General features: G+C 74.8%; 54 protein-coding genes (2 of these 54 only partly in view). 36 read left to right on the top strand and 18 right to left on the bottom strand.

Features of this window, described 5'->3' with window-relative positions; translation table 11 throughout:
* From HOP40_RS29340 to HOP40_RS29320, 5 genes are all read left to right on the top strand, one after another.
* Positions 1-770 carry the 3' portion of a 5-oxoprolinase subunit B family protein gene (locus tag HOP40_RS29340; protein ID WP_172164895.1) on the top strand. The gene continues 124 nt to the left of window position 1, outside the view, so the window shows 770 of its 894 coding nt (coding positions 125-894); its start codon lies beyond the left edge, outside the window; the stop codon is at positions 768-770.
* Entirely contained in the window at positions 760-1725 is a 966-nt protein-coding gene (locus HOP40_RS29335) for a 5-oxoprolinase subunit C family protein (protein ID WP_172164892.1), read from the top strand. The genes HOP40_RS29340 and HOP40_RS29335 overlap by 11 nt, the downstream gene beginning before the upstream one ends.
* Before the next feature lie 13 nt (positions 1726-1738).
* The gene (locus HOP40_RS29330) at positions 1739-1924 is read left to right on the top strand and encodes a tautomerase family protein (RefSeq protein WP_172164889.1); all 186 of its coding nucleotides are present in this window, start codon (positions 1739-1741) and stop codon (positions 1922-1924) included.
* Between the two features lie 16 nt (positions 1925-1940).
* Complete coding sequence (gene bioB, locus HOP40_RS29325; protein WP_172164886.1) at positions 1941-2948, top strand: biotin synthase BioB; 1008 nt, start codon at positions 1941-1943, stop codon at positions 2946-2948.
* 113 nt (positions 2949-3061) lie between these two features.
* Positions 3062-3670, top strand: a complete 609-nt coding sequence (locus HOP40_RS29320; RefSeq protein ID WP_205346964.1) for a LacI family DNA-binding transcriptional regulator — start codon at positions 3062-3064, stop codon at positions 3668-3670.
* A 40-nt stretch (positions 3671-3710) separates the two neighbouring features.
* On the opposite strand, the gene HOP40_RS29315 is transcribed toward HOP40_RS29320, so the two are convergent.
* Together HOP40_RS29315 and HOP40_RS29310 are read right to left on the bottom strand one after the other, a co-directional pair.
* On the bottom strand, positions 3711-4892 hold the full coding sequence (locus tag HOP40_RS29315) for a PrsW family intramembrane metalloprotease (protein ID WP_172164884.1): 1182 nt from the start codon (positions 4890-4892) through the stop codon (positions 3711-3713).
* Positions 4889-5521: a hypothetical protein gene (locus HOP40_RS29310; RefSeq protein WP_172164881.1), complete on the bottom strand. Its 633-nt coding sequence runs from the start codon at positions 5519-5521 to the stop codon at positions 4889-4891. The genes HOP40_RS29315 and HOP40_RS29310 overlap by 4 nt, the downstream gene beginning before the upstream one ends.
* Before the next feature lie 138 nt (positions 5522-5659).
* On the opposite strand from HOP40_RS29310, the gene HOP40_RS29305 reads away from it, so the two are divergent.
* Positions 5660-6493 carry a DNA/RNA non-specific endonuclease gene (locus HOP40_RS29305; RefSeq protein ID WP_172164878.1) on the top strand — a complete coding sequence of 278 codons (834 nt, stop codon included), beginning with the start codon at positions 5660-5662 and terminating at the stop codon, positions 6491-6493.
* Between the two features lie 12 nt (positions 6494-6505).
* On the opposite strand, the gene HOP40_RS29300 is transcribed toward HOP40_RS29305, so the two are convergent.
* Positions 6506-6973 (bottom strand): winged helix-turn-helix transcriptional regulator, encoded by a 468-nt coding sequence (locus tag HOP40_RS29300; RefSeq protein ID WP_172164875.1) that lies wholly within the window; start codon positions 6971-6973, stop codon positions 6506-6508.
* A 97-nt stretch (positions 6974-7070) separates the two neighbouring features.
* Between HOP40_RS29300 and HOP40_RS29295 the strand changes: the two genes are divergently transcribed.
* The 4 genes from HOP40_RS29295 to HOP40_RS29280 all read left to right on the top strand — a co-directional run bounded on the left by HOP40_RS29295 (position 7071) and on the right by HOP40_RS29280 (position 10465).
* The gene (locus HOP40_RS29295; protein WP_172164873.1) at positions 7071-7982 is read left to right on the top strand and encodes an alpha/beta hydrolase; all 912 of its coding nucleotides are present in this window, start codon (positions 7071-7073) and stop codon (positions 7980-7982) included.
* Positions 7983-8085: 103 nt separating this feature from the next.
* Positions 8086-8712: a TetR/AcrR family transcriptional regulator gene (locus tag HOP40_RS29290; protein ID WP_172164870.1), complete on the top strand. Its 627-nt coding sequence runs from the start codon at positions 8086-8088 to the stop codon at positions 8710-8712.
* Positions 8709-9758 (top strand): NADP-dependent oxidoreductase, encoded by a 1050-nt coding sequence (locus HOP40_RS29285; protein WP_172164867.1) that lies wholly within the window; start codon positions 8709-8711, stop codon positions 9756-9758. The genes HOP40_RS29290 and HOP40_RS29285 overlap by 4 nt, the downstream gene beginning before the upstream one ends.
* Positions 9755-10465: an SDR family oxidoreductase gene (locus HOP40_RS29280; protein WP_172164864.1), complete on the top strand. Its 711-nt coding sequence runs from the start codon at positions 9755-9757 to the stop codon at positions 10463-10465. Before HOP40_RS29285 ends, HOP40_RS29280 begins: the two co-directional genes overlap by 4 nt.
* 275 nt (positions 10466-10740) lie before the next feature.
* On the opposite strand, the gene vsr is transcribed toward HOP40_RS29280, so the two are convergent.
* Both vsr and HOP40_RS29270 read right to left on the bottom strand, forming a co-directional pair.
* On the bottom strand, positions 10741-11181 hold the full coding sequence (gene vsr / locus HOP40_RS29275; RefSeq protein WP_240157351.1) for a DNA mismatch endonuclease Vsr: 441 nt from the start codon (positions 11179-11181) through the stop codon (positions 10741-10743).
* Between the two features lie 35 nt (positions 11182-11216).
* Entirely contained in the window at positions 11217-11867 is a 651-nt protein-coding gene (locus HOP40_RS29270) for a polysaccharide deacetylase family protein (protein WP_240157350.1), read from the bottom strand.
* A gap of 285 nt (positions 11868-12152) precedes the next feature.
* Here HOP40_RS29270 and HOP40_RS29265 point away from each other — a divergent pair, with 285 nt between their 5' ends.
* The 3 genes from HOP40_RS29265 to HOP40_RS29255 all read left to right on the top strand — a co-directional run bounded on the left by HOP40_RS29265 (position 12153) and on the right by HOP40_RS29255 (position 14909).
* Positions 12153-13016 (top strand): aldo/keto reductase, encoded by an 864-nt coding sequence (locus HOP40_RS29265; protein WP_205346963.1) that lies wholly within the window; start codon positions 12153-12155, stop codon positions 13014-13016.
* A 98-nt stretch (positions 13017-13114) separates the two neighbouring features.
* Positions 13115-14254, top strand: a complete 1140-nt coding sequence (locus tag HOP40_RS29260) for a zinc-dependent alcohol dehydrogenase (RefSeq protein WP_240157349.1) — start codon at positions 13115-13117, stop codon at positions 14252-14254.
* A gap of 10 nt (positions 14255-14264) precedes the next feature.
* Entirely contained in the window at positions 14265-14909 is a 645-nt protein-coding gene (locus HOP40_RS29255; RefSeq protein ID WP_240157348.1) for a hypothetical protein, read from the top strand.
* Here the strand turns inward: HOP40_RS29255 and HOP40_RS29250 are convergent.
* Positions 14834-16003 carry a glycosyltransferase gene (locus HOP40_RS29250; protein WP_172164858.1) on the bottom strand — a complete coding sequence of 390 codons (1170 nt, stop codon included), beginning with the start codon at positions 16001-16003 and terminating at the stop codon, positions 14834-14836. The two genes, HOP40_RS29255 and HOP40_RS29250, sit on opposite strands and share 76 nt — an antisense overlap.
* A gap of 48 nt (positions 16004-16051) precedes the next feature.
* On the opposite strand from HOP40_RS29250, the gene HOP40_RS29245 reads away from it, so the two are divergent.
* A complete protein-coding gene (locus HOP40_RS29245; RefSeq protein WP_172164855.1) occupies positions 16052-17053 on the top strand; it encodes a Gfo/Idh/MocA family protein in 1002 nt (333 codons plus the stop codon).
* Positions 17050-18147: a zinc-binding dehydrogenase gene (locus tag HOP40_RS29240; protein WP_172164852.1), complete on the top strand. Its 1098-nt coding sequence runs from the start codon at positions 17050-17052 to the stop codon at positions 18145-18147. Before HOP40_RS29245 ends, HOP40_RS29240 begins: the two co-directional genes overlap by 4 nt.
* Before the next feature lie 4 nt (positions 18148-18151).
* Here HOP40_RS29240 and HOP40_RS29235 read toward each other — a convergent pair whose 3' ends face one another.
* Positions 18152-20443, bottom strand: coding sequence for a hydantoinase B/oxoprolinase family protein (locus HOP40_RS29235; protein WP_172164849.1), 2292 nt, complete (start codon positions 20441-20443; stop codon positions 18152-18154).
* Positions 20440-22563 (bottom strand): hydantoinase/oxoprolinase family protein, encoded by a 2124-nt coding sequence (locus tag HOP40_RS29230; protein WP_172164846.1) that lies wholly within the window; start codon positions 22561-22563, stop codon positions 20440-20442. The genes HOP40_RS29235 and HOP40_RS29230 overlap by 4 nt, the downstream gene beginning before the upstream one ends.
* A gap of 117 nt (positions 22564-22680) precedes the next feature.
* Here HOP40_RS29230 and HOP40_RS29225 point away from each other — a divergent pair, with 117 nt between their 5' ends.
* Genes HOP40_RS29225 through HOP40_RS29190 form a run of 8 tightly spaced genes read left to right on the top strand, consistent with a single transcriptional unit; the run spans position 22681 to position 30317 of the window.
* Complete coding sequence (locus HOP40_RS29225; protein WP_172164843.1) at positions 22681-24162, top strand: FAD-dependent monooxygenase; 1482 nt, start codon at positions 22681-22683, stop codon at positions 24160-24162.
* The gene (locus tag HOP40_RS29220) at positions 24159-25751 is read left to right on the top strand and encodes a (2,3-dihydroxybenzoyl)adenylate synthase (RefSeq protein WP_172164840.1); all 1593 of its coding nucleotides are present in this window, start codon (positions 24159-24161) and stop codon (positions 25749-25751) included. The genes HOP40_RS29225 and HOP40_RS29220 overlap by 4 nt, the downstream gene beginning before the upstream one ends.
* Complete coding sequence (locus HOP40_RS29215; protein ID WP_172164837.1) at positions 25748-26491, top strand: maleate cis-trans isomerase family protein; 744 nt, start codon at positions 25748-25750, stop codon at positions 26489-26491. The genes HOP40_RS29220 and HOP40_RS29215 overlap by 4 nt, the downstream gene beginning before the upstream one ends.
* A 28-nt stretch (positions 26492-26519) precedes the next feature.
* A complete protein-coding gene (locus HOP40_RS29210; RefSeq protein ID WP_172164834.1) occupies positions 26520-27224 on the top strand; it encodes a TetR/AcrR family transcriptional regulator in 705 nt (234 codons plus the stop codon).
* A gap of 58 nt (positions 27225-27282) precedes the next feature.
* Entirely contained in the window at positions 27283-27912 is a 630-nt protein-coding gene (locus tag HOP40_RS29205) for a VOC family protein (protein ID WP_172164831.1), read from the top strand.
* Positions 27909-28157 carry a hypothetical protein gene (locus tag HOP40_RS29200; RefSeq protein ID WP_172164828.1) on the top strand — a complete coding sequence of 83 codons (249 nt, stop codon included), beginning with the start codon at positions 27909-27911 and terminating at the stop codon, positions 28155-28157. The genes HOP40_RS29205 and HOP40_RS29200 overlap by 4 nt, the downstream gene beginning before the upstream one ends.
* On the top strand, positions 28154-29398 hold the full coding sequence (locus tag HOP40_RS29195; RefSeq protein WP_172164825.1) for an alpha/beta hydrolase: 1245 nt from the start codon (positions 28154-28156) through the stop codon (positions 29396-29398). The genes HOP40_RS29200 and HOP40_RS29195 overlap by 4 nt, the downstream gene beginning before the upstream one ends.
* Before the next feature lie 58 nt (positions 29399-29456).
* Positions 29457-30317, top strand: a complete 861-nt coding sequence (locus HOP40_RS29190) for an ABC transporter substrate-binding protein (RefSeq protein WP_172164822.1) — start codon at positions 29457-29459, stop codon at positions 30315-30317.
* 7 nt (positions 30318-30324) lie between these two features.
* On the opposite strand, the gene HOP40_RS29185 is transcribed toward HOP40_RS29190, so the two are convergent.
* On the bottom strand, positions 30325-32112 hold the full coding sequence (locus HOP40_RS29185; protein ID WP_205346962.1) for a TerD family protein: 1788 nt from the start codon (positions 32110-32112) through the stop codon (positions 30325-30327).
* A gap of 984 nt (positions 32113-33096) precedes the next feature.
* On the opposite strand from HOP40_RS29185, the gene HOP40_RS29180 reads away from it, so the two are divergent.
* The 4 genes from HOP40_RS29180 (at position 33097) to HOP40_RS29165 (ending at position 38471) form a co-directional block, all read left to right on the top strand.
* On the top strand, positions 33097-34284 hold the full coding sequence (locus HOP40_RS29180; protein WP_172164819.1) for a PucR family transcriptional regulator: 1188 nt from the start codon (positions 33097-33099) through the stop codon (positions 34282-34284).
* Between the two features lie 141 nt (positions 34285-34425).
* A complete protein-coding gene (locus HOP40_RS29175; protein WP_172164816.1) occupies positions 34426-35220 on the top strand; it encodes an SDR family NAD(P)-dependent oxidoreductase in 795 nt (264 codons plus the stop codon).
* 24 nt (positions 35221-35244) lie between these two features.
* On the top strand, positions 35245-36084 hold the full coding sequence (locus HOP40_RS29170) for an alpha/beta fold hydrolase (protein ID WP_172164813.1): 840 nt from the start codon (positions 35245-35247) through the stop codon (positions 36082-36084).
* A gap of 17 nt (positions 36085-36101) precedes the next feature.
* Complete coding sequence (locus HOP40_RS29165) at positions 36102-38471, top strand: FdhF/YdeP family oxidoreductase (protein WP_172164810.1); 2370 nt, start codon at positions 36102-36104, stop codon at positions 38469-38471.
* Between the two features lie 10 nt (positions 38472-38481).
* On the opposite strand, the gene HOP40_RS29160 is transcribed toward HOP40_RS29165, so the two are convergent.
* Both HOP40_RS29160 and HOP40_RS29155 read right to left on the bottom strand, forming a co-directional pair.
* Positions 38482-38934 (bottom strand): VOC family protein, encoded by a 453-nt coding sequence (locus HOP40_RS29160; protein WP_172164807.1) that lies wholly within the window; start codon positions 38932-38934, stop codon positions 38482-38484.
* The gene (locus tag HOP40_RS29155) at positions 38931-39536 is read right to left on the bottom strand and encodes a hypothetical protein (RefSeq protein ID WP_172164804.1); all 606 of its coding nucleotides are present in this window, start codon (positions 39534-39536) and stop codon (positions 38931-38933) included. The genes HOP40_RS29160 and HOP40_RS29155 overlap by 4 nt, the downstream gene beginning before the upstream one ends.
* 100 nt (positions 39537-39636) lie before the next feature.
* On the opposite strand from HOP40_RS29155, the gene HOP40_RS36180 reads away from it, so the two are divergent.
* From HOP40_RS36180 to HOP40_RS29130, 5 genes are all read left to right on the top strand, one after another.
* Positions 39637-41151, top strand: a complete 1515-nt coding sequence (locus HOP40_RS36180) for a helix-turn-helix transcriptional regulator (protein WP_172164801.1) — start codon at positions 39637-39639, stop codon at positions 41149-41151.
* A gap of 28 nt (positions 41152-41179) precedes the next feature.
* Positions 41180-41695 (top strand): mycothiol transferase, encoded by a 516-nt coding sequence (locus tag HOP40_RS29145; protein ID WP_172164798.1) that lies wholly within the window; start codon positions 41180-41182, stop codon positions 41693-41695.
* Between the two features lie 4 nt (positions 41696-41699).
* Complete coding sequence (gene idi, locus HOP40_RS29140; RefSeq protein WP_172164795.1) at positions 41700-42242, top strand: isopentenyl-diphosphate Delta-isomerase; 543 nt, start codon at positions 41700-41702, stop codon at positions 42240-42242.
* Between the two features lie 1521 nt (positions 42243-43763).
* A complete protein-coding gene (locus HOP40_RS29135; RefSeq protein ID WP_172164792.1) occupies positions 43764-44114 on the top strand; it encodes a hypothetical protein in 351 nt (116 codons plus the stop codon).
* A gap of 163 nt (positions 44115-44277) precedes the next feature.
* Positions 44278-44784: a flavin reductase family protein gene (locus HOP40_RS29130; protein WP_205346961.1), complete on the top strand. Its 507-nt coding sequence runs from the start codon at positions 44278-44280 to the stop codon at positions 44782-44784.
* A 165-nt stretch (positions 44785-44949) separates the two neighbouring features.
* On the opposite strand, the gene HOP40_RS29125 is transcribed toward HOP40_RS29130, so the two are convergent.
* From HOP40_RS29125 to HOP40_RS29115, 3 genes are all read right to left on the bottom strand, one after another.
* The gene (locus tag HOP40_RS29125) at positions 44950-45909 is read right to left on the bottom strand and encodes an aldo/keto reductase (protein ID WP_172169440.1); all 960 of its coding nucleotides are present in this window, start codon (positions 45907-45909) and stop codon (positions 44950-44952) included.
* Between the two features lie 8 nt (positions 45910-45917).
* A complete protein-coding gene (locus HOP40_RS29120; RefSeq protein ID WP_172169437.1) occupies positions 45918-46859 on the bottom strand; it encodes a sigma-70 family RNA polymerase sigma factor in 942 nt (313 codons plus the stop codon).
* Between the two features lie 297 nt (positions 46860-47156).
* A complete protein-coding gene (locus tag HOP40_RS29115; protein WP_240157844.1) occupies positions 47157-47696 on the bottom strand; it encodes a DUF3141 domain-containing protein in 540 nt (179 codons plus the stop codon).
* Positions 47697-47951: 255 nt separating this feature from the next.
* Between HOP40_RS29115 and HOP40_RS36175 the strand changes: the two genes are divergently transcribed.
* The 3 genes from HOP40_RS36175 (at position 47952) to HOP40_RS29100 (ending at position 50791) form a co-directional block, all read left to right on the top strand.
* The gene (locus HOP40_RS36175; protein WP_240157347.1) at positions 47952-48359 is read left to right on the top strand and encodes a hypothetical protein; all 408 of its coding nucleotides are present in this window, start codon (positions 47952-47954) and stop codon (positions 48357-48359) included.
* A gap of 290 nt (positions 48360-48649) precedes the next feature.
* Positions 48650-50392: a PHA/PHB synthase family protein gene (locus tag HOP40_RS29105; protein ID WP_240157346.1), complete on the top strand. Its 1743-nt coding sequence runs from the start codon at positions 48650-48652 to the stop codon at positions 50390-50392.
* Between the two features lie 24 nt (positions 50393-50416).
* Complete coding sequence (locus HOP40_RS29100; RefSeq protein ID WP_172164786.1) at positions 50417-50791, top strand: helix-turn-helix domain-containing protein; 375 nt, start codon at positions 50417-50419, stop codon at positions 50789-50791.
* Positions 50792-51495: 704 nt separating this feature from the next.
* Here the strand turns inward: HOP40_RS29100 and HOP40_RS36925 are convergent.
* From HOP40_RS36925 to HOP40_RS29080, 4 genes are all read right to left on the bottom strand, one after another.
* Positions 51496-52950, bottom strand: coding sequence for a DUF222 domain-containing protein (locus tag HOP40_RS36925; protein ID WP_172164783.1), 1455 nt, complete (start codon positions 52948-52950; stop codon positions 51496-51498).
* Between the two features lie 126 nt (positions 52951-53076).
* Complete coding sequence (gene dtd / locus HOP40_RS29090; RefSeq protein ID WP_172164780.1) at positions 53077-53502, bottom strand: D-aminoacyl-tRNA deacylase; 426 nt, start codon at positions 53500-53502, stop codon at positions 53077-53079.
* Positions 53499-54971, bottom strand: a complete 1473-nt coding sequence (locus HOP40_RS29085; RefSeq protein ID WP_172164777.1) for a DUF7782 domain-containing protein — start codon at positions 54969-54971, stop codon at positions 53499-53501. Before HOP40_RS29085 ends, dtd begins: the two co-directional genes overlap by 4 nt.
* A gap of 34 nt (positions 54972-55005) precedes the next feature.
* Complete coding sequence (locus HOP40_RS29080; protein ID WP_172164772.1) at positions 55006-55668, bottom strand: anti-sigma factor; 663 nt, start codon at positions 55666-55668, stop codon at positions 55006-55008.
* Positions 55669-55803: 135 nt separating this feature from the next.
* Here HOP40_RS29080 and HOP40_RS29075 point away from each other — a divergent pair, with 135 nt between their 5' ends.
* Positions 55804-55933: the beginning of an HhH-GPD-type base excision DNA repair protein gene (locus tag HOP40_RS29075; protein ID WP_172164769.1), read on the top strand. It continues 446 nt past the right edge of the window; the window shows 130 of its 576 coding nt (coding positions 1-130); it begins with the start codon at positions 55804-55806; its stop codon lies beyond the right edge, outside the window.

The following is a 55933-nucleotide window of genomic DNA, read 5'->3' as shown; positions in this document are numbered from 1 at the left end:
GCGACGAGCGACCGGACGGCGTCCTCGAGATCTGCCCGGCCAACGCCTCCTACCAGGTCCGCTACGACCCCGACGTGCTCGAGCCGCACACGCTGCTCGCGCACCTGCAGGACATCGAGAGCAAGGTCGGCGACGCCGCGGACGTCAGCCTCCCGACCCGCGTCGTGGAGATCCCGGTGCTCTACCGCGACCCGTGGACCACCGAGACGCTGATGAGGTTCCGGGACCGGCACCAGGACCCCGACGCCACCGACATCGAGTACGCGGCCCGGATCAACGGCCTCGGGGGCGTCGACGAGTTCATCGCGGCCCACACCGGCTCGCCGTGGTTCACCTCGATGGTCGGGTTCGTCGCCGGCCTGCCGTTCCTGTTCCAGATGGTCCCGCAGGACCGGCAGCTCGTCGTCCCGAAGTACCTGCGACCGCGGACCGACACGCCGAAGCAGACCGTCGGTCACGGGGGCTGCTTCGGGTGCATCTACTCCGTGCGCGGGGCCGGCGGGTACCAGATGTTCGGCGTCACCCCGGCGCCCATCTACGACCCCGCGCAGTCGAGCGCCGACTTCGCGGACTTCATGGTCTTCTTCCGCCCGGGCGACATCGCCTCGTTCCGCGCGATCGACCGGGACGAGTACGACGACACGCTCGCGCGCGTCGAGGCGCACGACCACCGCATCCGCTCCCGCGACGTCGAGTTCGGCCTGCAGCCGTTCCTCGACGACCCGGACGCCTTCAACACCCGCCTCCTGGAGGTGCTCCGTGCCGATTGAGGTGCGCAAGCCGGGACTGTCGACGACCGTCCAGGACACCGGCCGCAACGGCTTCTACGACGTGGGGATCCCGCCATCGGGGGCCCTCGACCTGTACTCGCTCACCACGGCGAACCGCCTCGTCGGGAACCCGCCGGGATCCGCAGCGCTCGAGGTCGTCTACCTGGGTCCCGAGCTGCGGTTCACCGAGGACGCCGTGGTGGCCGTCGCCGGCGCCGAGCTCCCGCCGCGGGTGGACGGCGAGGCCCGACCGCTGTGGGAGTCGTTCCCGGTCGCCGCCGGGGAGGTCCTGGACTTCGGCTTCGTCAAGGCCGGCGCGCGCGCCTACGTCGCCGTCGCCGGCGGCATCGACGTGCCGCTGGTCCTGGGCAGCCGCTCCACCTACGGTCTCGGCGCGCTCGGCGGGCTGGAGGGCCGGCCGCTCGTCGCCGGCGACGAGCTCCGGATCGGCGCCGGGACGGGCACCGCGGGACGCTCCCTGCCCCCCGAGCTGCGCCCGGCGCTGGGCAGGGAGGTCGAGGTCCGGGTCGTCATGGGCCTCTACGACCACGTGCTCGCCCCCGAGGGGCGGGAGGCCTTCCTGGGCACCACCTGGACCCTGACGCCGGTCGCCGACCGCGTCGGTTTCCGCTACCGCGGGGCCGAGCTCGGCACCGTCGCCCGCACCCCGCCGTTCGGCGCCGGGCAGGACCCGTCGAACATCGTCGACGCGCCGTACCCGATCGGCTCGATCCAGGTGCCGGGCGGCGTGGAGCCGATCATCCTGCACCGCGACGCGGTGTCCGGCGGCGGCTACATGATGATCGCCACCGTGATCAGCGGCGACCTCGACGTCGTCGCCCAGTCCGCCCCGAACACGCGGACCCGCTTCGTCGAGGTCGACCTCGACGGGGCGCTCGCCGCCCGCGGCGACTACCGAGCCCGCGGTCGGCGCGTCGCCGACCTCCTCACCTAGAAGGGACACCCCTGTGCCACACGTCCGCATCGACTGGTTCCCCGGCCGCACGGTCGAGCAGAAGCGCGAGCTCGCCGAGGTGCTCACCCGCGAGATCTGCCGGATCGGGAAGTGCGAGCCGGACTCGGTGGGCATCGTGTTCACCGACGTGGAGACCGACAGCTGGGCCCGCGCCGGCCGGCTCTTCGCGGACGGCTGAGCGGCCGGCGACGACGATGACCACCACCGGTCACGACATCCTCGACCGCGCCCGGGAGCAGGTCCTCGAGGAGGGCCGCGGCCTCTCCGAGGCCGACGTCCTGGAGGTCCTGCGCCTGCCCGACGAGGCGCTCGCCCCGCTGCTGGAGCTCGCGCACGAGGTGCGCATGCGCTGGTGCGGACCCGAGGTCGAGGTCGAGGGCATCGTGTCCCTCAAGACCGGGGGCTGCCCCGAGGACTGCCACTTCTGCTCCCAGTCCGGTCTGTTCGCGTCCCCGGTCCGCTCGGCCTGGCTCGACGTCGACGCCCTCGTCGAGGCCGCGCGGCAGACGGCGAAGACCGGGGCGACCGAGTTCTGCATCGTCGCCGCCGTCCGCGGGCCGGACGCCCGGCTCATGGCCCAGGTGGCGGCCGCGGTGGCCGCCGTCCGGGAGGCGGTGGAGATCGAGGTGGCCTGCTCGTTGGGGATGCTCACCGCCGCCCAGGTCGCCGAGCTGGCCGACCTCGGCGTGCACCGCTACAACCACAACCTGGAGACCGCCCGCTCCTACTTCCCCCGGGTCGTCACCACGCACACCTGGGAGGAGCGCCGGGAGACGCTGCGGATGGTCCGCGAGTCCGGCATGGAGGTGTGCTGCGGCGGGATCGTCGGCATGGGGGAGACGCTCGAGCAGCGGGCCGAGTTCGCGGGCCAGCTCGCCGCGGTCGACCCCGACGAGGTGCCGCTCAACTTCCTCAACCCCCGGCCGGGCACCCCGTTCGGGGACCTGCCGCCGCTCGACGGCGGAGACGCGCTGCGGACCGTGGCGGGCTTCCGGCTCGCGATGCCGCGGACGGTGCTCCGGTTCGCCGGGGGCCGTGAGCTCACCCTCGGCGACCTCGGCGCCCGCCGCGGGCTGCTCGGCGGGGTCAACGCGGTGATCGTCGGCAACTACCTCACCACGCTCGGGCGACCGGCCGAGACCGACATCGACCTGCTGGCCGAGCTGCAGATGCCGATCAAGGCGCTCGACCGGGCGCTGTGACCCGGGCGCCGGGACCGGGGCGTCGGGACCGGGCGCCGGGACCCCACCGACGCGCCGACCGACTAGGGTTCCCGGGCGGCGACGCGACCGAGGTCGCCGCGGAAGAGGTCGCCATGTCCCAGGCCCGGCGCCGCCCGACGCTGGCCGACGTCGCCCGGCTGGCCGGGGTGGACACGAGCCTGGTGTCGCGGGTGCTGCGCGACGACCCCCGGGGCTTCGCCTCGGCCGCGACGCGCGAGCGGATCCGGGCCGCGGCGCAGGAGGTCGGGTACCGCGCCAACGCCGCCGCGCGCGGTCTGCGCAGCGCGCGCACGATGACGCTGGGCCTGCTGCTGCCCGGGTTCACCAGCCCCGTGTACTCGTCGATCGCGCACGGCGTGGAGGAGCGCGCGGGGGCGCACGGCTACGGACTCGTGCTGGGCACCCACGCGGCGGGCGACCCGCACGAGACGATCACCGGCATGCTCATGCACGGCCGCGTCGACGGCCTGCTCGTCTCGTCCGGCCGGATCGAGGACCGGGCGCTGCGCCGGCTGGTCGACCAGGTCCCGCAGTCGGTCGTGCTGGTCAACCGGCAGGTCCGGGGCGTGGCGGCGAGCGTCGTGCTCCGCGACGCCGACGCCTCCGCGGTGGCCGTGCGGCACCTGGCCGAGCTGGGGCACCGCCGGGTCTGCGGGATCTTCGGGCCGGGCACGCTGGACGCCCGGCGGACCGGCACGTGATGGCGCCGCGGCGGGCCCCGACCGGTGAACGACGTCCCGCTCACGGCGGCCCCTGCCCGCGCAGCCGGGCGATCTCCGTGCGGGAGTGCCGGACGGCGTCGCTGTCGTCGCCACCGGCCTCGGCGAGGTCGTGGGCGAGGTCGAGCGCGGCGGCGAGCACGCGCTTCTCGGTGCGGCGCGTGACGCCGTCGGGGCGGTGGCGCACAGCTGCCTTCCGGTCGCGGCGGCGCCCGGCGAGGCCGTCGAGCTCCTCGGCGGTGATGGTGCCCGCCGTGACCTCGGGGCCCATGACGGCGCGCATGAACCGGGCCTCGCGCCCGGCGCCGAGCCGGAGCGCGACCAGGAGCGCGACGATGCCCGCGACCGTGGTCAGCAGCATGACCACGACGATCAGCGGGCCGCCGCGCCCGAGCGCCGCGGCACCGTCCCAGACGCCGTGCACGAGCACGGCGGCCAGCACCAGCGCGAGCCCGCGGCCGACCCGGCGGGGCTGGGCGACGGTACCGATGAGGTAGACGAGCCCGGCCGCGAACAGCGCCGTGAACAGCGCGTGCGACACCACGCCGGTGACGGTGCGCAGGGCGAAGGTCCCCACCACGCTCTCGACCTGGTCGGCACCGAAGTGCTGGGCGGCGGAGTTCTGGCCGTAGAGCATGTCCTCGAACACCTGGAAGCCCAGGCCGGTGTAGGCGCCGACGATGAGCCCGTCGTAGGCGGTGCGGACCACGACCGGGGCGAGGCCCATCACCAGCAGGAACACTGCGCCCTTGGCCGTCTCCTCGACGAACGGGGCGGCGAGGGCGGCCTGCCAGTCGACCGCGAAGGGCTGGCCGAACAGCTTGGCGTAGAGCGACGTCACCGCCGCGTTGCCGGGCAGGGCGATGACGAACGCCGCGCCCACGCCGCCGGCGAGGAACGCGGCGGTGGCCAGTCCGGCGGGGGTGCGCTCGAAGCGGTCGGCGTGGTGCAGGAAGGCCAGGAACGCCAGGGCGAACAGGCCACTGGTGACCAGCGAGGCGATGTCGGCGGCGGCGAAGACACCCGCGGTGGGCGTGACGATCTCGATCAGCTGCCGGATCCCGGCGCCGACGAGGAGCAGGTAGAGCCAGAAGCAGAGGTTGCGCGGCTGCACGAAGCGGAACGGCGCGCCCCACCCCGACACGGCGACGGCCTCGCGGCGCCGCGCCTGCTCGTCGGCCTGCGTCGCGCTCGTGGCGGTCACGATCCGTCCCCCTCGTCGCTCAGGCTCGCGATCATGCGGTCGACGTCCCCGGCGTGGGCGGCGAGCTGCGCGGGCGTGCCGGTCGCCTGGATCTGCACGCCGGTGCCGTCGAACACGAACGCGACGATCAGGCCCTCGACGGTCGGGGTCGCGAAGCTCGTGAGCGCCCCGACGTCACCGTCGTCGGTGCGGACGGTCTCGCCGGCGGAGGTCGGGCGGAAGTCGTCGCCGAGCACGGCCCGGTCGAGCAGTACCCCGCTCGCCACGAGCTCGGCCGGGGTGCCCGTCCACGGGCCGCTGGTGACCTGGAACGCCGCGCCGGCCGTGACGAGCACGAGGTCGGCGGACGTGTCGCCGCTCGCGGTGCGGTCGGTGGTGCGCAGTCCCTCCTGCACCCCCCACCCGGCGGCGGGGGTGATCGTCGCGGTGTCGGTCACCCGGAACACCTCGCCGGCGCGGGTCGTGTCGTTCCACGGCACGGCGCCGTCGATCGCGGGCAGGGCCACGACCCACAGCAGCCACACCACGACCAGCCCGATCGCGTAGGGGAACGTGCGGCGGTCCAGCCCCAGCAACCGGTGCTCGACCGGGACGCGGTGGCGGGGGTGCGGGGGCACCGTGTCGGTCATGGAGCGCCTTCCGTCGGAGTCGGCCCGTCCTGGCGGCGGCACTGCCGGTGACGACGCTGCCACAGCACGCTGTCGATCAGCACCCCCTTCCGGGGGTCGGTGGCTGTGGCGTCCCACCGGCCGTGATCGGGTGGGCCCATGACCGCCCCGGGGTACGACGCCGCCTTCCTCGACGTGCCGGTGCCGCTGCCGGTGGCCGGCCGGGTGGTGCGCGAGCTGACCTACGTCCACTTCACGGTGCTGCTCGACCCCGCCCGGCGGCTGGCCGTCGCGACCGGCGTCAATGTCGACGGGGCCGCGCTGCGCGACCTCGACCGCAGCGACGACTGGCGGCTCGACCCGCGGGTCGACGCGGGCGAGCAGGCCGGGGCGGACCTCTACGCCGGCAACGACCTCGACCGCGGGCACCTGGTGCGCCGCAGCGACCCGGTGTGGGGCGGGCCGGCGGAGGCGGAGCAGGCCGAGAGGGACACGTTCGCCTACCCGAACGCGGCGCCGCAGGCGGGGCTGTTCAACCAGTCCCGGGAGCTGTGGCTCGGTCTCGAGGACCACGTGCTGACCTACGCCGACACCCACGACGCGAAGCTGAGCGTGTTCACCGCGCCGGTCCTGGGCGCGGACGACCCGCCCTACCGCGGCGTCGGGATCCCGCGGCTGTTCTGGAAGGTGGCCGCCTGGGCCGCGCGCCCCGCACCCGGCGCGGAGCCGGTGCTGGCGGCGACGGCGTACGTGCTCGACCAGACCCCGCAGCTCGACGACATCGACCTGGAGACCGAGCGCGCGCTGCTGGCGGGCGAGCCGCCGCCGCTGGGCCCGTACCGCACCTACCAGGTGCCGGTCGCCGACGTCGCCGCCCTCACCGGGCTCGACCTGGGGTCGCTCGTCGCGGCCGACCGCCTCCCGGGTGCCGCGTCGGTCGGCACCCGCGAGCGGTGGGTCGAGCTGGGCTCCCTGTCCGAGATCCGGATGTAGCGATCCGGCCGGTCAGCCGGCGGAGGACAGGCGGTCCGTCGCCGGGACCAGGTCGTCGACCCCCTCGACGAGGTGGTCCTCGCTGCACCGCAGCTGCAGGGTGACCCGTCCGCCGCAGTCGCGGTGGTCGAGCCGGACGGGGGGCCCGTCGGGGCCCGCCAGGTGCCGGTCGCCCCACTCCCGCAGTGCGACGAGGACCGGCAGCAGCTCCTGGCCCTTCGGCGTGAGGAGGTAGCGCTGCCGGGTGCGCGAACCCGGCTCGCGGTAGGGCTCGGTCGTCAGGACGCCCTCGGCGACCAGCATGTGCAGGCGGTCGGCCAGCAGGTTGCGGGCGCAGCCGAGCCGCTCCTGGAACTCGGCGAAGCGAGCGACGCCGTACCAGGCCTCCCGCACGACGAGGAAGGTCCACTTCTCGCCCAGCAGGTCGAGGGAGCGGCCGATCGAGCAGTCGCTCCGGTCGAGGTCGTGGCCGGTGTCCATGCGACGAGTATAGAACTCCGGTGCCATCTGAGTTTAGAGTCACATACTCAGCTGGCCTCGCGGGGCCGGCGCGTCGCTCGATGGAGAGGACACGGACATGGGTAGCCCGGAAGCCACGAGGTTCGCGGAGTTCCTGGAGTCGCTGTCGGCCCGGATCGGAGCCTCCGACCAGGGGCTCGGGACGGTCCGCGACATCTGCGAGAGCCTGCACCTCGCCGGTGCGGAGCCCGAGGGCGTCACCTACGCCGAGGTCGACGCGAACGGCGTCCCGGCGATGTGGGCCGTGCCCGAGGGCGCGGGCACCGAGCACGCGCTGGTGCACTTCCACATGGGCGGCACCGTCGTCGCGTCGATGCACTCCGACCGCAAGGCCGCCGGGCACATCGCCCGGGCGGCGGGGATGCGCTCGCTGGTCGTCGACTTCCGGCGCTCGCCCGAGAACCCCTACCCCGCGCAGGTCGACGACGCGGTGGCCGCGTTCGACTGGCTCGTGTCGCAGGGCTACGCGCCCTCGCGCATCGGCAGCGTCGGGCACTCGGTCGGCGGCTTCCTCGCCGTGATGCTCGCGCTCACCCTGCGCGACCGCGGGAGCGAGCAGCCGGGCGCGATCGTCTCGATCTCCCCGTGGTGCGACCTCGAGATCGCCCACGAGGACATCACCGGGAAGGCGGACACGGACAAGCTGCTGACCAAGGAGCTCCTGGAGCTGTTCCGCCAGTGCTGGCTCGGCGGTACCGACGTCTCCTTCACCGACCCGCGGGTCAGCCTGTTGCACGCCGACCTCGCCGGTCTCGCGCCCACCAGCCTGCACTGGGGCGAGTCCGAGATCCTCGCGGGCGAGGCGGTCCTGTTCGGCAAGCGCCTGGTCGACGCCGGGGTCGACGCGCGGATCAGTCCGCTGGCCGAGGGGCAGCACTCGTTCGTCATCGCCGGTGGACGCGTTCCCGAGATCGACGAGGAGATCGCCGGGATGGGCACCTGGCTGCGCGAGAAGCTCGGAGCTGCGTAGTTCCCTCGGCGGGCGCCGCCCTGGTGCCGGGGCCGGTGCCCGCCGTCGCCGCGAATAGGAGTATGGTCGTAATATCATCGCGGATCGAGGCGGGGAGGCAGTTGTGGCGCGGTACGGCGCGGAGCACAAGGAGCGCACGCGACGGCGGATCGTCGAGACGTCGGGGCGCCGCCTGAAGACCGACGGCGTGGCCGGGTCCGGCGTGGCCGCCCTGATGGCCGACGCCGGGCTGACCAACGGCGCGTTCTACGGCCACTTCGCCTCGAAGGACGACCTCGTCGCCGGCGTGGTCACCGACCAGCTCGCCACGCAGCGCGACCGCATCGACCAGGCCATCGAGTCCTCCGGCTCGGGAGTCGAGGGCGTGGTGCGGGCCTACCTGTCGCCCGCGCACCGCGACCGTCCGGCCGAGGGCTGCGTGTCGGCGGCGCTGCTCGGCGAGATCGCCCACAGCGGCGACGCCGTCCGGCAGGCCTACACCGCGGGGCTGCTCGACGTCGTCGACGCCGTGGCCGCGCGGCTCGACCCGCGCGACCCCGCGGCGGCCCGGGTCACGGTGCTCACGGCGTTCACCGGGATGTTCGGGACGCTGCAGACCGCGCGGGCGATCACCGACCGGGCGCTGTCCGACGCGCTCCTCCAGCGCGGCGTGGACGTCGCGCTGGCCCAGCTCGGCCTGCGTCCGGCGACCGCCGGCCGGGAGACGACCACGGAGGTCGGGACGGCATGAGGGCCTTCATCGTCGACGCCTACGGCAAGGACGCGAGGCTGCGCGCGGGCGACCGGCCCGAGCCCGCGGTCGGCGACCGCGACGTGCTCGTGCGCGTCGAGGCCGCGGGGGTGAACCCGCTCGACGCCAAGATCCTGGCCGGCGAGTTCCGCCGGATCCTGCCGTACAGGACCCCGTTCGTGCTCGGCAACGACGTCGCCGGGGTGGTCGAGCGGGTCGGGCCCGCGGTGCGCCGGTTCCGCCCGGGCGACCGCGTCTACGCCCGGCCCGACGAGGGCCGGATCGGCACGTTCGCCGAGCTCGTCGCGGTCGACGAGGCCGACCTCGCGCGCACCCCGGCCGGGCTGACGGCGGAGGAGGCGGCGTCGCTGCCGCTCGTGGCGCTCACCGCCTGGCAGGCGCTGGTGGAGAGGGCGGACGTGCGGCCCGGGCAGAAGGTGCTCGTGCACGCCGGGTCCGGCGGCCTCGGCTCGGTCGCGATCCAGCTGGCCAAGCACCTCGGCGCCCACGTCGCCACGACCGCGAGCACCGCCAACGTCGACCGGGTGCGCGACCTGGGGGCCGACCAGGTGATCGACTACCGCACCACCGACTTCGAGACCGCGCTGAGCGGGTTCGACGTCGTCCTGGACTCCCTCGGCCCCGACAACCTGGCGAAGTCGCTGCGGGTGCTGCGCCCCGGCGGCCTCGCGATCAGCGTCGCCGGCCCGCCCGACCCCGCGTTCGCGCGGCGGCTGGGGAAGCCGCTGCTGCGCCCGGTCATGGCCGTCCTCAGCTGGAAGGTGCGCCGGGCCGCACGCCGGCTCGGCGTCCGCTACTCGTTCCTGTTCATGCGGGCCGACGGCGCGCAGCTGCAGGAGATCACGTCCCTGGTCGAGGCGGGCGTCCTCCGCCCCGTCGTCGACCGGGTCTTCGGTTTCGACGACACGCCGGCCGCCCTCGACCTCGTCGGCTCCGGCCGCGCCCGCGGCAAGGTCGTCGTCTCGATGGCACCCGTCACCCGGACTCCCACCTCTCAGACACCCACCCGAGGAGAACAGTCATGACCGCACTGACCGGCCGCACCGTCCTGGTGACCGGAGCCAACCGCGGGCTGGGGCGCGAGTTCGTCGCGCAGCTGCTCGAGCGCGGCGCCGCCAAGGTCTACGCCGCCGCCCGCAACCCTGTCGCGGGCGACAACCCGCGCGTCGTCGCGCTGCAGCTCGACGTCACCGATCCCGACTCCGTCGCCCGGGCCGTCGAGGCCGCACCGGACGTCGACGTCGTCGTCAACAACGCGGGCATCTCGACCCCGACCCCGGTGCTCACCCCCGACACCACCAACCTGCGCCGCGAGCTGGAGGTGAACCTGTTCGGCCCGCTGGCGGTCACCTCCGCCTTCGCCGACGGGCTCGCCGAGCGCTCCGGTGCCGTCGTCAACGTGGCGTCGGCGCTGTCCTGGATCGGGCTCGGCGCGAGCTACAGCGTGTCCAAGGCGGCGCTGTGGAGCGCCACCGACTCGATGCGCGTCGACCTCGCTCCGCGCGGTGTCCAGGTCGTCGGGGTCTACATGGGCTACGTCGACACCGACATGGCGGCCGGCGTCGACGCCCCCAAGACCTCGCCCGCGGACGTCGTCCGGCAGGTGCTGGACGGGGTGGAGTCGGGGGCGTCGGAGGTGCTGGCCGACGAGACCGCCCGCCAGGTGCGGGCGGGCCTGCACCTGCCCGTCGACGAGCGGTACGCGCCGTTCCTGGCGCCGGCGGCGGTCTGACCGACCGGGCCACCGCACCGCCGTCGGGTGCACCGCTGAGGCGACGGCGTGCGGCGCACGGCGAGGTGATCGCGGGAGTGTGACGTGGCGGTCGCGCCGGCGACCGTGGTGGTGCGGTCCCGCCGATCAAGGGCGGTCGGTGGGTGCCGGGCCTGGCCGTCCCGCGCGCGTTCCCGTCTGCCGCGCGCGTTCCCAGGTCCCGCGAGGCGCCGGGGGCGCGCGGGAGCCGGTGCGGCGAGCGGGAGCCGGTTCGGGGCGCGGGAAGGGCGGGGCGGTCACCGTGGGAAGCCGGTGCGGGCCTGCGCGATCCGCGCCACCCGCGCCGCGGCGGCGACGGGGTCCTCGTGCTCCCACACCCGCACCGGCCACCACCCCGCGGCGCGGACCGAGGCGTCGGTGTCGCGGTCGCGCGCCACGATCGACTCCAGCTTCCGGATCCACCACTCCCGGTTGGCGCGGGGCAGGTGCAGGTGGTCGGGGCAGGAGTGCCAGAAGCAGCCGTCGACGTAGACGGCGGTGCGGGCACCGCGCAGGAGCACGTCCGCCCGGCGACGGCATGACGTCCCGGGCACCGGCGCGTCGACCAGGAAGCGCAGGCCGAGGGCGTGCAGCCGGCGTCGCAGCCGCAGCTCCGGCCGGGTGTCACGGCGGCGGGTGGCCTGCATCGTCCGCCGGGCCGCGGGCGAGCTGGGCGGGGGAGCGGGGCCGGGGTCCATCCGACGATGGTCGCCGCACCCACCGACGATCCGCGTCAGGCGCCGTCCGGGAACCCCGTCGTCCAGCACTGCGCCTCGAGCCAGGGCAGCAGCTGCTCCAGGGCCGCGACGGTCTGGTCGCGGTGGCCGCCGCCGTCGTGCAGGAGCACCACGGCGCCGGGGTGGATCCCGCGCTGCACCTGCGCCACGATCGCGTCGACGCCGGGGCGGGTCCAGTCGCGGGAGTCGACGCTCCAGCCCAGCGGGCGCATGCCCGCGGCACCCGCCGCGGCCTGCAGCGCCGGCGACCAGGCGCCGCCGGGGGCGCGGAACCACGGCACCTCGGTGCCCGCGAGGTCCACCAGTTCGGCGTGGGCCAGGCCGTCGCCGGGCGCCGCGGGGTCGATGACGTGGCTGCGGCTGTGGTCGCACAGGCGCATTCCGGCGTCGACGATCGCCCGGACCAGCTCCGGGTGACGGGCGGCGTTCTCGCCCAGCAGGCAGAACGTGGCAACGGCGTGGTGGCGGGCCAGCAGGTCGAGCACCTGCGGCGTCCACCGCGGGTCGGGGCCGTCGTCGAACGTGAGCGCGACGGTCCGGGCCACTGCCGGGGTGCCGACGACGTCGGTGAGGACCTCGGGGACGGGCAGCGCGGGGGCCTCCCCGACCACGGGCACGACCTCGTGCGCCGCGACGGGCGCGGTCACGACGGCGACGGGCCGGGGCGCCGGGTCCACCGGCAGGAGCGGTGCGACCAGGCCGAAGGCGAGCAGCGCGAGCGCAGGCGCGGATCTCGGCGTGCGTGAGCTGGTGCATCGACCCTCCCCGGGCAGGTCTACCCGATCGGGGGGTTCAGTCGCGGGCGACGCGCCGAGCGCGACCATCGACCCGGCGGGCGCGCCCAGGCGCCGCACCGGTGCTCACCCGGATCGTCCGGGCGCCGGCGCCGCAGGCCCCCGGCGACCGACGCGACGGACTCCTACGGTGCTCCCATGACCACCGCAAGGACGACGCCGATCGACCTGGGCGTCCAGGGCTTCGGAGCCATGCGCCTGCGCGCCGACGACGACCCCGACCGCGACCCCGCCCGCGTCATCGGCGCGGCGCTCGACGCCGGCGTCCGGATGGTCGACACCGCCGACGCCTACGGCAACGAGGAGCTCGTCGGGCGGGCGGTCGCGCACCGCAGGGACGGGGTGGTGCTGGCGAGCAAGTTCGGCCTCGTGTGGCGGGGCCGGGTCGCGGGGGAGTTCGACGTCCGGGCCGATGCCGCCTACGTCCGCGAGGCCTGCGACGCCAGTCTCCGGCGGCTCGGCACCGATCGCATCGACCTCTACTACCTGCACCACCGCAGCGACTCCGTCCCCGTCGAGGAGACGGTCGCGGCCCTCTCCGGGCTGGTCGAGGCCGGGAAGATCGGCGCCGTCGGCCTGTCGAACGTGACCGCCGACGACCTCCGACGCGCCCACGCCGTGCACCCCGTCGCGGCGCTGCAGGAGCGGTGGTCGCTGGACGCGCGGGGCATCGAGACCGAGCTCGTGCGCACCGCGGCCGACCTCGGCGTCACGGTCGTCGCGCACTCGCCGACCGGTCACGGCACCCTGCACGACCCGGACGGCGCGGGGCGGGCGGTCCTGCGCGAGGTCGCCGCGGCCCACGGGGTGGGCGCGGGGCAGGCCGCGCTCGCCTGGGTCCACGCCCGCGGCCGCGTGCACGGCCTCGGCGTGGTGCCGCTGCCCGGCACGACCCGCGTCGCGCACGCCCGGGAGAACGTCGCGGCGGCCTCGCTCGTGCTCGCGCCCGAGGAGCTGGCCCGGCTCGACGCCGCGTGGCCTGCGGAGACCCTCCCCGCGTAGCACCCGCCCCCGAACGGCGCGTTCGACGTCCGCAGGGGCGGGTACGACACCCCCCGCGGGCCGGTGGGGCGCCGCGGGGAGGGAGCACTATGCGAGCGATGGTCTACCGGGGCCCGCACAAGGTCCGGGTCGAGGACAAACCGGTGCCGGTGGTCGAGCACCCGAACGACGCGATCGTCAAGGTCGAGCTCGCCGCGATCTGCGGCTCCGACCTGCACCTCTACCACGGGATGATGCCCGACACCCGGATCGGCCACACGTTCGGCCACGAGTTCGTCGGGCGGGTGGAGGAGGTCGGGTCGTCGGTGCGGAACCTGCAGCGCGGTGACCGGGTGATGGTGCCGTTCAACATCTACTGCGGGACGTGCTGGTTCTGCGCGCGCGGCCTGTTCTCCAACTGCCACAACGTCAACCCCAACGCGACGGCCGTCGGCGGGATCTACGGCTACTCGCACACCTGCGGGGGCTACGACGGCGGGCAGGCGCAGTACGTGCGGGTGCCGTTCGCCGACGTCGGCCCGAGCGTGATCCCGGACTGGATGGACGACGAGGACGCGCTGCTGTGCACCGACGCCCTGGCCACGGGCTACTTCGGTGCGCAGCTCGGCGGCATCGTCGAGGGCGACGTCGTCGTCGTGTTCGGGGCCGGGCCGGTCGGGCTGTACGCGGCGCGGTCGGCGTGGCTGATGGGCGCGGGCCGTGTGATCGTCATCGACCACCTGGAGTACCGGCTGGAGAAGGCGCGCAGCTTCGCCTACGCCGAGACCTACAACTTCACCGAGCACGACGACGTGGTCGTGCTGCTCAAGCGGCTCACCGGGCACCTCGGCGCCGACGTCGCCATCGACGCGGTGGGCGCCGAGGCCGACGGCAACCTGCTCCAGCACGTCACGTCGGCGAGCCTCAAGCTGCAGGGCGGCTCGCCCGTGGCGCTCAACTGGGCCATCGACGGCGTCCGCAAGGGCGCCACGGTCTCGGTGGTCGGGGCGTACGGGCCGCTGTTCAGCGCCGTCAAGTTCGGCGACGCCATGAACAAGGGGCTGACGCTGCGGATGAACCAGGCGCCGGTCAAGCGGCAGTGGCCGCGGCTGTTCGAGCACATCCGCGCCGGCTACCTGAAGCCCAACGACATCGTGACCCACCGGATCCCGCTGGAGCACATCGCCGAGGGCTACCACATGTTCGCCAACAAGCTCGACGGCTGCATCAAGCCGGTCGTGCTGCCGCACGCGTCCTGAGGAGAGGGTCATGACCTACACGTCCGAGCGGCCTCCCCTGGCCGAGACGAGCGAGGACCTGCGCGCCCGCATCCCCGGCTGGGGCGCCGACCTCGACCCGGCCGACCGCCCGTCCGTGCCGAAGCTGCAGTGGCAGGAGGACCGCAGCGGGGCGCACTGGGACTTCCCCGAGCGGCAGCCCGAGGAGCGCCCCCGCGAGCGGTCGATCGAGCACGCGTTCCTCACACCGGTGTTCGGGACGTCCTGCCCGACGAGCGGGGTGTCCGGGGCGATCCGCCGCCTCGCCTACGCCCGCTACAGCGAGGGCCGCCTCGCGCACTGGCTGCTGCTGGTGCTCGGCGACCGGGTCGACGCCTGGGGCAGCCACGCCCGCTCGTTCCTGACGCTGCGCCCCGACAACCCCGTCACCGAGACCGGGGTGCTGAGCGAGTTCCGCCGCCACGGCGTGTCCTCCCGGCTCGGGCGGGGCCGCACGGACCTGCCCCACCAGCTGGTCGTCACCCCGGTCGTCGTCGCGGGCCCGTGGGTGCTCGGCGCCGCCGCGGTCGCCCGGCTCGCGCGGCGGCGGGCGCGCCGCCGTCAGCCCGCGGTGCGGCCGGCGGTCGGCCGGACGACGCGGGCGCTGCGGGTGCTGCGGTCGAGCACCTCGCGGTAGAGGCGCAGGTACCGGTCGGCCATGCGGGCGGGGGTGAACCGCCGCGCGGCCTCGCGGCGGCAGTGCCCGCGGTCGAGCAGCTCCGCGCGCCCGACGGCCTCGGCCAGGGCGTCCTCGTCGCCGGGGTCGACGAGGAGCCCGGTCCGGCCGTCCTCGACGAGCTCGGGCAGGCAGCCGCGCCGGTACCCGACGACCGGGGTGCCCATCGCGAGGGACTCGACCACGGCGGTGCCGCCGGGCTCCTCCCAGTCGATCGGGAACAGGGCGGCCGCGGCGCCGCCGAGCACCTCGTCGCGCTCGCGCCCGCCGACGGTCCCGACCCAGCGCACCCGGGTGCCGTCGACGAGCGGGGCGACCTCCTCGCGGAAGTACCGGACGTCGGCGTTGTCGACCGGACCGGCGGCGGCGAGCGCCTCGGGGGTGTGGAACGGGCCGACGGGCCCGGCGAGGACGAGGTCGCGCCCGAGCCGGTGCGCGATCCGGGCGGCGACGTCCTGGCCCTTGTAGCGGGTGACCCGCCCGAGCACCACGAGGTGCCCGCCGTAGGGGACCTCCGGGGCCCGCCCCGCGAGCGGGGTGGCCAGGTGCACGTGCCCGACGCTGATGGCCCGCAGCGGCCGCGGCGCGGTCGTCAGCTGGTGGAACGAGACGCCGTTGACCCACACGCGACCGCCCCCGTCGATCCGCCCGTACAGGTCGGGGTGCTTGTGCAGGTCCCAGTGCAGGGTGTGCAGGACCGGCGGCGCGTCGTGGCCCAGCGCGGACAGGACGGTGAGCCCGAAGGCCTCCTGGTGGTCGTGGATGATGTCGATGTCGCCCCGGCGCACCCGGGAGGCCACGTGGTGCAGGTGCGCGGCGGCGATCCCCATGGACTGGTTGTACGGCCGGGCGAGCTCGGCGAAGCGCCCCTGCGGGAACACCGCGACCTGCTCGTCGACCTCCACCGTCGACTCCCCGACGGTCGCGAGGACGACCCGCACCCCGCGGGCGCGCAGCGGCGGGATCAGTGTCGCCAGGACGTTCTCGATACCGCCGTACCCGGGTGGGGGGACGGCCAGCCAGGGGCCGGCGTTGATCAGCACGGTGGGGGTCATGAACGTTGATGCCCGTTTCGAGCACCGGGAAACCGGCTAGTCGGGCACATGATCCCCAGGTCAGAGCAATATTCCGCCGGTTGCCGGGTCGGGTTCGTCGGAACGGGGGGCGTCGCCGCCCGCCATGCCGCGGTACTCGCCGGGTTCGACGACGCGGTGCTCGTGTCGGCCACCGACGCCGACGCGGCGCGCGCGGTCGCCTTCGCCACGGCGTTCGGCACGGACGTCGCCCCCGACATCGACGCGCTGCTGGCCCACGGGCTCGACGCGGTCTACGTGTGCGTGCCCCCGTTCGCGCACGGCCCGATCGAGGAGCGGCTGGCCGGCGCCGGCGTCGCGGTGTTCGTGGAGAAGCCGCCCGCCGTCGACGAGTCCACCGCGGAGCGCATCGCCGCGGGCTTCACCGCGGCCGGGACGACGACGCGGGTGGGGCTGCACTGGCGGGTCGGCGAGCCGGCGCTGCGGGCGCGCGCCCTGCTGGAGGGCCGGACCGTGCGGGTGGTGAACGGTCGGTGGCTGGACAAGCTCCCGCCGGTGCCGTGGTGGGGCGACCCCGCCCGGTCCGGCGGGCAGGTCGTCGAGCAGGCCGTGCACGTGCTCGACCTGGCCCGGTTCCTCGTGGGGGAGGTGGCCGAGGTGCAGGCCGTCGCCGGGGGTCCACCGGGTGACGGCACCGGGGGCGACGGGGTGCGGGTCGACGGCGCGACGGCGGCCGTGCTGCGGTTCGCCGGGGGCGCGGTCGGCACGCTGGCCACCACGTGCGCGCTGGGCTGGAAGGACTCCGCCGCCCTGCAGATCGTCACCGACGACCTCGTCCTCGACGTCGGCGAGCGCGGCCTGGAGGTGCGCGAGAACGGCGCCACCACGCACCGCCCGTTCGACCAGGCGCTCGCGCACCGGGCCGCCGACCGGGCCTTCCTCGACGCCGTCGGCGGGCACCCGGCCGTCGACGACCTGCCCGACCACGCCGAGGCGCTGCGCAGCCACCGCCTCGCCTGCGCGGTGAGCCGCTCCGCGCGGTCCGGGCGCACCGAGCAGGTGGACCCGTGACGGGGCCGACGGACCGGGTGCTGGTCGTCGACCGTCCCGGGCACGCGGAGATCCGGCACCTGCCCCGCCCCGACGCGCCGGTCGTCGTCGAGACCCTGGCCAGCGGCGTGTCCACGGGCACCGAGCTGAGCTTCTGGACGGGCACGAACCCCGCCCTGCACGCCCGGTTCGACACCGACCTCGGGCTGTTCCGGCACGGCGAGGCCGCCACCGGCTACCCGGTGACGCGGCTGGGGTACATGGAGGTCGCCCGCATCACCGGGCTCGAGACGCCGGTGCCCGGCCTGGAGGTCGGCACGACGGTGGCCATGACCTACGGGCACCGCAGCGGCTGGGCCGCCGACCCGGCGCACGAGCGGATCGTCCCGCTCCCGCCCGACCTCGACCCGCTGCTCGGGATCTACGTCGCGCACATGGGCCCGATCTGCGCCAACGGGCTCCTGCACGCCGCCGCCGACCGGGTCGGCACGCGGGTCGCCTCGCTGGGCGACGGCGTGAGCGGGCTGCGCGTGGCCGTCGTCGGTGCCGGGGTGGTCGGCCTGCTGTCCGCGCTGTTCGCGCGCCACCACGGCGCGGCCGAGGTCGTGGTCGTCGACCCCACCCCGGGGCGCCGCGCCGCCGCGGCCGGCCTGGGCGTGGACGTCCTCGACCCCGACGCGGGCGACCCGGCCCTCGAGCTCAAGCGCCGCTGGCGCCACGGTCCGGGCGACCGCGGCGCCGACGTCGTCCTGCAGTGCCGGGGCCGCGCCGCCGCCCTCGCGACGGCGCTGCGGCTGTGCCGCCCGCAGGCCACCGTCATCGACCTGGCCTTCTACAGCGACGACGCCGCCGCGGTGCGCCTGGGCGAGGAGTTCCACCACAACGGCCTGGGCATCCGGTGCGCCCAGATCGGCCGGGTGCCCCGCGGCACCGCCCCCGACTGGGACCGGAACCGGCTGTCGGCGGAGACCGTCGACCTGCTGCGGGCGCACGGGGCGGCGGTCCGCGAGCAGCTCGTCACCGACGTGCTGCCGCTCGACGCCGCCCCCGCCCTCTACGACGACCTGCACCGCCGCGCCCGACCGGTGCTGCAGGCCGTGCTCTCACCGTGCTGACCGCTCACCGTGCCGACCGCACCCCGACGTGGTCGACGTGCAGCGCCGGCACCACCGCCGAGTACAGCGCGGTCGCGCAGCCGGGGCAGGTGTACTGGCGGAACACCACCGGGTCGTCGACGTAGTCGGCCGGGTCGGCCAGCATCTGCGGGCCGGCGTCGGTGGTCGGGCCCTCGTGCAGCGCGAGGTCCAGGTCGCCGGGCTCGCCCAGGTGCTCGCCGCAGTGCCGGCAGGCCACCACCGTGCGGTCGCCCTCGGTGACCTCGACGAGGTTGTCGTCGAGCCGTCGCCCGGCGGTGGTGTCGAGCTTCGCCCCGGCCGACGGGGAGGACGACCGCTCCCGGCGGACCGTCCGCAGCCGCTCCCGCTCGGCGGCCGTCGCCGCCGCGTCGACGACGCCGTCGCGGACGACCACGCCGTAGACCGACCGGGCCGCCGCGTCCGTGATCTTCTCCTCGCGCAGGTCGCGGACGACGGCGTCGGGATCGCGGTGCAGCGGGTCGCCGTAGCCGCCCCCGCCCTGCCAGGTCATCGCGAGCACCTCGCCGGGCGCCAGGTAGCTCGACGCGTAGTTCTGGCCGATCTCGAGGGTGTCGCTGACCTCGGCCAGCGATGACGGCATCGTCCCGGCCGCCAGCAGCTCGGCGACCCGGCTCTGCCGGGCGACGACGTCGAGCCCGCTGTTGCCGGGGTGCCCGCCGGACAGCCCGGCGTTCTGGGCCACCGCCTTGCCCGCCGACGCGAGCACGAGGCCCATCGGGAGCGAGGTGCCGTGCGGGGTGATCGCCACCGACGCCCCGACGCCGCCGCGGTGGCGCCCGGGGCCGCCGGAGTCGGGCTCCTCGCGGCGCCACAGCGTGAGCACCGGGTAGAGGAACTCGGTCATCTCGACGTCGGGGATGCGGCCCATCGGGATGCAGAACAGGCCGCCGGTGTCGATGCCGTCGGCGTGCGGGCGGGCGCCGTAGCCGCCGGCCATCGGCTCCATGATGATGTTGAGGAACGGCACGGGCTGCTCGCCGCGCTGGTCGAGGCCCGCGATGACGGCGGTGTCCCACGTGCCGCAGCACGTCGCCTGGACGTTGCGGCCCAGCTCGAGCGAGCGGTCGAGCATCTGCGCGAGGCACTCGGCCACGAGGCTGCCCGTCAGCCAGGCCGGGCCGATCGGGCCGCGCCCGACGGCGGCGGGGAAGGTCGCGTTGTTGAGCGTGCCCTCCTCGGTGACGAGGTCGAAGCAGCGCATCAGCCCGCCCGCCGACCACGGGATGTCGCCGGCCAGGATCGGCAGCAGCGCGAGCATGACCCCGCCGCGCATCCCGGCGTAGGTGCAGTTGACGACGCCGGACTGCGGGTCGGTGCCGGTGAAGTCGAACGTCAGGTGGTCGCCGGTCTTCGTCGTCGTCAGCGTGATCCTGTGGAGCCCGCGGTCGCCCTCGTGGGACTGGTCCTGGTAGCCGGTGGCGCTCCACGACCCGTCGGGCAGCGAGGCGAGCTTGTCGCGCAGCCGGTGCTCGGCGTCGCCCATCATCCGCTTCATCACGGCCTTGACGGTGTCGGCGCCGTACTGCGCGATCAGCGCGAGGATCCGCTCGCGGCCGACGTTGTTGGCGCCGACCTTCGCCCGCAGGTCCAGACCCACGAGCATCGGGACGCGCGAGCGGCGCACCCAGACGTCGGCGACGTCGCGCTGGAGCTGGAAGTCGCGCACCACCTTGACCGGCGGCGTGGGCAGCGACTCGGAGAACACGTCCTGCGCCGCGGGGGAGAAGGAGCCCAGGCCGACGCCGCCGAGGTCGGGCTCGTGGCAGATCGCGCTGGTCCAGGCGAACAGCTTCCCCTCGTGGAAGACCGGCTGGTAGACCATCGTGTCGTTCTGGTGCAGCCCGCCGCCGACCCACGGGTCGTTGGTGAGGAACATGTCGCCCTCGGCGATGCCGGGGTTGGCGGCGCGGTGCCGCAGCGTCCAGTAGATCGCCAGGTCCACGGCGCCGACGAGCATCGTGTTGTAGAGCCCGACCTGCACCTCCTGGCCCAGCTCGTCGCTGATGGCGAAGTCGAAGTCGTTGGCGTCGGTGACGATCGGCGAGCCGGACATGCGCTTGAGCGCCTCGCCCATCTCGTCGGTGACCGACCAGAGGCGGTGCCGGACGACCTCGTAGGTGAGCGGGTCGAGGCCGTCGATCTGCTCCTGGGTGACGGTGTGGGTCGCGAGCGTCGACGGCAGCGAGCGCTGCAGTTCGTCGGGGTCGACGGGACGGCTGGAGAAGACCTCCGAGCCGGGGATGGGCATGGTCACGACGGGCTCCCGACGGTGGAGGTGGGCCGGAGGGTGAGGTTGCCGAGGCGGTCGACGGTGCCGGTGGTGCCGCCGGGCACGACGACGGTCGTCGTCGGCACCTCGACGATCGCCGGCCCGGTGAGGACGTGGCCCGCGCGCAGCCTGCGGTAGTCGTAGATCGTGGTGTCGACGTAGCCGGTGGCCGCGTCGAGGCACACCGGACGGCTGCCGACGACCGCGTCGGACGGGTCCGGGGAGTCGGCGACGCCCGTCGCGGGCAGCTCGGGGGAGAACGGCAGCCGGCCCACGCCGCGCACGCGGAACGTGATGGCCTGGATGCCGGCCTCCCGGAACCCGGCCTCCGCGCCGTAGAGGGCGGCGTAGCGCTCCTCGAACGCCGCCGCCGCGGCCTCGACCGCGGCCGTGTCGAGCGGTCCGCCCGGCACCGGCGCGGTGACCTCGGCGAGCTGCATCGTGTAGCGCATGTCGATCTCGCGGTGCAGCTCCACCGCGGAGAACGACACGCCCTGGCGGTCGAGGCCGTCGCGCACGCGCTGCTCGAGCTCGGCGAAGTTGCGCTCGGCCCGCTGCGGGTCGAACGGCACGACGGTCGGGTCCGACAGCTCGGCCGCGAGGACGATGTCCGACGCAGCGAGCCCGAACGCCGAGAACGCGGACGCCACCGGGCCCAGCGGCACGACGACCTCCTCGACGCCCACCTCGGCGGCGTAGCGCGCGCAGTGCGCGGGGCCGGCGCCGCCGAAGGCGTAGAGGACGAACCCGCGCGGGTCGTGCCCCGCCTCGACGACGGACTTGCGCAGCAGGTCGCCGGTCTGCGCGTTCTGGATCGCGTGGATCGCGGCGGCGGCCTCCTCGACCGAGAGGCCCAGCGGCTTCGCGATCTGGGTGTCGATCGCCTGGCGGGCCAGCTCCAGCGACAGCGGCTTGCGCCCGCCGAGCAGGCCGCGCTCGGTGAGGATGCCGAGCACGAGGTTGGCGTCGGTGTTGGTCGGCTCGGTGCCGCCCTGGCCGTAGCAGGCGGGGCCGGGCACGGCCTGCGCGCTGCGCGGCCCGATCCGCAGGTTGCCGCCCGCGTCGAGCCAGGCGATCGCCCCGCCGCCCGAGCCGATGGCGTCGACGCGCAGGGTGGGCACGTTGACCGGGTGGTGGTTGATGATCGTCGTCGTGTCGCGGACGGGCTCCCCGTCGACGACCAGGCCGGCGAGGAACGTCGTGCCGCCGACGTCGGTGGAGATGATGTTGCGGTGGCCGAGCTGGCGGCCCAGCTGCACCGACCCGACGACGCCGCCGGTGAGCACCGAGCCGACCGTGGAGATCGCCGCGGCCGGTGCCTGCGCGGCCGCGACGGCCCCGCCGTTGCTCTGCATCACCAGCAGCGGGCCGGCGAGGCCCTGCGCGCGCAGGGCGTCCTCCAGCGTCGTGAGGTAGTCGCGCAGGCCGGGCCCGATCTGCGTGCTCATGATCGTCGTCGCGTTGCGGGAGAACTCGCGGATGCGCGGGCTGACCTCGCTGGACAGCGCGACGAAGACGTCCGGGTCCTGCTCGGCGACGAGCTCGCGCAGGCGCTGCTCGTGGGCGGGGTTGCGGAAGGACCAGAGCAGCGAGATCGCGATCGCGCGGACGCCGTCGTCGAGCAGCGCGCGGATCGCGGCCCGGGCGCCGTCCTCGTCCAGCGCGACGATCACGGTGCCGTCGCGGTCGATGCGCTCGGTGACCTCCAGCGCGTGCCGCTTGGGCAGCAGGTGGTGGCCCTTGTCCTGCTCGAGCACGTGCTGCAGCTCGTGCGGGGAGCGGCCGAGGTAGCGCCCCTCGACGTTCATGATGAAGATCGAGTCGCGGTGCCCCTTGGTGGTCAGGAACCCGACCGGCGGGACGTTGCCCATGACCAGCGCGTTGAGCGAGGACGTCGTGCCGTGCGCGATGTGGTGGGTGTCGGCCAGCATCTCGGGCAGCGTCCGGCCGATCTGCTCGGCGAGCAGCCCGAGGACGTCGAGCACGCCCCGGGAGTAGTCGGGCGGGGTGGACGGTGACTTCGCGGCGACCACCGTGCCGGAGTCGTCGTCCAGCACGGCGTCGGTGAACGTGCCGCCCACGTCCACGCCGATGACATAGGTCATGACTCACGCTCCTTCGCGGAGACGGCCGCAGGGAACTGCGGTCCTGACGGTTGCGTAGACTATTCAACGTCTGAGAAAGTAGTCAAGGACGTCATCGACCGCTTCGAGGAGGAACGCATGCAGCCACGCCGGGTCGCGGTGCTCGGGGGTGGGCCCGGTGGGCTCTACGCCGCGCGCCTGCTCAAGCTGGCGCAGCCCGCCTGCGAGGTCGTCGTGCACGAGCAGGGCGACCGCGAGACCACGTTCGGCTTCGGCGTGGGGCTGGCGGCGGGCACGCAGCGGAAGCTGGAGGCCGCCGACGCCGACACGCTGCGCGACATCCGGGCGGCGGGCCGGCGCCACGACATGACGATGGAGGTCGGCGGCGCGGTCGCCCGGGTGCGCAACGACCACCTCATCGGCATCGCGCGCACCGAGCTCCTCGACGTGCTGCAGCGCCACGCCGAGAAGGCCGGCGTGCAGCTGGAGTACGGCTCCCGCCGCACGGCCGACGACCTGGACGCCGACGTGGTCGTCGCCGCCGACGGCGTCGGCAGCGCCACCCGTGAGGCGGGGGAGTTCGGCACGCGCGTGGAGACCGGCCGCGGGCTCTACCTCTGGTGCGGCGCCGCGTTCGCGCTCGACGACGCCGTCTTCGCGGCCGTCGACACCGGGCACGGCACCTTCGTCACCCACGCCTACCCCTACGCGCCCGACCGCAGCACGTTCCTGGTCGAGACCGACGAGGCGACGTGGCGGGCGGCGGGGTTCGAGACGCCCGACCTGGATGCCGACGGCACCGACGCCCGCTCGCTGGACCACCTCGCCGCCGTGTTCGCCGGGCACCTGCGGGGGCACGCGCTGATCGGCAACCGCACCCGCTGGACGCGGTTCCGCACGGTCCGCTGCGACCGCTGGTCCGACGGGCGCGTGGTGCTGCTCGGTGACGCCGCCCACACCGCGCACTTCTCCATCGGCTCGGGCACCAAGCTCGCGATGGAGGACGCGATCGCGCTGGTCGCGGCCCTGGGCGAGGAGGAGGCCGCTGCCGCGGCGTTCGCCCGGTACGAGGCCGAGCGCCGCCCGGCCGTCGAGCGGCTCCAGGAGCTGGCCCGGCGCAGCCGCCTGTGGTGGGAGTCCTTCCCGTCGCGCACGCACCTGCCGGTGGAGCGGCTGATGGTGTCCTACATGACCCGGGCGGGGAACGTGCCGCTCGACCGGTTCGCCGCGACGAGCCCGGACGTGGTCGGCGCCGCGCTCGGGCAGTACGCGGGCGTCGCGCCGGTGGTGCCCGGCGACGTGACGGGGTGGGTGCTCGAGCAGGCGGCCCCGGCGCCAGGAGGTCTCGACGTGGCGGAGACCGTCGTCGACGCCGTCGTGGACGACCCGTGGGGCCCCGAGGCCGACGCCGTCGTGGCCGGGAGCGCCGGGGCCGCGGCGGTCCGGGTCGTCGGCCCGCCGGACCGGTCCGCGCTGCTCACCCGGCTCGACCTCGCCGAGCGGCTGCGCCTGGAGGCCGGCGCCGTCGTCACGGTCGAGGGGCCGCCGGAGCTGCGCGACGACCTCGCCGCCGGGCTGGTCAGCGGCCGCGCCGACCGCGTCGCGCTGGTGGCGTCGTGAGCGTCCCGTACCCGCCGGAGTTCGTCCGCCGCTACCGCGACGCCGGGTTGTGGGGCGACCGGACGATCGCCGACGAGCTCCACGCCGTCGCCCGCGCGCACGCCGACCGCCTCGCAGTGGTCGCGGCCGAGGGCCGCCTGACCTTCGACGAGCTCGACGCCGCCTCCGACCGCCTCGCCGCCGGGCTGGCCGCGCGGGGCCTGGCTCCGGGCGACCCGGTGCTGTTCCAGGTCACCAACCGGCTCGCGACCGTCGTCGCCTGGTACGGCGTGCTCAAGGCCGGGCTGGTGCCGGTCTGCACGCTGGCCGCGCACCGCGGGCACGAGATCGGCGACATCAGCAGGCGGGTCGGCGCCGTGGCGCACCTCGTCGAGGCCGGGACGCGGGGGTTCGACCTCGTCGCGTTCGCCCACGAGCAGGCGGCCGGGCACCCGACCCTGCGGCACGTGCTCGTGCTCGACGAGCTGCACGCGCTGGGCGCGGGGCTCGACCGGGCGGCCGCGCGCGCGGTCGTCGAGGAGGTCCAGCGCGGGATCGACCCCGACGACGTCGCGGTGTTCCAGCTCTCCGGCGGCACGACCGGGGTGCCCAAGGTGATCCCGCGCCGGCACGCCGAGTACTGGTACAACGCCGCCGAGTACGCCCGCTCCTGGGGCTGGACGCCCGACACCCGCGTCGCGCACCTCATCCCGGTGATCCACAACGCCGGGATCGTCTGCGCGGTGCACGGCCCGCACTCCGCCGGGGCCGCCCTGGTGCTCGGCACCGCCGACCTCGACGCCTCGCTGCCGCTGCTCGCCGACGCCGGCGCCACGCACGTCCTGCTCGGGCACGGCCACTTCGGCGCGCCCGACCACCCCGGCTTCGACGCCGTCGCGCGCACCCTGACCCAGGTCGTGCTGTCCGGGAGCAAGGTCCCGCCCGCGCTGTTCGACGCGATCGAGCGCCGCGGCCTCTGGTCGGGCCAGCTGTTCGGGATGGGCGAGGGCCTGTTCCTCACCACCCGGCCCGGCGCCGCCCGCGAGGCCCGCGCGACCACCGTCGGCATCCCGCTCTCGCCGCACGACGAGATCCGCGTCCTGGAGCCGGGCACCGAGGACGAGGTCGCCGACGGCGAGGTCGGCGAGCTGTGCTGCCGCGGCCCGTACACGCTGCGCGGCTACCTGGACGCGCCCGAGCACAACGCCCGGGCGTTCACCTCCGACGGCTTCTACCGCACCGGCGACCTCGCCGCGGTCCGCACGATCGACGGCGAGCGCTGCGTGTCGATCGAGGGCCGGATCAAGGACCTGATCAACCGCGGCGGCGAGAAGATCAGCGCCGAGGAGGTCGAGCTGCTCCTGCTGCGCCACCCCCGCGTGCGCGGAGCGGCCGTCGTCGCGGTGCCGGACCCGCGGCTGGGGGAGCGCAGCTGCGCGTTCCTCGTCGTCGACGGGGAGCCGCTCGGGCTCCCGGAGGTCCAGCGGCACTTCGCCGGCCTGCAGGTCGCGAAGTTCAAGTGGCCCGAGCGCGTCGAGCTGCTCACCGAGATCCCGCGCACCCTCGTCGGCAAGGTCGACAAGAAGCGCCTGACGGAAGGACTCCGATGACGCCGCTGCACCGGATCGGGCTGGTCGTCCCCAGCTCCAACGTCACGGTCGAGACCGAGGTGCCGGCGCTGCTCGCCCGGCACGCCGGCGCCCGGTTCTCCTTCCACTCCAGCCGGATGCGCATGCACACGGTGTCGCCGGAGGAGCTGCGCGCCATGAACGACCAGCGCGGGCGGTGCGTCGACGAGCTGGCCGACGCCGGCGTCGACGCGCTGCTCTACGCCTGCCTCGTCGCGCTCATGGCGCAGGGCCCGGGGGAGCACCGGCGCGCGGAGGAGGCCGTCACCGCGCAGCTGGCGGCGGCCGGGCAGGCCCCGGCGGTCCTGTCGAGCGCGGGCGCGCTCGTCTCGGGGCTGCACGCGCTGGGCGCGCGGCGGATCGGGCTGGTCACGCCCTACCTGCTCCCGCTCGCGAAGCAGGTCGTGGAGTACCTGGAGTCGGAGGGGTTCACAGTGCGGTCCTTCGCCGCGCTCGAGGTCGGCGACAACGCCGAGGTCGGCTGCATCCCCGGCGACCGCGTCCTCGACGCCGCCCGCGGGCTCGACCTCGTCGGCGCCGACGCGCTCGTCATCTCCGCGTGCGTGCAGATGCCGTCGCTGGACCTCGTGGCCCCGGCGGAGGCGGAGTTCGGCCTCCCGGTGCTGTCGGCCGCCACGGCCGGGGCGCACGCCCTGCTGCGCGCGCTGGAGCTGCCCGCCGTGCTGCCCGGGGCCGGGGCGCTGCTCGCCGCGGGCGGGTGACGTGCCCCGCCGCACTACGCTGACGACCATGAGCGGCCCGGCGGAGCGCAGGAACGGCCGCGGCGCCTCCCGCCGCGAGCTCGTCGAGAACGAGATGTACGACCACGCCGTGCGGCTGTTCGCCGAGCGCGGCTTCGCCGGCACGAGCCTGCAGGACATCGCCGACGCCATGGGCGTCACGCGTCCGGCGCTCTACTACTACGTCAAGAGCAAGGACGAGCTGCTGGCGAAGCTGGCGGCCGACGTGGCGGGCGGGTCGGCGTCGGAGATGGCCGAGATCGCCGCCCGCACCGACCTCGACGCGCTGGGCAAGCTGCACGCCATCGCCCGGCTCACGGTCGTGCGGCTGGCCCGCCAGCCCGACCGGTTCCGGCTGCTCATCCGCTCCGAGGCCGAGCTGCCCCCCGAGCTCGCGGCGTCCTACGTCGCGAGCCGGCGGGCGGTGCTCAAGGCCGTCGCCGACGTCGTGGAGCAGGGGGTCGTCGCCGGGCAGCTCCGCCCCGTCGACGCCCGCGTGGGCGCGCTCGCGGTGATCGGCATGTGCAACTGGGTGGCGTGGTGGTTCCGGCCCGACCGCGACGACGTCGACGCCGTGGCCGACCAGATCGCCGACATGGCGCTCGCCGCGCTGCAGCGCGCCGACCACCGCACGCCCGAGGGCGAGGGGCCGGCGGCCGCGATCGCCATGCTGCGCCAGGACCTGGACCACCTCGCACGCGTCCTGGACGTGTGATTCGTCGCTCGTGTAGAACTGTTGACGCTCCTGTAGAAGCGGGCGTACCGTCGTACCCATGACGGAACTCGACCACCGCGTCCAGGGCGTCGACCACACGGCGTTCCCGACCTTCGACCCCGCCGGCACGGTCCGCTTCTACCGCGACGTGCTCGGCTTCCCCGTCGTGCACTCGATCTGCGCGGCGGGCTGGGGCCCGGAGGACCACCCCGACTTCATCCACTTCTTCTTCGACATCGGCAACGACGACCGGATCGCGTTCTTCTACTACTTCGGGCTCGCCCCGGTGCACGAGCACGCGCGCGGCGACGTCTACGCCGGGTTCGGGCCGGACGTGCCGGAGTTCTTCGTGCGGTCGCGCCACCTCGCCATCCACGTCGCCGACGAGGACGACCTGCTGGAGTACCGGCGCCGCCTCGACGACAGCGACTGGCCCGTCGAGATGCAGATCAAGCACGAGACGATCGAGTCGATCTACACCCACGACCCCAACGGCTACATGGTCGAGTTCACGCGCGCGATGCGGCCGGTCACGCCGCAGGAGGACCTCGACGCGAACCTCACCATCGACGCGCTGCTCGACGTCGTCGACGAGGGGGAGCCGACGTTCGGCAAGCTGCTGGCGCGCAAGGCGGAGCTGATCGTCGAGCGGGCCGCGGCGTGGGAGCTCACCCGGACGCCGCGATGACCGTCCTCTACGTCCTCGACGTGCCCGAGAACACGCCGCTGGCGAAGGTCGCCGCGCAGGACCCGACCGTCACCGTCGACCGGATCGGGCCCTACTTCGCGATCGCCGCCGACGGGCCCATCGTGATCGACCGCCGGGCCACCGGCTGCCGGCACGCCGTCTGGTACAGCTCGGTCGCCGGGGTGGAGCGGGGCAGTCGGATCACCCAGCACGACAAGGACGCGCTGCGGGTGGAGCCGGCATGACCACGACCGAACGGCTGGGCGCGGGGCGGTACCTCGACGCCGGCGCCCGCCCGGACGCCACGGCCACGTCGGTGCACGAGCTGACCACCGCCGACGGCGCGACGGTCCGGGGCGTGCTGGCCACGGTCCCGGGCGCCACCACGGTGGTGTGCCTCACGCACCCGCGCCAGGACCTCACCCACCACCCGCTGGTGCCGGTGCTGCTGCAGGCCGGCGTCGCGGTGTGGACGCAGCACACGCGGTCGGTCAACAACGACCTCGCGCTCGTGCACGAGCAGGCGCTGCTCGACGTCGCCGCGGGGCTCTCGCTGATGCGCGAGCGGTTCGCGTCGGTCGTCACGCTCGGGCACTCCGGCGGCGGCCCGCTCTACGCGTTCTACTTGGAGCAGGCCGGGCTGGCGCCCGCCGACCGGATCGCGACGACGCCGGGCGGGCGCCCGACCGGGCTCGCCGACGCCGTGCTGCCCGCCGTCGACGGGGCGGTGTTCCTGGCGCCGCACCCCGGGCAGGGCCGGCTCCTGCTGGGCTGCATCGACCCGTCGGTGGCCGACGAGTCCGACCCGCTCTCGGTCGTGCCCGACCTCGACCCCTACGACCCGGCCAACGGGTTCGCCGAGCCGCCGCACAGCTCGTCCTACGACGCCGCCTTCCTCGAGCGGTACCGCGCCGCGCAGCGCGACCGGGTCGCCCGCATCGACGCCGTCGCCCGGCTGCACCTGGCGCGCGCCGCCGAGGCCCGCGCCGCCGCGAAGCGCACCGGCTCCGCGGCCGACCGGCGCCGCGCGCTGGCCCCGCGGATCATGGTGGTGCCGCGCACCGACGCCGACCCGCGCACCGTCGACCTGTCGATCGACCCGAGCGAGCGGCCCTACGGCTCGCTGTTCGGGCGTCGCCCCGACCTGATCAACTACGGGCAGGTGGGGTTCGGGCGGGTCACGACACCGGAGGCCTGGCTGTCGACGTGGTCGGGCCTGAGCTCGCACGCCGACTTCGTCCGCTGCGCCCCCGGCGTCACCGCCCCGACGCTGTTCCTGGAGCTCACCGGCGACCAGGCCGCGTTCCCGGCCGACTCCCGCCGGATGGTCGACGCCCTCGGCGCCGCCGACCTCACCCACCGCACCGTCCGCGGCCTGCACTTCGGCGCCGCGATCGCCGAGGGCGAGCCCACGGGCAACGCGCTGGCGGGGGAGGAGATCGCCGCCTGGCTCGGCGAGCGCTTCGCGACCGTGCCGCCGGGTTGATCACAGGGCCCTGCTCGTCCCCACCGTCGACGACGCCACCCGCCGCCGGTTCTTCTCGGTGCTCGCCGGCGCCGGACTGCTGACGGTCGGGTGCGCGGCGCCCCCGGCCCCGGCCCCGGCCGCGGTCCGGCGGGTGCGCGACGACCTCGGCCGCGACGTCGACGTGCCCGCCGACCCGCAGCGGGTGGTCGTGCTCGATCCCAACCACCTTCCCCCGCTGCTGGGCGAGGCGGCCTCGCGGATCGAGGCGGTCGGGCCGCTCGGGCAGGTGAGCGTGGAGTCGATCGTGGGGCTGGAGCCGGACCTGATCCTGTTCGCCGCGGACTACCAGGACGACCTCGACCCCGAGGTGCTGCAGCGGATCGTGCCCACCGTCGCCTACTCGCTGCGGCCGAGCGTCCAGGACCACCTGCGCTTCGTCGCGTCGGTCCTGGGCCGCGAGGGCGCCGCGGAGGACCTCATCTCCGGCTTCGACGCCGTGCTGGCCGCCCGCCGAGCCGAGCTGGGCCTCGCGGATCGGCCGGTCGCCGGCGTGGGGATGGAGAACTCCGAGGCCGTCGCCACCGTCGACGTCACCGGCCCCGACAGCGTCTTCGGCGAGCTGCTCACCGGCCTCGGCGTGCGGCTCGTGCCCGCGACCGTCGACGGGGCGCCGGTGGAGGGACTGCTGGAGGACTTGTCCGCCGAGAACCTGGGCACGCTGCTGGGCGAGGCCGAGACCCTGATCGTCAGCCGGCGCTTCGGCGGCGACGAGCTGGAGCGCGGGTTCGCCGCCACCGTCGACTCGCCGGTCTGGACCCGCCTGCCCGCCGTCGCCGCCGGCCGGGTGGCCTACGTCGACAACCAGCTGGTCTACGGCTCCTTCGGGCTGCGCGGGTTCGAGGTGCTGCTCGACGACATCGCGGCGCAGCTGGGCTGAGCCGGCGTCACCCGGCATCGACCACCACCCCGTAGCGCACGGCCAGCTCGGCGAGCCCGTCGTCGTAGCCCTGGCCGACGGCGCGCACCCGCCACACGCCCTGTCGGCGGTAGACCTCGGCCAGCAGCATCGTGCGCTCGGTGGTGCCGGCGTCGAGAGTGGCGGTGGCGGCCGTCGCGGTGTCGCCGTCGACGCTGAGGGTCACCGCGCCCAGGTCGCCGAACGTCGCGGCGCCGTCCAGCGCGGCCGCCACCACGATCCGGTCGTGCTGGGCGGAGACGAGGTCGAGGTCGATGCGGACGCTGCGCTCGCTGTCGCCGTCGGTGCTGACGGCGACGGTGCCGTGCTCGCTGACCGGCGCGTTGTAGAAGACGAAGTCCTCGTCGGCGATGACGCGCTCGTCGGCGTCGACGAGGAACGCGACGACGTCGACGTCCGTGCCGGTGGCCAGGGCGTCGGCGCGCCAGGCGACGTTGACGGTCCAGACGCTCTCCGCGGGCAGGTCCAGCACCGCGCCGCGGGGCAGGACCGGCACCCCGGCGCCGGGCGCGGCGCTGCGGTGGCGCCCGACGTAGTCACCGGGATCGGGCACGGTGCACGGGGCGGGCAGGGTGATGCCGAGCGCGACCTCCCCGCGGTGCAGGGGCAGCTCGGCCTCGCGGACACGGGGCAGGCGCCGGTCGGTCTCGCCGCCCGCCATGAGGACGACGTCGGTGACGCCCGCGGTGAGGTTGACCGCCGCCGCCCCTCCCGCGCCCGTGATCTCCGCCCGCACCGCCGCCGCCTGGGCGTGGGTGCCGCCCAGGACCAGCACGCGCCGGCCGTGCAGCGGCCCGCGCACGACCTGGCGGGCGGGACCGGTGCGCCGCAGGGCGCGCGGCTCCACGGGAGAGCCGGGCTGCACGGCGTCGAGCAGGCGGAGGAGGGTCTCCTCGTCCACGACGGGGATGCCCTCGGCCCGCGCCCGGGCGGCCTTGCGCGTGGTGGAGGCGGGTTCGTTGGTGACCAGGACGCTGGTCAGGCGGCTGACGGAGTTCTGCACGTCGAGGCCCGCCGCCGTGAGCCGGGCGGCCAGTCGCAGCCGCGGCACACCGGTGGATCCGGTGACCGCGACCTTCATGCCCTGCACGAGCGGTTGGCCCGCCGCCAGGCGACCGGGGTAGGCCCACGGGCACGGCGGGGAGGAGACGTGCGGCGGGTAGCGGGTGCCGGTGCGGTCGTCGCAGCCGATCAGGGGCAGCGGCAGGCCGAGGTTCGCCGCGAGCAGCAGGCTGTGGGTGAGCACCCGCGACAGCACGTGGGCGTCGTCGTCGGCGGTGTGCGCGCCGACCTGCGGGACGCCCCAGTACTCGGCGAGGGTCGCGAGCTTGTGGTTCGGGACGTCGATCCCGAGGCGGCGGCTCAGTGCGAGCGTGCACAGGCGCCGGTCCACGGGCAGCTTCATCCCGGCCCGGTCGGACTCGGCGGCGAGGAACCCGTGGTCGAAGGCGGCGTTGTGCGCCACCAGGATCCGGCCGTCGAGCACCTCCAGCAGGCGCGGGGCGATCTCCTCGAACCGCGGCGACCCGGCCAGCCGCTCCCGGGTGAGGCCGTGCACGTGCACAGGCCCGGGGTCGCAGCCGGGGTCGACGAGCGAGCTGAAGCGCGGGCCGTCCGGCCGCCCGGCGGCGTCGAGGCCGACGGCGGCGACGGAGAGCACGCGGCTGCGGTCGGGGTAGAGGCCGGTGGTCTCGACGTCGACGACGGCGAAGGTGTGGCCGGCGTCGAGCAGGTCGTCGATCTGGGCGGTGGTCACGGCGGAGTTCCTCCGGGCACGGGCGAGCGGCGAAGGGGGAGCGTCGCCGTCTGGGATTCGCGGATCGGAGGTGATCCGTTACGTGTGGTGACCGGGCCGGGCAGCGCGGCTGCGGCCACCTCGCACACCGGGTGGTGACGTCGCACAGCGTCGGCGGTGTGCGAGGTGCGCGGTGGGTGTGCGAGGTCGGCTTCGCCGGGCGCGAGGCCGGCGCGGGGGCCGTGGCGGTGCGGTTTCGACGATCAAGGCCTCCGGGCGGCCGCCCCGGCCGTGATCGCCGGGAGTGTGACGTGAGCGCCCTGCCGACGACGGTGGCGGCGCTTTCGGTGATCACCGGCTCCGTGGGTGGGGTGATCGCCGAGAATGTGACGTGAGCGCCCTGCTGACGACCGTGGCGGTGCGGTCTCGACGATCAAGGCCTCCGGGCGCGGCGCCCCCGGCCGTGATCGCCGCGAGTAGGACCCCACGGCCCCCCTCAACGACCATCGCGGTGCCGCTCCCTCCACCTCGCACACCGAGTGGTGACCTCGCACAGCGTCAACGGTGTGCGAGGTGCGCGGCGGATGTGCGAGGTGGGGCTCGCCGGGCGCTGCGGCCGGCACTCCGCCTGCGCGATGACCGTGGCGGTGCGGTCTCGACGATCAAGGCCTCCGGGTGGCCGCCCCGGCCGTGATCGCCGGGAGTGTGACGTGAGCGCCCTGCTGACGACCGTGGCGTTGCGCTCTCGACGATCAAGGCTCCGGGCGCGCCGCCCCGCGCCGTGATCGCCGCGAGTGTGACGCCACGGCCCCTCGACGACCCCCGCGGCCCCGCCCCCCGCACCTCGCACACCGAGTGGTGACCTCACACACCGTCGACGGTGTGCGAGGTGCGCAGCCGGTGTGCGAGGTCGGCATCCACCGCCGCCCACCGTGGTCCAGGCACCGACCGGGAGAACACGAACCGCCCCCGGTGCGGGAGAGTGCACCGACGGGAGGTGGGGGCATGACGGGCTGGTCCGGGGCGGCCGACGAGGTGCAGGTCCTCGTCGACGAGCTGGCCGAGGAGCTGGGGCGCTCGGTCGTCGTCAACGACCCGCTCGTCCGCCCGCTGTGCACCAGCCGCCACTTCGGCGACGCCGACCCCGTGCGGATCCGGGCGATCCTCCAGCGCGACCCCGGCGACGAGGTCCGCGCCCACGTCCTCGGGCACGGCGTCGCCCGCTGGACCGCCCCCGCGACGGTGCCCGGCGCCCCCGCACTCGGCCTGCTGCCCCGGCTCTGCGCGCCGCTGCGGGTGCGCGGGGAGTACCTCGGCACGCTCATGGTGATCGACGCCGACGGCAGCGTCACCGACCGGGAGCGGGCGCTGGTCGCCGACGCCGCGGGGGCCGTCGCCGCGCTGCTCGCCGCCCGCGCCGCGTCGGCCGCCGCGGGCCGCGCCGGGCGGGAGCGCGCCGTCCGTGCCCTGCTCGGCGCCGACCCGGACGCCCGCGACGCCGCCGTCGCCGAGCTCGGGACGGTCCTGCCGGCACGATGCGTGGTCGTCGCCGTCGAGGTGGCGGGGCACGGCGACCCGACCGACGCGGCGCTGGCCGAGGTCGCCCTGGGTGAGGTCGTGCTGCGCGGCACGGCCGGGCGGGGCACGGGCGCGGTCGACGGCCCCCGCGCGGTCCGCGTCCGTCCCGCCGCCGACCCCGACCGGCTCACCGCCGACGCCGCCGCGCTGCGCGACGCGGTGTGCCGGGCGCTCGGGCCGGCCGCGCGGGTGGCGGTCGGCGTCGGGGGAGCGGTGGACGCGGGCGCGGCCTGGCAGTCGGCGCGCCAGGCCGAGGTGGCGGTGCGCGCCGCCCGCCGCGACCCGGCCGGCGTCGCCGTCTGGGAGGGCCTGCGCGAGCTCGCGACCCTGCTCTGCCTGCCCGACGACCTGCCGCCCGACGCCCCGGCGGCCCGCGCCCTGCGCGCCCTGGCCGCCCACGACTCCGGCGACCGGCTCCGCGAGACCCTCGCCGCCTACCTCGACCACGCCGGCTCCGCCCCCCGCACGGCGAAGGCGCTGATGCTGCACCGGACCTCGCTCTACCACCGGCTGCGCCGCATCGAGGAGATCACCGGCATGGACCTCTCCGACGGCCGCGACCGGCTCGTCCTGCACCTGGGGCTGCGCCTGGAGGCGCTGCGCCCCGAGCGCTGACCTACGTCCCACCTGCGCTCTTCGACAGAACGAGCACGCCGGATCGCGAGACTCGCTACGGATCGCGGTCGCGGCGCGGGCGTGACGCGGAGCACGCTGCCGTCGACAGCACCGGCACCGGAAGCGGCGGAGGGAGGCGCGATGGGCAGGCTCGACGGCCGCACCGCCCTGGTCTTCGGCGGCGGCCACAACGCCGGCGGACCCCCGGGCACCACCGGCATCGGCTTCGCCACCGCCACGACGTTCGCGGCCCACGGCGCCCGCGTGGTCGTCGTCGACCGGGACGCCGGTGCGGCCGAGCGCACCGTCGACGCGGTCCGGGAGGCCGGGGGCCGCGCCTGCGCCGTCGTCGCCGACGCGACCTCGCCCGAGCAGGTCGAGGACGCCGTCGCCCGCACCGTCCGCGAGCACGGCGGCCTCGACGTCGTCCACAACAACGTGGGCGTCGCCCGCCTCGGCGGCATCGAGGACCTGACGCTCGACGAGTGGCGCGCGGCCGTCACCGTCAACCTCGACAGCGTCTTCCTCAGCGCCCGCGCCGCGCTGCCGCACCTCGCGCGGCGCCGCGGCTGCATCGTCACCGTCTCCTCGACGGCGTCGATCCGCTGGACCGGCTACCCCTACCCGGGCTACGCGGCCGCGAAGGCCGCGGTCAACCAGCTCACGCGCAGCCTCGCCGTGGAGTACGCGGGGCGGGTGCGGGTCAACGCGATCCTCGCCGGCCTGATCGACACCCCGCTGGTCTACCAGCAGCTCGCCGGCGCCGACGACCCCGCGGACGTCCGCGCTCGGCGCGACGCCCTGAGCCCCACCGGCGCGATGGGCACGGCGTACGACGTCGCGCACGCCGCGCTCTTCCTCGCCTCCGACGAGGCCGCCTACGTGACGGGCGCGCTGCTGCCCGTCGACGGCGGGCTGCACGCCCGCGCCGTCTGAACCACGATCCCCACAGGAGTGGACATGCCCACCTTCACGACCCGCGACGGCGTCGAGCTCGCCTACGAGGACACCGACCCGGCGGGCACCGGCGTCCCGCTGGTGATGCTGCACGGCTGGGGCCAGACCCAGGCGATGTTCCGCCACCAGCTCGCCGATCTCGCGCCGGACCGCCGCGTCGTGACCCTCGACCAGCGCGGCCACGGCCGCTCCGCCAAGCCGCACCACGGCTACCGGATCGCCCGCCTGGCCCGCGACGTGCAGGAGTTCCTCGACCACCTGGGCGTCGACGAGGCCGACGTCCTGGGCTGGTCGATGGGCGTGTCGGTGTGGTGGAGCTACCTCGACCAGTTCGGCAGCGGCCGGATCCGCCGGTTCGTGGCGGTCGACCAGCCCGCCGCCGTCGCGGCCGTGCCGTGGATGTCGACGCAGGAGCAGCAGGAGAGCGGCGCGATCTTCGACGTCGCCGCGCTCGTCGGGCTCGCCGACAGCCTGGCGGGCGAGGAGTCGGAGAAGGCGACGACGGCGTTCGTGCGCGGCATGTTCAGCGGCGACACCGACCCCGCGGTGTGGGACTTCGTCGTCTCGGAGCTGGGGCAGATCCCGCCGCGCGCGGCCGTCCCGCTGCTGTTCGACCACTGCGCGCAGGACTGGCGCGACGTCCTGCCGCGCATCGACGTGCCCACCCTCGTCGTCGGATGCGACGGCAGCCACGTCAGCCCGAGCTCGCAGCGCTACATCGCCGAGCAGGTCCCCGGGGCGCAGCTCTACGTCTTCCCCGTCGACGAGGCGAGCTCGCACTTCCCGTTCTTGGAGAACCCGGCGCGCTTCAACGAGGTCGTCTCGGCATTCCTCGACGCGTGATCGGGTAGTCCCGCTGCATGGATCATGCCGAGCGCAGGACGACGGACTACGACGAATCGGACCTGCGCGTGGGCGAACCCGAGGACTGGGCCGCCGGCGCCACCGGCGTCGCGGTCTCGATGAAGCGGTCGCTCGAGCGCATGGGTCCCTCGCGCACGGCCCGCACGCTGCTGAAGCTCAACCAGGCCGAGGGCTTCGACTGCATGAGCTGCGCGTGGCCCGACCCCGACCCGGGGCACCGGTCGGTCGCCGAGTTCTGCGAGAACGGCGCGAAGGCCGTGGCCGAGGAGGCCACGACCGACCGCGCAACGCCGGACTTCTTCGCCCGCCACAGCATCGCCGAGCTGGACGCGCGCTCGGAGTACTGGCTCGGGCAGCAGGGCCGGATCACCCACCCCATGGTCAAGCGGCCGGGCGACACGCACTACCGCGCCATCGACTGGAGCGACGCCTTCGCCCTGATCGGCGACGAGCTGCGCGCCCTGGACAGCCCCGACGAGGCCACCTTCTACACCTCCGGCCGGGCGTCGAACGAGGTCGCGTTCGCCTACCAGCTCTTCGCGCGCGCCTTCGGCACGAACAACCTGCCGGACTGCTCGAACATGTGCCACGAGTCGACGTCGATCGCGCTGCAGGAGTCGATCGGCATCGGCAAGGCCAGCGTCGTGATGAGCGACCTGGAGACCGCCGACCTGATCGTCATCGCCGGCCAGAACCCCGGCACGAACCACCCGCGGATGCTCACCCACCTCGAGATGGCGAAGGACCGCGGCGCGAAGATCCTGACGATCAACCCGCTGCGCGAGGCCGGGCTCACCCGCTTCAAGAACCCGCAGCGGCCCAAGGGCGTCGTCGGGCCGGGCACGGTGCTGTCGGACCTGCACCTGCCGATCCGCGTCAACGGCGACCTCGCGCTGTTCCAGGCGATGGGCGCGCTGCTCGTCGAGTGGGACGCGCTGGACCACGACTTCATCGACCGCCACACCACCGGCTTCGACGCCTGGAAGGCCCACGTGGCCGACCTCGACTGGGCCGACGTCGTCGCCTCGACGGGCCTCACGCGCGAGCAGATCACCGAGGCCGCGCAGATGCTGCGCGACTCCGGCTCCACCGTCTTCTGCTGGGCGATGGGCATCACCCAGCACCGCAACGGGGTCGCGACGATCAAGGAGATCACCAACCTGGCGCTGGCCCAGGGCGGCATCGGGCGCCCGGGCGCGGGGCTGTTCCCCGTCCGCGGGCACTCCAACGTGCAGGGCGACCGCACGATGGGCATCTGGGAGCGGGTGCCCGACTCGTTCCTCGACTCCGTCCAGGAGGAGTTCGGCTTCGACCCGCCGCGCGAGCACGGGCTCGACACCGTCGACTCGGTGCGGGCGATGCGCGACGGGAAGGTCCGGGTGTTCGTCGGGCTGGGCGGCAACTTCGCCCAGGCGACGCCCGACACCGACGTCACCGCGGCCGCGCTGCGCTCGACCCGGCTCACCGTCCAGATCTCCACGAAGATCAACCGCAGCCACCTGGTGTGCGGGGAGACCGCGCTGATCCTGCCCACCCTCGGGCGCACCGAGAAGGACGTGCAGGCCACGGGGCCGCAGTGGATCTCGGTCGAGGACTCGACGTGCTCGGTGCACTCCTCGCGCGGCCCGCTGCCGCCGGCGAGCCCGCACCTGCGCTCGGAGGTCGCGATCATCACCGGCATCGCGGAGGCGACGATCGGCGACCGCCACGGCATCGACTGGGCCGCGATGCGCCAGGACTACCGCCGGATCCGCGAGCACATCGCGCGGGTCGTCCCGGGCTGCGAGAGCTACGAGGTCAACGCCCGGCGGCCCGGCGGGTTCGTCCTGCCGCACCCCCCGCGCGACACCCGGACGTTCCCGACCGAGTCCGGGTCGGCGGAGTTCGCGGTGTCGCCGGTGGAGGTGCTGCACGTCCCCGACGGGCACCTGCTGCTGCAGACGCTGCGCAGCCACGACCAGTTCAACACCACGATCTACGGGCTGTCCGACCGCTACCGCGGCATCGAGGGCGGGCGGCGCGTCGTGTTCCTGCACCGCGAGGACATCGCCGCCCTGGGCTTCGACGACGGCGACCACGTCGACCTCACCACCCGCTGGGACGACGACGACGTCGAGCGCTGCGCCCGCGACTTCCGGATCGTCGCCTACGACACCCCGCGCGGCACGGCGGCGGCCTACTACCCGGAGACCAACCCGCTCGTGCCGCTCGACCACACCGCCGAGGGCAGCCACCAGCCGGCGTCGAAGTCGGTGATCATCTCGCTCACCCGCTCGGCGGGCCCGGCGGACGGCACCGGCAGCCAGGAGGGCGTGTCCGACGACGCGGGGGAGAAGGACCACCCGCAGCCGATGCACCTGTCCTGAGGCCGTCGGCTCAGCGCGACCCCGCGAACGCCTCCCCGGCGTCGGCCAGGCCCAGGGCGGCGACGGTCGCGGCGTCGATCACGTAGAGCTCGACCGGCACGCCGTCGGGGGCGCGCAGGTTGAGGTGGTGGCCCGACCCGGAGTCGGTGACCGGCGAGCACGGCACCCCGAGCCCGGTGAGGCGGGCGTGCCAGTCGTGCAGGTCGTCGACGCCGGGCACGGCGATCGCGAGGTGGTCGAGGCCGGGGTGCCGCTCGTCGAAGGTGCCGGCGGTGCTGCCGTTGTTGCTGGTCAGGGCGATCGCGACGCGCGTCGGGCGGTGCACCACGAGGCCCAGCGACGGGGTGTCGGTCAGTACCTCGAAGCCGAACACCCCGACCCAGAACGCGATGGCCGCGGGCACGTCGACCACCGACAGCGCCAGGTGCGAGAGGCCCTGGAACGGCGGGAGGGGGGCCGTCACCGCTCGCCCCGGGCCAGCAGCGCGCCGAGGACGCCGAACAGCAGCAACCAGACGCCGATGGCCACCCGGCCCGCGGCGTAGGGGGCGACGATCGCCGGGAGCAGGACCACGAAGACGTAGGCGCCGAGGCCGACGGTGACCCACCGCAGCGCGCCCCGGGCGAGCCCGAACCCGCCGACCAGCAGCCCGAGCCCGGTGAGGATCGTCGGGATGCCGTACAGGGAGTTGACGAGCTCGGCCTGCGGGTCGCTCACCGACGAGCCCGCCGCGGTGATCGCGACCAGCTCCATGACCGTGAGCAGCACCAACCCGGCGGTCGCGCCGTGCAGGGCCCACCGCGTCACCGCCGTCGCGGCCATCGGGGCGAGCACGGCCACCCCGACGACGAGCGCCACGTGCTGCAGCGCGAACGTGGTCTGGGCGATGGCGTAGCCGCCGGGGGTGAAGGGGAAGCTGTAGCGGTCGGGGCCCACGACGGCCGGCACGGCCAGCATGACGACGGCCTGCACGACCCCGACGATCCCTCCCCACAGCAGGACCAGCCCGGCGGTGCGGGTCCTGGTCGGGGGGTGCCGCCGGGCGACGGCGGGTGCGGTGTCCATGGCCGGGGACGGTAGGGACGACGGCCCGCCGCAGGCATCGGTACGGGTACTCATCCGGGTACTCATCCCGGCGTCCCCCTCGCCGGTCTAGCGTGGGCGCGTGGAGACGCGCGCCGCCGACGACCGGCTCGCCGCGCTGCTGGCGCTGGCCGCGTCCCACTTCCGGGAGGGCCGGACGGGGCAGGCGTGGGAGGCGTGCGCCGAGGCCGCCGGGCTGGCCCGCGCGTCGGGCGACGCCGCCGCGCTCGCCGACGCCGCCACGGTCGTCCGCGACGTGGGGCCCTCACCGCTGGCCGGGCGCATCCACCGGCTCTGCGTCGAGGCGCTGGCCGCGCTGGCCGACCGCGAGGCCCGGGGCGACGCCGACCCGGTGCGCCGCGCCCGGGTCACCGCCCAGCTGGAGGCGACCCGCAGCCCGTGGGGCCGTCCGTCCGTCCCCGTCGAGACCCCGGACGGGGACCCGGACGCCCGGTTCCTGGCGCTGCACGCCGAGCACGCGCAGTGCCGGCACGTCGCCCACGTGGAGCGGCGGCTCCGCATCGCCGACGAGGTGGTGGCGCTGGGGCACGCGTCCGGCTCGGACGAGTACACCGCGACCGGCCTCGCCTGGCGGATCGAGGCGCTCGGGCAGAGCGGGCGGCGGTGGGAGCAGGACGCGGAGGTGGCCGCGCTCGCGGCCGTCGTCGACGGGGGACGGGTACCGGGCTGGCGCCCGCGCCTCGCCCTGACGCGCGCCTGCCTGCTCATGGCCGACGGGCGGTTCGCCGACGCGCGGGCGCTCGTCGCCGGGGAGTCCGGCTTCGTCGCGCTGGTGGTGGCCTCGCACCTGGCGGTGCTGACCGGGGAGGGGCTCGACGACGTCGAGAGCGAGGTGCGCGCCGCCGTCGACGACCTGCCCTACATGGCGCGGGCGTGGCACGCGCAGGTCCTCGCCGCGCTGGGCCGCCTCGACGAGGCGCGCGAGCTGTGGCGGGCGATCGCGCCGCACGTGCGCGAGGTGCCCCGCGAGTCGCCGGAGTGGTTGATCGCCGGCGTCGGGCACGCCGCGCTGGCCGTCCTGCTCGGCGACGCGCAGACCGCGGCCGAGGTGTACGACGAGCTGGCGCCCTGGGCCGACCTGTTCGTGGTGGCCGGCGCCGACGCGCCGAACGAGGGCCCGGTGGCGCTGCCGCTCGGCCGGCTCGCGGCACTGCTCGGGCGCACGGCGCAGGCCCGGTCGCACCTGACGGCCGCGCTGCGGGCCGCCGAGCGGACCCACGCCCTCCCGCACGTCGCGCAGGCGCACCTGGAGCTCGCCCGGCTCGGCGGTGCCGGGTCGGGCGTCCACGCGGAGGCGGCCGCCGCGCTGGCCGCCCGGCTGGGCATGGCGCCGCTGGTGGCGCAGGTCGCGGCGCTCGCCCCGCAGCGCGGCCCGAGCCGCGGTCCGCTCTCGCCCCGGGAGACCGAGATCGCGGCGCTGGTCGCCGACGGCCTCGCCAACCGGGCCATCGCGCAGCGGCTGACGCTGTCGGAGCGCACCGTCGAGAACCACGTCAGCCACATCATGCGCAAGCTCGACCGCCCGTCGCGGGTCGCGATCGCGGCGTGGGTGCGCGACAGCCGCGGCCCGCTTTAGACCGGCCCGTCGCGGGCACAGTGGGGACATGAACGGCATCGACGTCCTGGCAGACGGGTTCTCGCGCCTGCGCGAGAGCGCGCACGCCGCCGTGGCGGACCTGACCCCCGACCAGCTCACCTGGCGCGCCGACCCGGAGGCCAACACCGTCGCCTGGCTGCTCTGGCACCTGGCCCGCGTGCAGGACGACCACGTGGCGGGCGTCGCCGGGAGCCCGCAGGTGTGGACGCGCGACGGGTGGGCGGAGCGGTTCGCGCTCCCGTTCGACGACGGCGAGATCGGCTACGGCCAGGACGCCGCCGACGTCGCCGCGGTGCGCCCCGGCTCGGCCGACCTCCTCACCGGCTACCTCGACGCCGTCCTCGACCGCACGGGGGAGCACCTGCGCACCCTGACCGACACCGACCTCGACCGCGTCGTCGACGAGGACTGGGATCCGCCCGTCACCGTGGGGGTCCGGCTGGTGAGCGTGCTCAACGACGACCTGCAGCACGTGGGCCAGGCCGCGCTGCTTCGCGGGATCGCACGACGGATGGCAGGCTGACGTGGTGCCCACTCCCGAGCAGGTCGTGCTCGTCGACGACGCGGGGCGCCCGGTGGGCGTCGCCGAGAAGGCCACCGTGCACGGCCGCCGCACCCCCCGCCACCTGGCGTTCTCCTGCTACGGCTTCGACGCGGCCGGCCGCGTGCTGGTCACCCGGCGCGCCCGCGGCAAGCGCGCGTTCCCCCTGGTCTGGACCGGCACCTGCTGCGGGCACCCGGCGCCGGGGGAGGACATGGCCGACGCCGTGCACCGGCGCCTCGAGCACGAGCTCGGCGTCCGCGCCCACGACCTGCGCCTGGTGCTGCCCGACTTCTCCTACCGCGCGTCGGACGTGAACGGGGTGGAGGAGCACGAGTTCTGCCCCGTGTTCGTCTGCTCGCTCGACGGCGACCCCGACCCCCGCCCCGACGAGGTCGAGACCTGGGAGTGGTGGGGTTGGGAGCGGTTCCTCGACGCCGCCGCGGGTGGGGAGCTGTCGCCGTGGGCGGCGCTGCAGGCCCCCCTGCTGGCCGACACCGTCGACCCGCGGACGCGGCGGACCGGCTGATCGCTGCACTTCCGGCGGCCGGCCCGCGTCCATGATCGCCGGAAGTGCGACGCCACGGTCCTCGCCGCGACTCTGGTGTGGCGGTCTCGGCGATCAAGGGCACGTGGTTCGCGGTGATCGCGGGGGAGTGTGACGTGGCGGTCCTCGCCGCAACCGTGACGTGACGGTCCTGGCGATCAAGAGCGGCCTGCGCTGACGTCGGCCGGGTGAGCGGGACCGACGGCCTTCCCGCGCGCGTTCCCGCCTGCCGCGCACGTTTCTGGCTCCTGCGCGTCCCCGGGGGCGCGCGGGAGCATGTTCGGCGCGCGGGAGTGCGGGCGAGCCGACCCGTGATCGGTGATCACGGGTCGGCTGGTGTGCGGTGATCGCCGGGAGTGTGACGTGGCGGCCCTCGCCCCGACCGTGACGCGCCGGTTTCGTCGATCAAGGGCTGATGGTTCGCGATGATCGCCGGGAGCGCGACCTTGCGGTCCTCGCCGCGGCCGTGGTGGGACGGTCTCGCCGATCAAGGGCTGATGGTCCGCGGTGATCGCCGGGAGTGCGACGTGGCGGCCCTCGTCGCAACCGTGGCGTGTCGGTCCTGGCGATCAAGAGCGGCCTGCGCGGATGTCGGCCGGGTGAGCGGGACCGCCGGCTTCCCGCGCGCGTTCCCGCCTGCCGCGCGCGTTCCCGCCTGTCGCGCGCGTTTCCGGCTCCTGCGCGGCCCCGGGGGCGCGCGAGAGCATGTTCAGCGCGCGGGAAGGGTGGGGGGAGACGACCGTGACCAGTGATCACGGGTCGGCTGGTGTGCGGTGACCGCCGGAAGTGCGACGTGGCGGCCCTCGCCGCGACCGTGGCGCGACGGTCTCGGCGATCAAGAGCTCGTGGTGGATGGCGACCGCCGGAAGTGCGACGTGCCGGCCCTCGCCGCGACCGTGACGCGACGGTCTCGCCGATCAAGGGCTGATGGTGTGCGCCGGGAGTGCGACCTCGCGGCCCCGCCGCGACCCTGACGCGACAGTCTCGGCGATCAGGGCCGGTGGGTCAGCGGTGATCACCCGGAGTGCGCCACCACACCCCCGCACCCCGACCGTGTCGCGACGGTCCCGACGACCACCAGCGCCCGCTCGACAGCCATCACCCCGCCGCCCTCGACCTCACGCACCCGATCCCCCACGAAACAGTGCGCGGATCGTCGACGCATGGTGATTCCGGGCCGTCAACGCCCTTTTCGGGGTCCTTCGGAGCGGGTGACGGGTGATGCCCGTTCGGGGGGTGGATCACGGTGCGTAGTTCCGGGATCCGATGTTCGGACGATCGGGTGATGTGATCTTGCAGAGCGTGACGGTAACGCGGTGACCTGGGGGGAACTCGGGAGCTGCGGACGCCCGTAAAAGAGCAATATCCTCACGTCGAGTATTTGTGGTCATCCGATAGTGGTAGTTGATAGCGGTGCTGCGGGTGAATCCGGATAGCGTTCTCCATGTCAGCGAGGCTCCCCCTCACAGGCTGGCATTCGGATCACTCGACAGGAGAAGTACTGTGCTGAAGAAGGCTGGCATCCTGGTTGCCGCAACCGCCGCGGGTCTGCTCGCGGTGAGCCCGCTCGCCTTCGCCGGCGACAAGGGCGGCTGGGACGGACACGGCGACAGCGACGGTGACCGCCAGGTCAACCGCGTCGACAACGACCGCGACAGCGCCCAGACCGGCCTCGTCAACGTGGGCGACGTCAACGCCCTCAACGACGTCAACGTCTGCCCGGCGATCCCCGTCGCCGCGGGCATCGGCAACATCCTCGGGATCCTGGGCGCCGGCGGAGCCGACGCCGACGCCGACGGTGCCGCCGCGTGCGTGAACGACGACAGCGTGAACCAGGCGAACTTCGAGGACTGACCTCGCGCCGGGGACTCCTGTCCCCGTTAGTTCGACCGGGGAGCCCGTGCCGGGCCGCGATTCGCGGCCCGGCTCGGGCGTTTTCTGCGTCCGGGGCCCGCGCGTGACGTGATGATCGCCGTCACACCTCCCCAGGAGCGGGCTCCGTGGTTAGGCTCGGCCCATGAGTGCGCCTCCGGGACCGGTCTCGCCCGCGGTCATGCGCGACGTGCTCGGACACTTCGTGTCCGGGATCGTCGTGATCACCGCCGCCGGACCGGACGGTCCGCTGGGCTTCACGTGCCAGTCCTTCTCCTCGCTGTCCCTGGACCCGCCGCTGGTGAGCTTCGCCCCGGCGCGCTCGTCGACGACGTGGCCGCGGATCCGCGAGGTCGGCGCGTTCTGCGTCAACGTCCTCGCCGCCGACCACCAGGAGATCTCGGCCGGGTTCGCCCGGTCGGGCACCGACAAGTTCGCGGGCGTCGCCTGGCGACCGGGCCCGTCGGGGGCTCCGCTGCTCGAGGGCGTCAGCGCCTGGGTCGACTGCACCCTCTGGGGCGAGCACGACGGCGGCGACCACACCATCGCGATCGGGCACGTCCAGGACCTGGGCGCCGATCCCGCCCGCATGCCGCTGCTGTTCTACCGCGGCCGGTACGGCGTCACGGCCGACCCGGGCGACCTCGGCTGAGTCCGTCGGTGCTGCTCAGGCGCTGATCACCGCACGGTGGAGTGAACTCCAGTTCGGCTCGGCGCGGCGTGCGGCGCCTGGGCCGTCGGGGGAGTAGACATGCCGTCGACCGGCGCCGCCCGTGCTCAGGGGAGCCCGACGGGCGGCGCCGGTCAGGGTTCTCCCTCAGCTCCACGCCCGCGCCGAGCGGGCCGCCCAGTAGGCGGCGGGGTCCTCGGCCGGCACGTCGAGCACGTCACCCGGGACCGACAGGGCGGCGACGTTGCTCGCCACCTGCCGGGCGTCGACGGCCCCCGAGAGCACCAGCCCGGCCCACGGCTGCGCGAGAGCGGCGGCGATCGCGAGCCGGTCCAGCGGCACACCGGCCCGCTGCGCGAGTGCCGCGGCCCGCGGGTCGGCGTCGGGCACGGGCGCGAGCCGGCCGTTGGCCACCGGTTCCTTGACGATCACCAGCGCGCCCGCCGCGTGCGCCTCGGCGAGCGCGGGCCCGGGCGAGGGCTCCAGGACGTTCCACGTCGACTGGACCGAGGTGAACAGCGGCTCCCCGTCGACGACGACCTCCAGCGCGCGCCGCACCGCGTCGGCCTGGGCCGGCCCGGACGTCGAGACGCCGACGCGCACGCCCTGCTCCCGCAGGCCCGCCAGCGCGCCGTGCAGCGGGGCGTCGGCGAGCACGCCGGTCTCGAGCGTGGCGGAGTGCACGTGGTAGATCGCGGGGACGCCGAGCACGGCCCGCGTCTGCGCCCACTGCGCGGTGAACGCGGCGAGCGAGTGGTCCTTCACCTCGTGCACGTCGGCGTCGAGGCGCCACTCGCCGACGTAGCGGTAGCCCCACTTCGACCCGACGCGCACGGCACGGTCGGGGTGCGCCGCGCGCCACGAGGCGACGAACTCCTCCGCGCGGCCGTAGGACCGGGCCACGTCGACGTAGCGGACGCCCGCCGCCCACGCCGCGTCGAGCACGGCGTGGGTGCGGGCGCGCAGGGCGTCGACGTCGCGGTGGTCGCCGAGGTCGGTCGCGCGCCCGGACGTGATGTACGCCGGACGCGCGACCGCCGCGAGCCCGATGCCCAGGCGGTCGGTGCCCGGGCGGTCGGTCTCGCGGCGGTCGGTGCCGGTGTCGATCGGCGTGCTCAGCTGGCGTAGGCCCGCAGGCGGTCGGCGCGCTCGCCGATCCGCAGCTTGGCCATGACCTCGCGCTCGATCTGGCGGACGCGCTCGCGGGAGAGCCCGAAGCGGCGGCCGATCTGGTCGAGCGTGCGCGGCTGGCCGTCGTCGAGGCCGTAGCGCATGCGGATGACGTGCTGCTCGCGGTCCTCCAGCGTGGAGAGCACGCGCCGCAGGTCGTCGTGCAGCAGGTGCGAGATCACCGTGGTCTCGGCGTCGGTGGCCTCGCCGTCCTCGATGAAGTCGCCCAGCGGCGCCTCCTCCTCGGACCCCACCGGCATGTCGAGGCTCACCGGGTCGCGCGCGTGGTCGAGCAGGTCGGCGATCTTGCCCTCGGGGATGCCGGACTCCTCCGCGAGCTCCTCGTGGGTGGCGTCGCGGCCCAGCTTCTGGTGCAGGTCGCGCTTGATCCGGGCCAGCTTGTTGACCTGCTCGACGAGGTGCACGGGCAGCCGGATCGTGCGGGCCTGGTCGGCCATGCCGCGCGTGATCGCCTGCCGGATCCACCAGGTGGCGTAGGTCGAGAACTTGAAGCCCTTGGCGTAGTCGAACTTCTCGACCGCGCGGATCAGCCCCAGGTTGCCCTCCTGGATGAGGTCGAGCAGCGGCATCCCGCGGCCGGTGTAGCGCTTGGCCAGCGAGACGACCAGCCGCAGGTTGGCCTCGAGCAGGTGGTTGCGGGCGCGCTCGCCGTCGCGCACGATCGCGCGCAGGTCGGCGGCGTACTGCTTCTCCAGCGGCGTCTCGGCGCTGTCGAGCACGTGCTTGGCGAACACGCCGGCCTCGATGCGCTTGGCCAGGTCGACCTCCTGCGCCGCGGTGAGCAGCGCCGTCTTGCCGATGCCGTTGAGGTAGACGCGGACGAGGTCGGCCGCGGGGCTCTGCGCATCGAGGTCCTCGGCGGACATCTCGGGGCGCTCCCCGGGCGCCGCCGAGGCGAACACCGACGCCACCGGCTCGGCGGAGTCGGCGACGGTGCGGGAGCCGGTACGCTGGCTCGGGACGGTGCGGCCGGCGGTGGCCGGGCGGGCCTTCGTGGGCGCTGTCATGGTGTCTTCCTCCCCTGCGCGGCCCGGGCGACACGGATCTGTGGTCCGTCGTCGCCGGGGCTCTCACGCAGTTGAACGCGCCCGTGCCGGGAATCGTTCCCGACTCCGGGCGCGCTCTCGTGCACCCTCAGCGCATCCTCAGCGATGCGGCCCCGGTCACGGGGCCGGGAGGCGGGGCGTGTCGCCGGGGTCGGCCACCGCGCCCGCGCGCTCGCGGCGCGGGGCTCCCGGGGCGGACAGGGCGTAGACGGCCTCCATGAGCGGGGGCCAGTCGTCGCGCAGGGCGTCGCGGCCCATGAACAGCCCCAGGTGCCCGCCGGTCGCCGTGCGGCGCGTGACCTGCGCGGCCGGGGTGCCGACGGCGTCGGCCGCGGCGAACAGCTGCGCGGGCGGCGTGATGTGGTCGGTCGACCCGGCCAGCAGGAACAGCGGGCACGTGATGTTGGCGAGGTCGGCGCGGCGGCCGTCGACGACGAGGTCGCCCGAGATCAGCTCGTTGCCGTGGAACAGGTGCTCGACGAGCCACAGGTAGAACGCGCCGGGGATGTCCTGGGTGTGCTTGAACCAGTCCTCGAACACGCGGTAGCGCTCGACGTGCGCGGCGTCGTCGATGTTCTCCAGGAGCTGCAGCTGCCGCGACACCTCCGACTGCGGCTGGATCGCGATGAAGTTGGCGAGCACCGCACCGCCGGGCATGTTGCCCCCGCCCATGCGCACCAGCGCGCGGTAGGGGCGAGTCCCAGGGCGCCGGTCATCGCGCGGGTCGACGAGGCGATCACCGACTCGCCGGCGTGGAAGTCGATGGGCGCGCCCGCGAGGGTCAGGGTGTGGACGCGCTCGGGGTGCAGGGCCGCGTAGATCGCGGCCAGCCAGCCGCCCTGGCAGTCGCCGACGAGGTTGGCGCGCCCGCCCATGCGCCGGACCGACCGGTCGATGAGGTCGAGGTAGTCGGTGACGCCGACGTCGCGGGTGGCGGTGGTGGCCGCGCGCCACTCCAGCGCGTACAGCTTCGTCAGCCCGGCGGCCGCGAGCACGGCGAGCTGGCTCTGGCGCGGCGAGAAGTCGATGACGTGGCTCGAGTGGCCGGCCTGGGGCGGTAGCACCAGGGTCGGCACGACGTCGTCGTCGACGTCGGCGGGTGCGGTGAAGTCCCGCAGGTGTGCGAACGGCGTCGACAGCGTGATCGTGTTGTCCCGGTGCCAGCGGGGCTCGCGGCGGTCGGCCATCGTGCTCCACCACAGCGCGCCGCGGGCGAGGTTCGCCAGCGGGGTCCGGGGGCGGGTCACGGCGTCGAGCCACAGGTTGCCCGCCGAGCGCGTGAGCTCGACGGTCGTGCGGGCCGCCGCGGTGGCGTTGTAGGCCGCGAGGTGGCGCAGGGCGTCACCGATTCCGGTGGAAGTGGGTGCGGTCATGACGGGCTCCCGGGTGCGGGACGGCAGCGTCGCCGTCGTTACCGGACGGTAAGTGGCGTTAGGCATGTGACGCAACCGCTGGCCTACCCGGAGGTAGCGATCGGGATACCAAGCAGGCACGTGACCACGCTCGCACGTGACCTGTGACCAGCAGTTATGTCTACCCGTGGGTAAGCCGTCACCCTGGGGTAGTCCCCTCGTGCCACGAGCACCGACATCGACGACGAAGGAGTTGCCGTGACCCGAACGAGCGACCCGACCAGCACGCTGCAGCGGACCGCATCGGGGGTGGTGGACGGCGTGCGCGACCTGCTCGACCCCGGTGCACTGGCCGCCCGGATCGACCCCGTGGCGTTCGGCGGGGCGCTCGGCGACGTCGCGAAGGGACTGCTGTCGCACCCGCTGCCGGTGGCGCGCCGCACCGCCGGGCTGGCCGCGGGCTCGGGCCGGGCCGCGCTGGCCGCGCTCGCCCGCAGCGTCGGCGGCCACGGCGCCGGACCGGCGCCGCTGCCCGACAAGGACCGCCGCTACGCCGACCCGGCGTGGGAGGGCAACGCCTACTACTACCTGCTGCGTCAGCAGCACGCGCTGTTCGCGGAGTACCTGGCGGCCGTCGCGCAGGGCGTCGAGCTGCCGCCCGTCTCCCGCCGGAAGATCGACTTCCTGGTCCAGCAGGCCGTCGAGGCCACGTCCCCGGTCAACTGGCCGTGGTCGAACCCGACGATGGTGAAGAAGGCGTTCGAGACCGGCGGTCAGAGCCTGTTCCGCGGGGGCCGCAACCTGCTGCGCGACGTCGTCGGCGGTGGCGGCATGCCGCGCCAGACCACGCCCGGCGAGTTCGAGGTGGGCAAGGACCTCGCCGCGACGCCCGGCGTCGTGGTGCACCGCAACCGGTTGATGGAGCTCATCCAGTACAAGCCGCAGACCGAGCAGGTGCACGAGATCCCGCTGCTGCTCTCGCCGCCGTGGATCAACAAGTACTACATCATGGATCTCGCGCCGCAGAAGAGCCTCGTCGAGTGGGCGGTGCAGCACGGGCACACCGTGTTCGTCATCTCCTACCGCAACCCCGACGAGAGCATGCGCGACGTCGTGATGGCCGACTACATGCAGGACGGCCCGCTCGCCGCGCTCGACGTGGTGCAGGACATCACCGGCTCCGACAAGGTCAACGTCGCGGCCCTGTGCCTGGGCGGCACCCTCGCCGCGGCCACCGCCGCCTGGCTGGCCGCGCGCGGCGACCAGCGGATCAACTCGATCACGCTGATGAACACGCTGCTCGACTTCAGCGAGCCCGGCCGGCTCGGCGTCTTCACCGACGAGACCACGGTCAACCGGCTCGAGCACACGATGCGCCGCACCGGCTACCTGCCCGCGAGCAGCATGAAGACCACGTTCGACCTGCTGCGCGCCACCGACCTCGTGTGGAACTACGTCATCAACGACTGGCTGCTCGGCGAGGAGCCCGCGCCGTTCGACATGCTCGCGTGGAACGCCGACTCCACCCGCATGCCGGCCGCGATGCAGACCGAGTACCTGCGCAACCTCTACCTCGACAACCAGCTCGTCGAGGGCAAGATGGAGCTCGCGGGGGAGCGGCTGGACCTGGGCGCGGTCACGCAGGACGCGTACGTCGTCAGCGCGGAGGCCGACCACATCGCGCCGTGGCGCTCGGTCTACAAGGGACTGCGCCACCTGGGCGGCACCGTCCGGTTCGTGCTGTCGAACTCCGGGCACATCGCGGGTGTGGTCAACCCGCCGTCGCCGAAGTCGAAGCACTGGTTCGGCGAGGGCGCCGACCTCCCCGAGAGCGCCGACGACTGGCGCGACGACGCCGGTGAGCACCGCGCGAGCTGGTGGGAGGACTGGTCGCCGTGGATCGGCGAGCGCGCCGGCGAGAAGACCGACCCGCCCCGGCTCGGCAGCGACTCCTACCCGGTCCTGCAGGCCGCGCCGGGGAGCTACGTCTTGGGAACCTGAGGCGCGAGCCGTCATGATGCGGGCATGAGTGCGGCAGAGCAGCCCGAACCGTCGGGCTCGTGGTCGATCAACGCGCTGGGCCGGTTCATCCGTGCGCAGCGGCAGCTGGCGAAGCTGTCGCTGCGCGAGATGGCCGCCATGACGAGCGTCTCGAACGCCTACCTGAGCCAGGTCGAGCGGGGGCTGCACCAGCCCTCGCTCAAGGTGCTGCACTCGATCGCCGACGCCTTGCAGCTCTCGACGGAGCAGTTGCTGATCCAGGCCGGCTGGCGTGACGCGGGCCCGACGCCGGACCCGGAGTCGACGGAGGACGTCATCGCCCGCGACCCGCGCCTGACTCCGGCGCAACGGGCGGCGCTGCTGTCGGTCTACCGGAGCTTCGTGGACGACGAGTCCTGAACTGTCGGGTGTTCGCCGAGCGGCGGGGTCTCTCCTCGCGGCGCTGCGGGGGGTGCGCGGTCGGCGGGCTGCCGGGTGGGGTCTCTCCTCGCGTCGGCGCTGGGACGGTTGCTCGGGAACCCGGCGGTGGTCCAGGCCCTGCGGCCGCTGCGCGGTCGCCTTGCCTGGACCACCGCCGGAACCCGAGCGGGTTCTGTGGGCGCCGACGCGAGGAGAGACCTTTCTGGTTCCCCGGGTCCGGTGTGCCCGTGCGTCGGTTCTCCTGCGCCGGCCCTGGCGGGCCGGTTCCCTCCGGGGGCCGGGCGCTGCCCGGACCCGGCCTCGCTCGGAGAGGTTCCCCGGGTGAGGTTCTGTTGGTTGGGTGGTCAGGTGGAGGAGGAGCTGGGGAGGTTCGGCCCGGTTCGGCCCTTGCTCGGCCCGGTCGGCCCTGGCCCTCGCCCCGGCCCGGCTCGCGGTGGGCACCGCGCAGCTCGCCCCCGTCCGGCTCGGCCTGGCCATCGCCCGTCCGGCCTGGCTTGGTGCAGCTCACCCGGCCCGGCGCACCCCGGCCCGGCGCGGCCTGTCCGGCGCACCCCCGCCCGGCGCGGTCCCGCCGTCGTCGCCGCCGGCTCCCGCCCCGCCCGGTGATCGAGGGGAGATGGCCGTGGTGGGTGATCCACTAGCGACCATCTGCCCTTGATCGGCGGGATCAGGGCAGGGCGGGATCAGGGCAGGGCGGGGCAGGGGGGCGGGGCAGGGCGGGCGCCGGGCGGAGCGGGGCAGGGCGGAGTGGGGCAGGGCGGAGTGGGATAGGGCGGAGTGGGCCGGGGTTCGGGGCGCGCGGGCGTCATGATCGTCAGGAGTGGTGTGAGGCGGTCACCGATGACCGCCTGGCACCATTCTTGGTGATCTTGGGCGGGGTTCAGGCCGCTGCGGGGTGGGCGAGGGCTTTGCGGCGCGGTGTCTGGTGCGGGTCGATCCACTTCGGGGGCAGGAACTCGGGCGGGCCGTCCCGGATGCGGACCTGCCAGTCGGTGTGGTGGATCTGGCGGTGGTGGGCCTTGCACAGCATCACCAGGTTGTGCAGGGCGGTGGGTCCGCCGTGTTCCCAGTGGTGGATGTGGTGGACCTCCGACCAGGAGGGGGTCGGTCGCAGCCGGGGTGGGCGCAGCCGCGGTCCCGGGCGGTGACCGCGCGGCGCAGGCCGTCGGGGATGGTGCGGGTGGCGCGGCCGATGTCGAGGGTTGTCCGGCGCCGTTCATGACCACGGGGATGACGCCGGCGTCGCAGGCCAGCGTCCGCAGCGCGGCCGGTGTCAGCGAGCCGCCGAACTCCAGCATCGCCGACCGGGCCCGGTTCTCCAGGTCCTCGAGCCGGACGATCACGGTCAGCAGGGGTCGGCGGCCGCCGGTGTCGGGGAGGTCGCCGTGGTCGAGGACGTACCCGCAGATGTCGGCGAGGGCTTCGGCCTGGCGCTGCGGCGCGGGGCGGTCGTCGTCCGCGGTCAGTGGTGCCGACTTGGCGTCGATGACCGCGGCGATGGCGTCGTAGAGGGCGGGGTCCTCGAACCGGCCCTTGATCGACCCACCGGACGCGTGGCGGGTGAGGCGCAGTTCGTTGACCGGGGCCGGGGTGTGGTCGTCGGGTTCGGCGCCGTCCTGGTCGAGCAGCGCGACCAAAGCGGTGCCGAGGGTCTGGAGCTCGGAAGGGTTGAGGCGGGCGGCATCCGAGGCGGGTTGGGCTTCGACCCCGGCCCACTGCTCGGGTGAGAGTCGGCCGGCGGCGTCGGTGGACAGGATCCGCCCGATCACTTCGACGTGCCGCAGCGCAATCTCCCCCGCAGCGAAGGCGGCCGCAGCAGAAGGCAGGCGAGCGGGCAGAGGCGTCCCGTCGAGCGTGGTCCGGGCGTGGACATCGACGGCAACGGCTGCACGACGGCGGGCCTCGACGTAGTCCCACGACAGCAGATCCGAGAGCGCACGGGCGGCGGACCGATAGCCGCGGGTGAGGAAAGCGCCCTGGTCGTCGAGCGTGGCGATGGCGGACGTGGAGATCGCATCCACGCGACGGGTGACGCCCTCGCACAGGGCCAACAGCGAGAGGAGCTCAGTCTCCGACCCGGTGGCGACAACCGAGGCCGGCTCGTCGAGCGCATCAGCGAGAAGTGGACCCGGAGCCATGCCCTGATCCTACTCGAACATACGTTCGTTAAATAGGCTTTGAGCAGCGAAAACAGGAGGCAAACTCGCCGGGCGGGAACGGCGAACTCGCCGAGCGGGAACGGCAAACTCGCCCGGGAGGGGGAGTCAGGACTCGACGAGCAGCGTGAACGGCCCGTCGTTCACCGATTCCACCGCCATCTCCGCCCCGAACACCCCGGTCTCCACCACCGCCCCCCGCTCCCGCAACGCCGCCACGACGGCGTCGACCAGGGGCTCCGCAACGCCGGGCGGAGCGGCGAAGGACCACGACGGCCGACGCCCCTTGCGCGTGTCGCCGTAGAGCGTGAACTGGCTGACGACCAACAACGGCGCCCCGAGCTCCGCGCACGACCGCTCCCCGGACAGGATCCGCAGCTCGTGCAGCTTCCGGGCCATCACCGGGACGGCGGCAGGGGTGTCGTCGCGGTGCACCCCGAGCAGGACCAGCAGCCCGGGCCCGGTGATCGAGCCGACGACCGCGCCGTCGACCGTCACCGACGCCCGCGCGACCCGCGCCGCCACCGCCCTCACGCCGGCACCAGCAGCCCGTGCCGCACGAGCTCGCGCACGGCGGGCAGGGTGGCCGCGACGAGCTCACCGACCGGCCGGTCGTGGGCGAAGGCCAGCAGCTCCAGCAGCTCGTCGAGCGGCAGCGCGCCCCGGCACCCGGCCAGCAGGGCAGCGGCGGGGGCGTCGACCTCGTGCCGCCAGCGCGGGCCGTCGAGCCGGGCGACGGCCGACCCGGCGTCGGTCCAGCCCTCCTCGCCCGGCTCCGACCAGCTCTCCAGGACCACACCGGGCGCCACGGCGAGGCGGGCGCCGAGCAGGACGTCGTCGGCGGCGTGGGCGCGCAGCCAGTCGACGCGGTCGAGCCAGCCGGCCACCTCCGGGCCCAGCGGGTCGGACACCTCGGTGAGCAGGTCCTCGACCACGACCTCCGGCGCGCCGTCGGTGCGGCGCAGCACCAGGTACCCGAACCCGACGGCCTCGACGTCGGCCGACTCCATCCAGTCCAGCCACGCCCCGGCCTGCGCGCGGGCGGCGGGCGAGGTGAGGTCGAGCCCGGCGTCGCGCTGCCACGTCCCGACGTGCAGCGCCGGGTCGGCGACCTCCCGCTGCACGATCCACGCGTCGACGCCGGGCGGGAGCCACGAGCGGACGCGGTCGGGCCAGTCCTCGCCGCGCACGTGCAGCCACGACCCGAGCAGCTGCGCCACCCCGCCCGGCTCCAGGTGCGCGGGCAGGTCGGCCACCAGCGCGGCGAGCGCCTCGTCGCCGGCGCGGCCGGAGTCGCGGTAGACGTAGTCGACGCGCGCGGGGCCGGGCACGAACGGCGGGTTGGAGACGATCCGGTCGAACCGGCGCCCGGCGACGGGTTCGAGCCACGGCCCGTCCAGCAGCTCGACGTCGAGCCCGTTGAGCGCGAACGTGGCCCGGGCCAGCGCGAGCGCGCGCGGCGCCACGTCGGTGGCGGTGACGGCGCGGGCGTGCCGGGTGGCGTGCAGCGCCTGCACACCGCAGCCGGTGCCGAGGTCGAGCAGGGTCCCGACGGGGCGGCGGTCGGTGGCCGAGGCCAGCGTCAGCGACGCCCCGCCGACGCCGGTGACGTGGTCGCGCTCCTGGCGGCGCGCGTCGAGGTCCGACAGCACCCACCACTCCGCGGGGTCGTCGGGGTCGTCGACGCCGTAGGGGCGCAGGTCGAGTGCCGCCGCCCACCCGCCGTCGACGGCCCGCAGCAGCCCGGCCGTGGCGGCGTCGGCGGGGGACAGGGGCGCGAGCGCGGCGGCCACCGCGGCGTCCGGTTCGACGGCCCCGAGCAGCAGCAGCCGCACCAGCACGCCCAGCTCGCCCGCGTCGCGCGCGGCCCGGTGCGCGGGCTCGACCTCGCCCCGGCCCAGCGCCGCGTGCGCGCCCGCGCCGAGCAGGTCGCGCACGGCGTCGGTGGTGTAGCGGTGGCGGGTGAGGGCGGTCCGGAGGGCATCGGTGACGGCGGCATCCACCCGGTGATCCAAGCAGGGATCCGCGCGGACGCCCTCAGCGCACGGGGCCGCGCAGCAGGCTGTCGCGCGAGTGCGCGGCGACGCCGTCGAACCGCTCGGCCGACACCTCCAGTGTCGGGAACACCCCCATCGGCAGGTCCGACGGGACGGTGAACTCGCCGTCGTAGCCGCCGCCGTCGCGGGCCAGGGCGCCGAGGGAGAGCATCCGGACGCCGAGGCCGTCGGTCAGCCACGCCTCGAGGTAGTCGTCCTCGGGTGCGGCCACGACGCCCTGCACGTGCACCACGATCGCGCGCACGCCGTCGCGCTCCACCAGCGACGCCGAGCCGGTCGCGCCCGTCCCGTCGACGGCGGCGAGCACGGCCAGCGGACGTCCGGCGGACGGCTCGTCGTCGACCCACCGCCCGGCCGCGAACCCCACGAGCAGCGCGACCAGGGCGGCCGCGACGGGAGGAGCCCACCGTCGCGGCCGCGGTCCGTGGCCGAGCTCGCCCGTGATCGCGGTCCAGATGCGGTCGGGCGGCGGCTCGTCGTCGGCGGCGGCCCCGCCGGACGCGGCGAGGTCGACCGTGCGCCGCAGCTCCTCGACGTGCGCGCGGCACAGCGGGCAGCGTGCCAGGTGGCGCTCCACCTGCGCATCCACGCTGTGCGAGGGCAGCGCGGCGAGCGCCAGCCGGTCCGGGTCGGGGTGCCGCACGTCGGCCTCCCGCCGTCGTCGTGCCCGTCCGGCGGTGCCGGGCGGGTCGTGACCGTGCCGAGCGGTCGTCGCGGGTTCGTTGCTCCGGGGTCCAGCGGTTCGGCCCGGACGGGCGACGCCGCTACGCTCGGGGGCGTGCCGCTGCAGCTGAGCCAGGACGCCGACTCCGACGCGCTGCTCGACCGCGACCCCCTCGCCCTCCTGATCGGGATGCTGCTCGACCAGCAGATCCCGATGGAGCACGCGTTCTGGGCGCCCGCCGAGC

It is taken from the genome of Pseudonocardia broussonetiae (assembly GCF_013155125.1).
GTDB lineage: Bacteria > Actinomycetota > Actinomycetes > Mycobacteriales > Pseudonocardiaceae > Pseudonocardia > Pseudonocardia broussonetiae.
Note: the sequence above shows the minus strand (reverse complement) of the source record. Positions and strands in the feature narration are given on the sequence as shown.

Bases quoted from the DNA above. Each gene is read 5' to 3' on its own strand.
- HOP40_RS29145 (WP_172164798.1), top strand. From the start codon at position 41,180: ATGAACGGCATCGACGTCCTGGCAGACGGGTTCTCGCGCCTGCGCGAG.
- HOP40_RS29195 (WP_172164825.1), top strand. From the start codon at position 28,154: ATGACCACGACCGAACGGCTGGGCGCGGGGCGGTACCTCGACGCCGGC.
- HOP40_RS29115 (WP_240157844.1), bottom strand. From the start codon at position 47,696: ATGCCCGGCGGTGCGGTGCTCGCCAACTTCATCGCGATCCAGCCGCAG.
- bioB (WP_172164886.1), top strand. From the start codon at position 1,941: ATGACCACCACCGGTCACGACATCCTCGACCGCGCCCGGGAGCAGGTC.
- HOP40_RS29245 (WP_172164855.1), top strand. From the start codon at position 16,052: ATGATCCCCAGGTCAGAGCAATATTCCGCCGGTTGCCGGGTCGGGTTC.
- HOP40_RS29320 (WP_205346964.1), top strand. From the start codon at position 3,062: ATGTCCCAGGCCCGGCGCCGCCCGACGCTGGCCGACGTCGCCCGGCTG.
- HOP40_RS29130 (WP_205346961.1), top strand. From the start codon at position 44,278: ATGAGTGCGCCTCCGGGACCGGTCTCGCCCGCGGTCATGCGCGACGTG.
- HOP40_RS29165 (WP_172164810.1), top strand. From the start codon at position 36,102: ATGGATCATGCCGAGCGCAGGACGACGGACTACGACGAATCGGACCTG.
- HOP40_RS29280 (WP_172164864.1), top strand. From the start codon at position 9,755: ATGACCGCACTGACCGGCCGCACCGTCCTGGTGACCGGAGCCAACCGC.
- HOP40_RS29225 (WP_172164843.1), top strand. From the start codon at position 22,681: ATGCAGCCACGCCGGGTCGCGGTGCTCGGGGGTGGGCCCGGTGGGCTC.
- HOP40_RS29295 (WP_172164873.1), top strand. From the start codon at position 7,071: ATGGGTAGCCCGGAAGCCACGAGGTTCGCGGAGTTCCTGGAGTCGCTG.
- HOP40_RS29285 (WP_172164867.1), top strand. From the start codon at position 8,709: ATGAGGGCCTTCATCGTCGACGCCTACGGCAAGGACGCGAGGCTGCGC.
- HOP40_RS29265 (WP_205346963.1), top strand. From the start codon at position 12,153: ATGACCACCGCAAGGACGACGCCGATCGACCTGGGCGTCCAGGGCTTC.
- HOP40_RS36925 (WP_172164783.1), bottom strand. From the start codon at position 52,950: ATGGCTCCGGGTCCACTTCTCGCTGATGCGCTCGACGAGCCGGCCTCG.
- HOP40_RS29175 (WP_172164816.1), top strand. From the start codon at position 34,426: ATGGGCAGGCTCGACGGCCGCACCGCCCTGGTCTTCGGCGGCGGCCAC.
- HOP40_RS29230 (WP_172164846.1), bottom strand. From the start codon at position 22,563: ATGACCTATGTCATCGGCGTGGACGTGGGCGGCACGTTCACCGACGCC.
- HOP40_RS29255 (WP_240157348.1), top strand. From the start codon at position 14,265: ATGACCTACACGTCCGAGCGGCCTCCCCTGGCCGAGACGAGCGAGGAC.
- HOP40_RS29260 (WP_240157349.1), top strand. From the start codon at position 13,115: ATGGTCTACCGGGGCCCGCACAAGGTCCGGGTCGAGGACAAACCGGTG.
- HOP40_RS29250 (WP_172164858.1), bottom strand. From the start codon at position 16,003: ATGACCCCCACCGTGCTGATCAACGCCGGCCCCTGGCTGGCCGTCCCC.
- HOP40_RS29180 (WP_172164819.1), top strand. From the start codon at position 33,097: ATGACGGGCTGGTCCGGGGCGGCCGACGAGGTGCAGGTCCTCGTCGAC.
- HOP40_RS29200 (WP_172164828.1), top strand. From the start codon at position 27,909: ATGACCGTCCTCTACGTCCTCGACGTGCCCGAGAACACGCCGCTGGCG.
- HOP40_RS29170 (WP_172164813.1), top strand. From the start codon at position 35,245: ATGCCCACCTTCACGACCCGCGACGGCGTCGAGCTCGCCTACGAGGAC.
- HOP40_RS29300 (WP_172164875.1), bottom strand. From the start codon at position 6,973: ATGGACACCGGCCACGACCTCGACCGGAGCGACTGCTCGATCGGCCGC.
- HOP40_RS29310 (WP_172164881.1), bottom strand. From the start codon at position 5,521: ATGACCGACACGGTGCCCCCGCACCCCCGCCACCGCGTCCCGGTCGAG.
- HOP40_RS29155 (WP_172164804.1), bottom strand. From the start codon at position 39,536: ATGGACACCGCACCCGCCGTCGCCCGGCGGCACCCCCCGACCAGGACC.
- HOP40_RS29205 (WP_172164831.1), top strand. From the start codon at position 27,283: ATGACGGAACTCGACCACCGCGTCCAGGGCGTCGACCACACGGCGTTC.
- HOP40_RS29210 (WP_172164834.1), top strand. From the start codon at position 26,520: ATGAGCGGCCCGGCGGAGCGCAGGAACGGCCGCGGCGCCTCCCGCCGC.
- HOP40_RS29215 (WP_172164837.1), top strand. From the start codon at position 25,748: ATGACGCCGCTGCACCGGATCGGGCTGGTCGTCCCCAGCTCCAACGTC.
- HOP40_RS29305 (WP_172164878.1), top strand. From the start codon at position 5,660: ATGACCGCCCCGGGGTACGACGCCGCCTTCCTCGACGTGCCGGTGCCG.
- HOP40_RS29120 (WP_172169437.1), bottom strand. From the start codon at position 46,859: ATGTCCGCCGAGGACCTCGATGCGCAGAGCCCCGCGGCCGACCTCGTC.
- HOP40_RS29100 (WP_172164786.1), top strand. From the start codon at position 50,417: ATGAGTGCGGCAGAGCAGCCCGAACCGTCGGGCTCGTGGTCGATCAAC.
- vsr (WP_240157351.1), bottom strand. From the start codon at position 11,181: ATGGACCCCGGCCCCGCTCCCCCGCCCAGCTCGCCCGCGGCCCGGCGG.